The sequence below is a fragment of the Streptomyces sp. NPDC088733 genome (assembly GCF_044751185.1).
In the GTDB taxonomy this organism is placed as follows: domain Bacteria; phylum Actinomycetota; class Actinomycetes; order Streptomycetales; family Streptomycetaceae; genus Actinacidiphila.
On sequence record NZ_JBIVLH010000007.1, the window covers coordinates 276,871 to 332,738 of the forward strand.

50 protein-coding genes, 2 pseudogenes and 1 riboswitch (2 of these 53 only partly in view) are annotated in these 55,868 nt (G+C 73.2%); of the genes and pseudogenes, 22 read left to right on the top strand and 30 right to left on the bottom strand.

The annotated features are described in order from the left end of the window. On the top strand, nucleotides 1–238 hold the final stretch of the coding sequence (locus ACIP64_RS15820) for a glycerophosphodiester phosphodiesterase (protein WP_401586267.1). Its footprint begins 554 nt before the window's first position; only the last 238 of its 792 coding nucleotides appear in the window; its start codon lies beyond the left edge, outside the window; it ends in the stop codon at nucleotides 236–238. A gap of 163 nt (nucleotides 239–401) precedes the next feature. On the opposite strand, the pseudogene ACIP64_RS15825 reads toward ACIP64_RS15820, so the two are convergent. Further along, nucleotides 402–1,040: pseudogene (locus tag ACIP64_RS15825) on the bottom strand (class F sortase); the annotation flags it as partial. A 919-nt stretch (nucleotides 1,041–1,959) separates the two neighbouring features. On the opposite strand from ACIP64_RS15825, the gene ACIP64_RS15830 reads away from it, so the two are divergent. The 4 genes from ACIP64_RS15830 to ACIP64_RS15845 all read left to right on the top strand — a co-directional run bounded on the left by ACIP64_RS15830 (nucleotide 1,960) and on the right by ACIP64_RS15845 (nucleotide 7,569). After that, complete coding sequence (locus ACIP64_RS15830) at nucleotides 1,960–3,786, top strand: acyltransferase family protein (protein ID WP_401586270.1); 1,827 nt, start codon at nucleotides 1,960–1,962, stop codon at nucleotides 3,784–3,786. Between the two features lie 327 nt (nucleotides 3,787–4,113). Next, the gene (locus tag ACIP64_RS15835) at nucleotides 4,114–5,379 is read left to right on the top strand and encodes a hypothetical protein (RefSeq protein WP_401586273.1); all 1,266 of its coding nucleotides are present in this window, start codon (nucleotides 4,114–4,116) and stop codon (nucleotides 5,377–5,379) included. A gap of 113 nt (nucleotides 5,380–5,492) precedes the next feature. Next, nucleotides 5,493–6,938, top strand: a complete 1,446-nt coding sequence (locus tag ACIP64_RS15840; RefSeq protein WP_401586275.1) for an MFS transporter — start codon at nucleotides 5,493–5,495, stop codon at nucleotides 6,936–6,938. A gap of 256 nt (nucleotides 6,939–7,194) precedes the next feature. After that, nucleotides 7,195–7,569, top strand: a complete 375-nt coding sequence (locus ACIP64_RS15845) for an RNA polymerase-binding protein RbpA (protein WP_319658303.1) — start codon at nucleotides 7,195–7,197, stop codon at nucleotides 7,567–7,569. A 62-nt stretch (nucleotides 7,570–7,631) separates the two neighbouring features. On the opposite strand, the gene fxsA is transcribed toward ACIP64_RS15845, so the two are convergent. The 5 genes from fxsA to ACIP64_RS15870 all read right to left on the bottom strand — a co-directional run bounded on the left by fxsA (nucleotide 7,632) and on the right by ACIP64_RS15870 (nucleotide 13,501). Further along, nucleotides 7,632–8,303 (bottom strand): FxsA family membrane protein, encoded by a 672-nt coding sequence (fxsA, locus tag ACIP64_RS15850; RefSeq protein ID WP_401586278.1) that lies wholly within the window; start codon nucleotides 8,301–8,303, stop codon nucleotides 7,632–7,634. A gap of 46 nt (nucleotides 8,304–8,349) precedes the next feature. Then, the gene (locus ACIP64_RS15855; RefSeq protein WP_401586280.1) at nucleotides 8,350–9,144 is read right to left on the bottom strand and encodes a polyprenol monophosphomannose synthase; all 795 of its coding nucleotides are present in this window, start codon (nucleotides 9,142–9,144) and stop codon (nucleotides 8,350–8,352) included. Continuing rightward, a complete protein-coding gene (gene lnt / locus ACIP64_RS15860) occupies nucleotides 9,141–10,802 on the bottom strand; it encodes an apolipoprotein N-acyltransferase (RefSeq protein ID WP_401586282.1) in 1,662 nt (553 codons plus the stop codon). The genes ACIP64_RS15855 and lnt overlap by 4 nt, the downstream gene beginning before the upstream one ends. Nucleotides 10,803–11,363: 561 nt before the next feature. Next, nucleotides 11,364–13,007 (bottom strand): amidohydrolase, encoded by a 1,644-nt coding sequence (locus ACIP64_RS15865; protein ID WP_401586285.1) that lies wholly within the window; start codon nucleotides 13,005–13,007, stop codon nucleotides 11,364–11,366. 53 nt (nucleotides 13,008–13,060) lie between these two features. Continuing rightward, nucleotides 13,061–13,501, bottom strand: coding sequence for an Lrp/AsnC family transcriptional regulator (locus ACIP64_RS15870; protein ID WP_319658299.1), 441 nt, complete (start codon nucleotides 13,499–13,501; stop codon nucleotides 13,061–13,063). Nucleotides 13,502–13,667: 166 nt separating this feature from the next. Between ACIP64_RS15870 and ACIP64_RS15875 the strand changes: the two genes are divergently transcribed. Then, the gene (locus tag ACIP64_RS15875) at nucleotides 13,668–13,877 is read left to right on the top strand and encodes a hypothetical protein (RefSeq protein ID WP_401586288.1); all 210 of its coding nucleotides are present in this window, start codon (nucleotides 13,668–13,670) and stop codon (nucleotides 13,875–13,877) included. A gap of 7 nt (nucleotides 13,878–13,884) precedes the next feature. Here ACIP64_RS15875 and ACIP64_RS15880 read toward each other — a convergent pair whose 3' ends face one another. Continuing rightward, on the bottom strand, nucleotides 13,885–16,185 hold the full coding sequence (locus tag ACIP64_RS15880) for a SpoIIE family protein phosphatase (RefSeq protein WP_401586291.1): 2,301 nt from the start codon (nucleotides 16,183–16,185) through the stop codon (nucleotides 13,885–13,887). Nucleotides 16,186–16,335: 150 nt separating this feature from the next. Here ACIP64_RS15880 and ACIP64_RS15885 point away from each other — a divergent pair, with 150 nt between their 5' ends. The 6 genes from ACIP64_RS15885 (at nucleotide 16,336) to ACIP64_RS15910 (ending at nucleotide 20,580) form a co-directional block, all read left to right on the top strand. Further along, nucleotides 16,336–16,797, top strand: coding sequence for an SRPBCC family protein (locus tag ACIP64_RS15885; protein ID WP_401586294.1), 462 nt, complete (start codon nucleotides 16,336–16,338; stop codon nucleotides 16,795–16,797). An 18-nt stretch (nucleotides 16,798–16,815) separates the two neighbouring features. Further along, nucleotides 16,816–17,715 carry a hypothetical protein gene (locus tag ACIP64_RS15890; RefSeq protein WP_401586296.1) on the top strand — a complete coding sequence of 300 codons (900 nt, stop codon included), beginning with the start codon at nucleotides 16,816–16,818 and terminating at the stop codon, nucleotides 17,713–17,715. A gap of 10 nt (nucleotides 17,716–17,725) precedes the next feature. Then, on the top strand, nucleotides 17,726–18,952 hold the full coding sequence (locus ACIP64_RS15895; protein ID WP_401586298.1) for a glutamate--cysteine ligase: 1,227 nt from the start codon (nucleotides 17,726–17,728) through the stop codon (nucleotides 18,950–18,952). 88 nt (nucleotides 18,953–19,040) lie between these two features. Then, nucleotides 19,041–19,517 (top strand): hypothetical protein, encoded by a 477-nt coding sequence (locus ACIP64_RS15900; RefSeq protein WP_401586300.1) that lies wholly within the window; start codon nucleotides 19,041–19,043, stop codon nucleotides 19,515–19,517. A 15-nt stretch (nucleotides 19,518–19,532) separates the two neighbouring features. Continuing rightward, nucleotides 19,533–20,492: a ribonuclease BN gene (locus ACIP64_RS15905; protein WP_401586303.1), complete on the top strand. Its 960-nt coding sequence runs from the start codon at nucleotides 19,533–19,535 to the stop codon at nucleotides 20,490–20,492. Further along, nucleotides 20,446–20,580 (top strand): CsbD family protein, encoded by a 135-nt coding sequence (locus ACIP64_RS15910; RefSeq protein ID WP_401586521.1) that lies wholly within the window; start codon nucleotides 20,446–20,448, stop codon nucleotides 20,578–20,580. The genes ACIP64_RS15905 and ACIP64_RS15910 overlap by 47 nt, the downstream gene beginning before the upstream one ends. Nucleotides 20,581–20,658: 78 nt before the next feature. On the opposite strand, the gene ACIP64_RS15915 is transcribed toward ACIP64_RS15910, so the two are convergent. Beyond that, on the bottom strand, nucleotides 20,659–21,600 hold the full coding sequence (locus tag ACIP64_RS15915; RefSeq protein ID WP_401586306.1) for an anti-sigma factor RsbA family regulatory protein: 942 nt from the start codon (nucleotides 21,598–21,600) through the stop codon (nucleotides 20,659–20,661). Between the two features lie 205 nt (nucleotides 21,601–21,805). Here ACIP64_RS15915 and ACIP64_RS15920 point away from each other — a divergent pair, with 205 nt between their 5' ends. From ACIP64_RS15920 to fumC, 3 genes and pseudogenes are all read left to right on the top strand, one after another. Beyond that, complete coding sequence (locus ACIP64_RS15920; protein ID WP_401586309.1) at nucleotides 21,806–22,600, top strand: ArsR/SmtB family transcription factor; 795 nt, start codon at nucleotides 21,806–21,808, stop codon at nucleotides 22,598–22,600. Between the two features lie 91 nt (nucleotides 22,601–22,691). Beyond that, nucleotides 22,692–24,362 (top strand): annotated as a pseudogene (locus tag ACIP64_RS15925) (NAD-dependent malic enzyme); the annotation flags it as partial. Next, nucleotides 24,359–25,825, top strand: a complete 1,467-nt coding sequence (gene fumC, locus ACIP64_RS15930; protein ID WP_401586311.1) for a class II fumarate hydratase — start codon at nucleotides 24,359–24,361, stop codon at nucleotides 25,823–25,825. The pseudogene ACIP64_RS15925 and the gene fumC, both read left to right, overlap by 4 nt. A gap of 13 nt (nucleotides 25,826–25,838) precedes the next feature. Here the strand turns inward: fumC and ACIP64_RS15935 are convergent, their stop codons facing one another. From ACIP64_RS15935 to ACIP64_RS15960, 6 genes are read right to left on the bottom strand one after another with little or no spacing between them, the layout of a single operon-like run. Then, complete coding sequence (locus ACIP64_RS15935; RefSeq protein ID WP_401586314.1) at nucleotides 25,839–26,810, bottom strand: acetylxylan esterase; 972 nt, start codon at nucleotides 26,808–26,810, stop codon at nucleotides 25,839–25,841. 19 nt (nucleotides 26,811–26,829) lie between these two features. Continuing rightward, nucleotides 26,830–28,452, bottom strand: a complete 1,623-nt coding sequence (locus tag ACIP64_RS15940) for a glycoside hydrolase family 43 protein (protein WP_401586316.1) — start codon at nucleotides 28,450–28,452, stop codon at nucleotides 26,830–26,832. Beyond that, entirely contained in the window at nucleotides 28,449–30,746 is a 2,298-nt protein-coding gene (locus ACIP64_RS15945; RefSeq protein ID WP_401586523.1) for a beta-glucosidase, read from the bottom strand. The genes ACIP64_RS15940 and ACIP64_RS15945 overlap by 4 nt, the downstream gene beginning before the upstream one ends. A 47-nt stretch (nucleotides 30,747–30,793) precedes the next feature. Next, nucleotides 30,794–31,612, bottom strand: coding sequence for a carbohydrate ABC transporter permease (locus tag ACIP64_RS15950; RefSeq protein ID WP_401586318.1), 819 nt, complete (start codon nucleotides 31,610–31,612; stop codon nucleotides 30,794–30,796). Further along, nucleotides 31,612–32,541 (bottom strand): carbohydrate ABC transporter permease, encoded by a 930-nt coding sequence (locus ACIP64_RS15955; RefSeq protein ID WP_401586321.1) that lies wholly within the window; start codon nucleotides 32,539–32,541, stop codon nucleotides 31,612–31,614. Before ACIP64_RS15955 ends, ACIP64_RS15950 begins: the two co-directional genes overlap by 1 nt. Before the next feature lie 14 nt (nucleotides 32,542–32,555). Further along, nucleotides 32,556–33,860 carry an ABC transporter substrate-binding protein gene (locus tag ACIP64_RS15960; RefSeq protein ID WP_401586323.1) on the bottom strand — a complete coding sequence of 435 codons (1,305 nt, stop codon included), beginning with the start codon at nucleotides 33,858–33,860 and terminating at the stop codon, nucleotides 32,556–32,558. 149 nt (nucleotides 33,861–34,009) lie between these two features. Between ACIP64_RS15960 and ACIP64_RS15965 the strand changes: the two genes are divergently transcribed. Together ACIP64_RS15965 and ACIP64_RS15970 are read left to right on the top strand one after the other, a co-directional pair. Next, complete coding sequence (locus ACIP64_RS15965; RefSeq protein WP_401586326.1) at nucleotides 34,010–35,062, top strand: LacI family DNA-binding transcriptional regulator; 1,053 nt, start codon at nucleotides 34,010–34,012, stop codon at nucleotides 35,060–35,062. Between the two features lie 227 nt (nucleotides 35,063–35,289). Continuing rightward, a complete protein-coding gene (locus tag ACIP64_RS15970) occupies nucleotides 35,290–35,769 on the top strand; it encodes a hypothetical protein (protein WP_401586328.1) in 480 nt (159 codons plus the stop codon). Nucleotides 35,770–35,850: 81 nt separating this feature from the next. Here ACIP64_RS15970 and ACIP64_RS15975 read toward each other — a convergent pair whose 3' ends face one another. Beyond that, on the bottom strand, nucleotides 35,851–37,029 hold the full coding sequence (locus tag ACIP64_RS15975) for an acyl-CoA dehydrogenase family protein (protein ID WP_401586331.1): 1,179 nt from the start codon (nucleotides 37,027–37,029) through the stop codon (nucleotides 35,851–35,853). A gap of 348 nt (nucleotides 37,030–37,377) precedes the next feature. Here ACIP64_RS15975 and ACIP64_RS15980 point away from each other — a divergent pair, with 348 nt between their 5' ends. Further along, nucleotides 37,378–37,815 carry a hypothetical protein gene (locus tag ACIP64_RS15980; protein WP_401586334.1) on the top strand — a complete coding sequence of 146 codons (438 nt, stop codon included), beginning with the start codon at nucleotides 37,378–37,380 and terminating at the stop codon, nucleotides 37,813–37,815. Between the two features lie 90 nt (nucleotides 37,816–37,905). Here ACIP64_RS15980 and ACIP64_RS15985 read toward each other — a convergent pair whose 3' ends face one another. The 5 genes from ACIP64_RS15985 to ACIP64_RS16005 all read right to left on the bottom strand — a co-directional run bounded on the left by ACIP64_RS15985 (nucleotide 37,906) and on the right by ACIP64_RS16005 (nucleotide 41,655). Further along, nucleotides 37,906–38,280 carry a hypothetical protein gene (locus ACIP64_RS15985; RefSeq protein ID WP_360910506.1) on the bottom strand — a complete coding sequence of 125 codons (375 nt, stop codon included), beginning with the start codon at nucleotides 38,278–38,280 and terminating at the stop codon, nucleotides 37,906–37,908. 116 nt (nucleotides 38,281–38,396) lie between these two features. Then, the gene (locus ACIP64_RS15990) at nucleotides 38,397–38,789 is read right to left on the bottom strand and encodes a roadblock/LC7 domain-containing protein (RefSeq protein WP_319658275.1); all 393 of its coding nucleotides are present in this window, start codon (nucleotides 38,787–38,789) and stop codon (nucleotides 38,397–38,399) included. Nucleotides 38,790–38,869: 80 nt separating this feature from the next. Beyond that, complete coding sequence (locus tag ACIP64_RS15995; RefSeq protein ID WP_401586338.1) at nucleotides 38,870–39,793, bottom strand: transcriptional regulator; 924 nt, start codon at nucleotides 39,791–39,793, stop codon at nucleotides 38,870–38,872. Continuing rightward, entirely contained in the window at nucleotides 39,790–40,173 is a 384-nt protein-coding gene (locus tag ACIP64_RS16000) for a hypothetical protein (protein WP_401586341.1), read from the bottom strand. Before ACIP64_RS16000 ends, ACIP64_RS15995 begins: the two co-directional genes overlap by 4 nt. Nucleotides 40,174–40,308: 135 nt before the next feature. Beyond that, nucleotides 40,309–41,655, bottom strand: coding sequence for a PLP-dependent aminotransferase family protein (locus tag ACIP64_RS16005; protein WP_401586344.1), 1,347 nt, complete (start codon nucleotides 41,653–41,655; stop codon nucleotides 40,309–40,311). Nucleotides 41,656–41,793: 138 nt separating this feature from the next. On the opposite strand from ACIP64_RS16005, the gene ACIP64_RS16010 reads away from it, so the two are divergent. Next, nucleotides 41,794–42,639 carry an alpha/beta fold hydrolase gene (locus tag ACIP64_RS16010; RefSeq protein ID WP_401586346.1) on the top strand — a complete coding sequence of 282 codons (846 nt, stop codon included), beginning with the start codon at nucleotides 41,794–41,796 and terminating at the stop codon, nucleotides 42,637–42,639. Between the two features lie 147 nt (nucleotides 42,640–42,786). Here the strand turns inward: ACIP64_RS16010 and ACIP64_RS16015 are convergent, their stop codons facing one another. The 3 genes from ACIP64_RS16015 to ACIP64_RS16025 all read right to left on the bottom strand — a co-directional run bounded on the left by ACIP64_RS16015 (nucleotide 42,787) and on the right by ACIP64_RS16025 (nucleotide 47,108). Then, the gene (locus ACIP64_RS16015) at nucleotides 42,787–44,955 is read right to left on the bottom strand and encodes a putative bifunctional diguanylate cyclase/phosphodiesterase (protein ID WP_401586349.1); all 2,169 of its coding nucleotides are present in this window, start codon (nucleotides 44,953–44,955) and stop codon (nucleotides 42,787–42,789) included. Continuing rightward, nucleotides 44,952–45,767, bottom strand: coding sequence for an SAM-dependent methyltransferase (locus ACIP64_RS16020; protein ID WP_401586352.1), 816 nt, complete (start codon nucleotides 45,765–45,767; stop codon nucleotides 44,952–44,954). Before ACIP64_RS16020 ends, ACIP64_RS16015 begins: the two co-directional genes overlap by 4 nt. 204 nt (nucleotides 45,768–45,971) lie before the next feature. Continuing rightward, nucleotides 45,972–47,108, bottom strand: a complete 1,137-nt coding sequence (locus ACIP64_RS16025; RefSeq protein ID WP_401586354.1) for a transglycosylase family protein — start codon at nucleotides 47,106–47,108, stop codon at nucleotides 45,972–45,974. Nucleotides 47,109–47,112: 4 nt separating this feature from the next. Beyond that, nucleotides 47,113–47,322: riboswitch (cyclic di-AMP (ydaO/yuaA leader) on the bottom strand. A gap of 587 nt (nucleotides 47,323–47,909) precedes the next feature. On the opposite strand from ACIP64_RS16025, the gene ACIP64_RS16030 reads away from it, so the two are divergent. Further along, nucleotides 47,910–48,917: an aldo/keto reductase gene (locus ACIP64_RS16030; protein ID WP_401586357.1), complete on the top strand. Its 1,008-nt coding sequence runs from the start codon at nucleotides 47,910–47,912 to the stop codon at nucleotides 48,915–48,917. Between the two features lie 36 nt (nucleotides 48,918–48,953). Here ACIP64_RS16030 and ACIP64_RS16035 read toward each other — a convergent pair whose 3' ends face one another. After that, nucleotides 48,954–49,592, bottom strand: a complete 639-nt coding sequence (locus ACIP64_RS16035; RefSeq protein WP_401586359.1) for a GNAT family N-acetyltransferase — start codon at nucleotides 49,590–49,592, stop codon at nucleotides 48,954–48,956. A gap of 97 nt (nucleotides 49,593–49,689) precedes the next feature. Here ACIP64_RS16035 and ACIP64_RS16040 point away from each other — a divergent pair, with 97 nt between their 5' ends. Both ACIP64_RS16040 and ACIP64_RS16045 read left to right on the top strand, forming a co-directional pair. Next, nucleotides 49,690–50,187 carry a peptidylprolyl isomerase gene (locus tag ACIP64_RS16040; RefSeq protein ID WP_401586361.1) on the top strand — a complete coding sequence of 166 codons (498 nt, stop codon included), beginning with the start codon at nucleotides 49,690–49,692 and terminating at the stop codon, nucleotides 50,185–50,187. 178 nt (nucleotides 50,188–50,365) lie between these two features. Next, nucleotides 50,366–51,631, top strand: coding sequence for a D-arabinono-1,4-lactone oxidase (locus tag ACIP64_RS16045; RefSeq protein ID WP_401586363.1), 1,266 nt, complete (start codon nucleotides 50,366–50,368; stop codon nucleotides 51,629–51,631). Between the two features lie 331 nt (nucleotides 51,632–51,962). Here the strand turns inward: ACIP64_RS16045 and ACIP64_RS16050 are convergent, their stop codons facing one another. From ACIP64_RS16050 to ACIP64_RS16075, 6 genes are all read right to left on the bottom strand, one after another. Beyond that, entirely contained in the window at nucleotides 51,963–52,538 is a 576-nt protein-coding gene (locus ACIP64_RS16050) for a Clp protease N-terminal domain-containing protein (protein ID WP_401586365.1), read from the bottom strand. Nucleotides 52,539–52,540: 2 nt separating this feature from the next. After that, nucleotides 52,541–52,750, bottom strand: coding sequence for an HTH domain-containing protein (locus ACIP64_RS16055; RefSeq protein ID WP_319658245.1), 210 nt, complete (start codon nucleotides 52,748–52,750; stop codon nucleotides 52,541–52,543). Between the two features lie 131 nt (nucleotides 52,751–52,881). Beyond that, nucleotides 52,882–53,331: a phospholipase gene (locus tag ACIP64_RS16060; protein ID WP_401586369.1), complete on the bottom strand. Its 450-nt coding sequence runs from the start codon at nucleotides 53,329–53,331 to the stop codon at nucleotides 52,882–52,884. Nucleotides 53,332–53,529: 198 nt separating this feature from the next. After that, nucleotides 53,530–54,210, bottom strand: coding sequence for a cytochrome b/b6 domain-containing protein (locus ACIP64_RS16065; protein WP_401586372.1), 681 nt, complete (start codon nucleotides 54,208–54,210; stop codon nucleotides 53,530–53,532). Further along, complete coding sequence (locus ACIP64_RS16070) at nucleotides 54,194–54,904, bottom strand: molybdopterin-dependent oxidoreductase (RefSeq protein WP_401586374.1); 711 nt, start codon at nucleotides 54,902–54,904, stop codon at nucleotides 54,194–54,196. Before ACIP64_RS16070 ends, ACIP64_RS16065 begins: the two co-directional genes overlap by 17 nt. 74 nt (nucleotides 54,905–54,978) lie before the next feature. After that, on the bottom strand, nucleotides 54,979–55,868 hold the 3' portion of the coding sequence (locus tag ACIP64_RS16075) for a 4-hydroxybenzoate 3-monooxygenase (protein WP_401586377.1). 292 nt of this gene lie beyond the right edge of the window; the window shows 890 of its 1,182 coding nt (coding positions 293–1,182); its start codon lies beyond the right edge, outside the window; its stop codon occupies nucleotides 54,979–54,981.

A 55,868-nucleotide genomic window follows, 5' to 3' on the forward strand; every position in this document is an offset into this window, starting at 1 on the left:
GGTGGTGCGGCGCGGCGCGGTCTGCGTGCAGGTGCCGGAGCGCTCCAACGGCATCCGCGTGGTCGACGCCGCGTTCCTGCGGACCGCGCACCGCCTCGGCCTCCAGGTGCACGTGTGGACGGTGAACGACGAGAGCCGCGTGCACGCACTGCTGGACCTCGGCGTGGACGCGATCATGACCGACCGGCTGGACATGCTGCGCTCGGTCTACGTCGAACGCGGCGTCTGGACCGGCTGACGGATCGTCATTTCGGTTCCGGCTTCTCCTCCTTGCCCGGGGTCGGGGTCGGGGTCGGGGCGGCAGAGCCGGACCTGTCGCCCTTGTCGGCACCGTCCGCAGGCTTGGCCTTCGCCGCCTTTTCGGCCTTCGCTGCCTTCTCCGCTTTTTCGTCGGCTGCCGACTTCGTCTTCGACATCCGAGCGAAGACGACGACGTTGCCGGAGTAGCCGCTGGCGCTGCTGTACGTACCGCCGCAGGTGATGACGCGCAGTTCGGGGTCCTTCGTGTCGCCGTAGACCCGGTGGGCCGGGAAACCGGTCCTGTTGAAGACCTCGATGCCGAAGATGGTGAACACCGCGGTGGTGCCGTCGTCACGGGCGACCTCGATGGTCGAACCCTTCTTCAGCGCGCCGAGGCTGTAGAAGACCGCGGGCCCGCTCATGTTGTCGACATGCCCCACGATGACGGAGGCGCCGCGCGCGCCGGGACTCACCGAGTCCTTGTACCAGGCGGCCTCGTTCTTCTCCTCGGGCGGCGGCGTCTCGATCACGCCGTCCTTGTCCAGGCCCACGTTCATGAGTGGGGCGTCCACGCCGATCGACGGAATGCGCACACGCGTCGGCTGGGCCGGTGGCAGCGGCGGCGGCACCTTGATGCCGGAGGCCCCGCCGTTCCCGCCGCCGGCGAGGGCGGCGGCAGCCGAGGGCTGGGGCGGGCCGCCCGATCCGACGAAGCCGTCGAAGGTGAGCACGAGCCCGGACACCACGACGGCGCCCACCGCTACCCCGACGACCCGCCGCCCGCGCCGCGTCAGACGCAACGGCGGCGGCTGCTGACGACGGCGTGCGGCGGGCCTGACCCCGGTCGTACGAGCGGCGGGACGCTGCGGAATCCCCTGCCCGGCACGGGCCTTCGGCGCGGCGGCACGGGGAGCCGGGGCCGCGGGACGGGCCTTCGGCGCGGGCCGGGCGTGCGCCTCAGGACGGGCCTTCTCTTCGGGCCGCTTCTTCGATGCCGGCCGGACCTCCTGCTCGGGACGGGCCTTCGCCTCAGGACGGGCCTTCTCTTCCGGCCGCTTCTTCGATGCCGGCCGGACCTCCTGCTCGGGACGGGCCTTCGCCTCAGGACGTGGCTTCTCTTCCGGCCGCTTCTTCGATTCCGGCCGGACCTGCGGCTCAGGACGGCGCGTCGCCTCAGGACGTGGCTTCGGGGCCGGCTCGGCTGCCTTGGCGTCCTCGCGGGCCCGGGTGGTGGGCGTCTTCCGGGTGCGTGGCTGCGGCGCGGGCTCGGGCGGGCGGCCGGCCTTGGGCTTCTGTCGCGAGCGGGGCGCGGGCTCCGGCTTGCGGCGCTGCCGCGCGGCACGGGACGGCGTCTTCGGGGCCGGGCGGGGGCGCGCGGGCCCGCGCGGCACCTCGTCCTCCCACGTGCCCGGGAGCGGCTGGCCGAACCAGGGGTCGGGCTGCCCGTACCAGGCATCGGGATGTCCGTACCACGGCACGGGAGCGGTGTGCTCCCCGGGATAGTGATCCATCACAGTCCTTCAGCTCCGGCGCCAGGTGCGTGACGGCACATGACGGCCCGTCATACAGGACCGTAGGACGGGTGTGTGCCGCCCGCATTCGGAGGAGTGCGAACGGGGCAATCCGCACCTCACCCGATCGGGTAGAGCGGATGAGGCAGCGGGTCCAATACGGCGGCGCCGGGATGCGGAGCGGTCCCCGGGTACCGACCGTGGCCTGATGAACACTCAGCACCCACGCGCACAGGGTCTCGACGGTCTGCGTGCGCTGGCCGTGACCGCGGTCGTCGTGTACCACGTGCACGCTCCGTGGCTGCCGGGCGGCTTCCTGGGCGTGGACCTCTTCTTCGTCCTCTCCGGCTACCTGATCACCAGTCTGCTCGCCGCCGACCACTGGCGGGGCGGGCGCCTGCGGCTCGTCGCCTTCTGGCGTCGCCGCGCCCTGCGGCTGCTGCCCGTGCTGTGGCTGGTCCTCGCGGTGACCGCGTGCGCGGCGACGCTGGTCGGCGGGGACGGCCGGCGCGACCTGCGGGGCGCCGTGGCGGCCGCGCTCACCTACCGCAGCAACTGGTGGCAGCTCGGGCGGCACGACATGTACTTCGCGCAGTTCGGCGCCGAACCGCCGCTGCGGCACCTGTGGTCGCTGGCCGTGGAGGAGCAGTTCTACGTGGCGTGGCCGCTGCTGCTCTGGGCGGTGATGGCCGTCGTCCGCCGCCAGTGGGCGCAGGCGGCGATCGCGGCGGTGCCGGCCGCCGCGTCGTTCACGGCGATGGCGGTGCTCTACGTACCGGGCACCGACCCCTCGCGGGTGTACTACGGCACGGACACGCACGGCGGCGGCCTGCTGCTGGGCGCGGCGGTCGCGCTCGTGCTGCCGCTGTCACGGGCCGGGACGCTGCGCAGGGCCGGGCACGTGCGGGCCATCGACGGGCTGGGCGCGGCGGGGCTGGCCGTACTGGCCGCGACGGCGCTGCTCGTGTCCGGGACCTCGGCCTTCGTGTACCGCGGCGGTCTGGTGCCGGTGTGTCTCGCGGCGGCCGCGCTCACGGTGGCGGCGGGCGGTCCCGGGAGGATCGCCCGGCTGCTGGCGTGGCGGCCGCTGGCCTGGACCGGGCGCCGCTCGTACGGGATCTACCTGTGGCACTGGCCGGTTCTCGCCTGCCTGGTCAACGCCGCCCCGGAGGCGCTGAGTTCGCCCTTCGTCCGCTGCGCGGCGCTCGCCCTGCCGGTGGTCCTCGCGGCGGTGTCGTACCGCGTGCTGGAGGAGCCCCTGCTCCGGCTCGGCCTGCGCGGGTACGCCGAGTTGTGCAGCACGTTCCTGCGCCGGGCGTGGGGCGCCCGTCCCCGGACGGTGCTGGGAGCGGTGGCCGCGGTCGTCGCGGTGGCCTGCGTGGCGTACGTCGGTGTGCTGCGGGCGCCGTCGGGCGGCGGCCTGCAGGCGCAGATCGCGTCGGGCGAAGGCGTGGTCGCGGCGGCGCCGACCGCCAGGATCGCCGAGCCGCTCCGCGCGGAACGGCCGCAGCGGCCCGAGGAGGACGGACCGGACACCGCGACCGGCGGCGCGCCGGACGTGACGGGCGCCGACATCACGGCGGTGGGCGACTCGGTGATGCTGGCCTCGGCGGACGCGCTGCGGGACGTGCTCCCCGGGATCGCCGTCGACGCCGTGGTGGGCCGTCAGATGGATGCCGCCCCCGAGGTCTTGGAACGCATGCGGGACGCCGGGCGGCTGCGCCGTGTGGTGGTCGTCGGGCTCGGGACGAACGGGGACGTCACCCGGGAGGCCCTCGACCAAATCGTGCGGATCGCGGGCCCCGGACGGCTGCTCGCGTTCGTGGACGTCCAGGCACCCCGGTCCTGGGAAACCCGGGTGAACGAGGCGCTGAGGGAGGCGGTGCGGCGGCACCCGGGGTGCGTGCTGGTCCCGTGGCGGGGGGTGATCGCCCGGCACCCGGGGCTGCTGTGGGGGGACCGCATCCACCCGCGCCCCGAGGGCGCACGGCTGTACGCACGGGCCCTCTCCCATGCCGTGGGGGCGGGATTCTGACGTGCCGTCCGCACCGGCCCGGAGCGCGCCTGCCTGACGGCTCGTCGGCTGACGTATCGTCGGCCCATTCCGAAGTCAAGATCCTCTGACAGAGGGTCACCCGTTTGACCAGCTCTTCACATTTTTCTGACGCGGCTCCAAATGTGTCGCTGACCTGCGGTGACCGCGATCGACCGACAGACCTGATGCCCCGTCCGGAGCAACGCGGCAGCCCGTTCCGAGGTGCGGCCGTATCCCGGTCCTCGTGCCATGGGAGCAAGGACGCGGTCGCAGTTCGTGCCACGGGAAGCCAGTCCCACCTGCCCCGTCCGCAAGGAGGTTCACCTCATGCGTGCTCCACGCATCATGGCCGGGGCGGCGATGACCGTAGCCGCTGTCGTCCTGCCAACAAGCGCTGTCGCAGCCCCTGGCGTCGGGCTCTCGAGCTACCGGGTCTCCCCCGGTGACCTCGTCACGGTCACCGTCGCCAACTGCGTGAGCGACACGGTCATCACGACCAGCATCCCGGAGCGCCCCACCGTGGCGGTCAGCTCGACCGGCGGCGGTGCCAGCTTCACGGTCCCGGCGGCCACGCCCCCGGGCACGTACAACGTGACCGTCGACTGCACCGAGCCGACCGGTCAGGACACCGGCCCGAGCGTCGTGCAGCTGACCGTCCGCGCCATCGACGGCAACGGCAGCGTCCCGGGCGCCGGTGCCGGCGTCGGCACCGGCTCCGGTGACGGCCGGGGCGACAGCCGCGGCGACGACCGGGGTGAGGGTCGCGGCGACGACAACGGCGACCGCGACCGCGACCGTGACCGCGGCGACGACCACGGCGACCGCGGCGACGACCGGGGTGACGACCGGGGCCGGGACCACGGCGACCGGGGCTACGGAGACCGGGGTTACGGGCACGGCGGGCACGGCGGTTACGGACACGGCCGCGGCGGCTACGGCGACAACTGCGACTCGTGGTGGGGCGGTGGCCGTGACGGCTACGGCCGCGGTGGCGAGGACGGCCGTGGCGGCGACGGCGGTTACGGCGGCGGCGGTCGCGGTGACGGCGGCGGCCGTGGCGACGGCGGCGGCCGTGGCGACGACGGTGGCCGCGGTGACGGCGGCGGCCGCGGCGACAACGGCAACGGCGGCCCCGGCAGCCAGGGCCTGAGCGACGACTTCGCCGCTCAGGGCGCGGGCACCGACCTGGCCGACGGCCGCAACATGGACGACAACGGCGGCTTCGGCCGTGGCGGCGACGACCGCGGTGACTTCGGTGGCCGCGGCGGCGAAGGTGGCCGCGGCGGCGAAGGTGGCCGCGGCGGCGAGGGCGGCCGCGGCGGCGACGGCGGTTACGGCGGCGGCCGCGGCGGCTGCTGGGGTGGTGGCGGCCGCGGTGGCGGTGGCGGCGGGATCGGCGGCGGCATCGGTGGTGGCGGGATCGGCGGCGGCGGGATCGGCGGCGGCCCGATCGGCGCCCCGAACACCGGTCTCGGCGGTTCGATCGGCATGAACACCCCCGAGACCATCGTGGGTGGCGCGCTGCTGGCCACGGGTGTCGGTGCCACCTTCTGGGTGCTGCGCCGCCGCCGTACGAACGGCGGCAAGGCCTGATCGTCGCGGACCGCCGCGATCCAGGCATACCGCCCTGCCCCCGGGGCCGCCCCAGCGGCGCCCGGGGGCAGTCGTGTGTCCTGGCTCTCACCCGGCGCCCGGCGGATGGCATCATGCCGATCACATCGGCACGGCGCACGGACACGGAACGGCGGGCACAAGTGGTGAGCACGGACGAGGCGCGGGACACGACGGCGGGCGGCGGCGCCGTGGCGGCCGCGGGCGAAAGACGCCGCGAGCAACGCGGCTGGTACTTCTACGACTGGGCCAACTCGGTCTTCTCCACCAGCGTCATCACGGTCTTCCTCGGCCCCTATCTCACGGACATCGCCGAGGCGGCGGCCGATCCCGACGGCTTCGTCCGCCCGCTCGGGATACCCGTGCGCGCGGGCGCCTATTTCGCGTACGTCGTCTCCGCCTCCGTACTGCTGTCGGTGCTGGTGATGCCGCTCGCCGGGGCGATCGCGGACCGTACCGGCCGCAAGAAGCCGCTGATGGGGCTGTTCGCCTACATCGGGGCCGCCGCGACCACCGCCATGTTCTTCGTGGGCGGTGACCGCTACCTCCTGGGCGGCGGGCTGCTGATCGTCGCCAACGTCGCCTTCGCGGCGTCGGTCGTCCTCTACAACGCGTTCCTGCCGCAGATCGCCGAGCCCCACGAACGCGACGCCGTGTCCTCGCGCGGCTGGGCGTTCGGCTACGCCGCGGGCGCGCTGATGCTCGTCGCCAACCTCGCCCTCTTCCTGGGCCACGACGCGGTCGGCGTCTCGAAGGGCACGGCCGTGCGGATCTGCCTCGCCTCGGCGGGGCTGTGGTGGGCGGGCTTCACGATCGTGCCGATGCTGCGGCTGCGCGACCGGCTCGCCCCGGCGGCCGAGGCGGCCGGGGTCCGGCCCGGATCAGGGTCCGGGGCGCTGCGCCAGGGCTGGCGGCAGCTCGCCGACACCGTCCGGGACATGCGCCGCTATCCGCTCACGCTCGGATTCCTGCTGGCGTACCTCATCTACAACGACGGCATCCAGACCGTGATCTCCCAGGCCTCCGTCTACGGTTCGGAGGAACTGGACCTGGACCAGACGACGCTGATCGGCGCGATCCTGCTGGTGCAGGTGCTGGCGGTGTTCGGTGCCCTGCTGCTCGGCCGGCTCGCCGCGCGGTACGGGACGCACCGCACCGTGCTCGGCTCGCTGGTGGCCTGGACGATCACCCTTGCGGCCGGATTCTTCCTGCCCGCCGGCCGGCCGGTGGGCTTCTTCCTCCTGGCCGCGGCCATCGGCATGGTCCTGGGCGGCAGCCAGGCGCTGTCGCGGTCGCTCTTCTCGCACCTCGTGCCGCGTGGCAAGGAGGCCGAGTACTACTCGGTGTACGAGGTGAGCGACCGGGGGACGAGCTGGCTCGGGCCCCTGCTGTTCGGGCTGACCTACCAGCTCAGCGGCAGCTACCGGGACGCGATCATCTCGCTGGTGGTCTTCTTCGCGATCGGCTTCGTGCTGCTGCTCCGGGTGCCGATGCGGCGGGCGGTGGCGGCCGCGGGCAATCCGGTCCCCGAGACGATTTAGCCCCTCTGAGTGCGACGCGGTAGTGTACGCGGTTGGTTCGACGGATGGGCCGTTACTGCGCGCTAAAGATATCAGAACGCAGGGTGACATCTTTCGTGAGATGTGACAAAACGGGCGCCGATGGGTACAAAAAGGGGCGGCACGACGGGCGACGCACCTCCCGATACGGGAATCTTCACCGCCGACCGGACGTTGACCGGATGACGACGACAGCGACACCTGTCCTGTGGGCGACATAGCCCGGGAGGCACGATTCATGAGTGAGCGAGCTCTCCGCGGCACGCGACTCGGGGCGACGAGCTACGAGACCGACCGCGGCATCGATCTGGCGCCTCGCCAGACCGTTGAGTACGCATGCCGGAACGGCCATCGATTCGAGATGCCGTTCTCGGTGGAGGCCGAGATTCCGCCGGAGTGGGAGTGCCGGGCCTGTGGCCAGGTGGCTCTTCTGGTCGACGGAGAGAGCCCGGAGGAGAAGACGAGCAAGCCCGCGCGTACGCACTGGGACATGCTCATGGAGCGGCGTACGGTCGAGGAGCTGGAGGAAGTCCTGGCCGAACGGCTGGCCGTTCTGCGCTCCGGCGCGATGAACATCGCGGTTCATCCGCGCGACAACCGCAAGACCGCCTGACAGAAGGTAGCGGGCCCGTGAGGGGCGGGCCCCATCCGACGTGCGCCCCGGGCGACGTGGCCTCAGTGCCGCGACCCGGGGTTTTCGTTGTCCTCACCCGCGCCCCGGTCGACCACCTCGCCCGGAATGACCTTGCCGTCGGGGCGGTGGATCCGCATCTGCGTTTCCGCGTCGCGGGCCTGCCGGAAGAGGTCGCCGAGCGAACCCTGTTCCTGGGGCCGGGCGGCGACCCTGCGCTCCAGCGCGCGCCCGCCGACGCGGGTCAGCAGCGAGCGGGTGGGCGGGAAGAGGAAGAGCAGCCCCGCGACGTCGGAGATCAGGCCGGGCACCATCAGCAGCAGGCCGCCGGTCAGCAGCGCGCCGGCGCCGCCCTTCGCCCTGCCCTTGCCCGCGGTGCCGCCGCCGGCGGCTCCAGTGGCCCCGGAGTCCTCGGCCCCCGCCGCGCTCCCGTCCTGACCGGGCGGTGTCGCCGCGCGCACCGCCTCGCTCAGCGACCGCCACGCGCTGCGGCCCGCGTTGCGCACCGCCAGCCCGCCGAGGACCAGTCCTGCGACGAGCAGCAGCAGGACCGTGAAGCCGCCGGCCGCCCTGCCGACCAGGATCAGCAGCCAGATCTCCAGCAGGGCGTACGCGGCCACGGCCGGCGCGATCCAGCGCCGCCCGCGGGAGCGCCCCTGCTGTCGCTGCTGCTGCGGTCCACCGGACCCGTCCGGCGGCGGGGTGCTGATCGTCATACGCCCCATTGTGCCTGGTCGCCGCCGGACGCCCCGAGGGCCCCGGTCAGCTCTTGCGGCGGGCCTCGCCGAAGCGGCGCACGCGGGACCCGACACCCCAGGCGGTGACCCGCCACAGGGCCTCCACCACGATGTCCCGGCTCATCTTGCTGTCGCCGCGCTCGCGCTCGACGAAGGTGATCGGCACCTCGACGACGTGGAAGCCGGACTTCACCGCGCGCCAGGCCAGGTCGACCTGGAAGCAGTACCCCTGCGAGGCGACCTCGTCCATGCCGAGTCCGAGCAGCGTCTCCTTGCGGAAGGCCCGGTAGCCGCCGGTCACGTCGCGCAGCGGCACGTCGAGGAGGAAGCGCGAGTAGGTGCTGCCGCCGCGGGACAGGTACTCGCGGGACTTGGGCCAGTTCACCACGCGGCCGCCGGGGATCCACCGCGAGCCGAGCACCACGTCGGCGCCCTTGAGGGCGGTCAGCAGCCGCGGCAGTTCCTCGGGCTGGTGGGAGCCGTCGGCGTCCATCTCGACCAGCACGCCGTAGCCCTGGTCGATACCCCAGCGGAAGCCGGCGAGGTAGGCCGCGCCCAGGCCCTCCTTGCCCTTGCGGTGCAGCACGTGCACGTGGTCGTCGACGACGGCCAGCTCGTCCGCGAGCTTGCCCGTGCCGTCGGGGCTGTTGTCATCGGCGACAAGGACGTGCGCCTCCGGCACGGCAGCCCGGACCCGGCTCACGATCGGCTTGATGTTCTCGGCCTCGTTGTACGTCGGAATGATCACGAGAACCGTGCCGAGCGGCCCGTAGGCGCTCCCCGGGGCCGTACCGCGGGTGACCCCACCGCCAACGCTCACTGCTGCTCCTCCGTTTGCTTGCTGCCTCGCCTGCCCAGCACGAACGCCGCGACGCACGACAGGAGCCCCACCATAGCGAGCGCCCATTCGGGACCGTCGCCGACGCGGTCGGCGACGGTCAGTTCGTCCCGCAGCGGAAGCCGGGCGCTCAGTACGTCCTGGGTGAACTCCCGGGTCTGCTGCTCGATCCGGCCGTCGGGGGCGACCACGGCCGTTATGCCGCTCGTGGCGGCCGTGACGACGGCGCGGCCGTGCTCCACCGCCCGGAGCTGCGACATGGCCAGCTGCTGCTCGGGCTGGCCGGTGCGCCCGTAGGTCGCGTTGTTGGTCTGGATGATCAGCGCGCGGGCGCCGGCGGCGACGGTGTCGTGCACGATGCCGTCGTAGGCCACCTCGAAGCAGATCACGTCGCCGAGCCGCGCCGGGCCGATCTGGAGCACCCCGGAGTGCTTGCCGGGGTAGAAGTCGCGCGGGATCTGGTCCAGGCGCTTGATGACCTTCGTCAGCTCCTGCCGGAACGGCACGTACTCGCCGAACGGCACGGGGTGCTGCTTGGTGTACGAGGCGCCGGGGCCGGTCACCGGGTCCCAGACGATGCCCTCGTTCTGCACATGGGTTTCGTCCGGGCCGTCGACCAGCGCGCCGACGAGGACGGGGACGCCGACGGCCTGGACGGCCTTGGTGATCAGCGCGTAGGCCTGCGGCTCGGCGAACGGGTCCATGTCGGAGGAGTTCTCCGGCCAGATCACCAGGTCCGGCTTGGGGGTGCGCCCCGCCTTGACGTCCGCGGCGAGCTTGAGCGTCGCCTCGACGTGGTTGTTGAGGATCTTCAGCGGACGGCCGAGGAAGTGCAGACCCGGCTGCTGGACGTTGCCCTGCACGATGGCGACCCGGACGCTGTCGTCGGCCTTCGTCGGGACCGGTACGGCCCAGCCCGCCGCGAACACGGCTACCGCCGCCACGGCCGCCCCCGCCGCGGGCACGAAACGACGCCGCCCGAACACGACCGGGCCCGTGCGCAGCAGCCACACGGCGACGGCCGCCGAGGCCAGCAGGGAGCCGCACAGCGCCACGGCGAAGGTCACCAGCGGGGCCCCGCCGAGCGCCGCCAGGGGCGTGAACGGCGAGGAGGTGTTGGCGAACGCCAGCCGCCCCCACGGGAAGCCGCCGAACGGCAGCCGGTCCCGGGCCAGTTCCTCCGTCACCCACAGGCAGGCACCCCACAGGGGCCAGGCCCGCAGCCGTGACGTCACGGCCAGGCCGGCGCCGAGCAGCGCGACGAAGGCGGCCTCGATCAGCGACAGGCCGACGACGGCGTCGTAGCCGATCACCCGCAGCCACAGCAGCAGCCACAGGAAGAACGGCAGGCCGAAGGCGAAGCCGAGCCAGGCGCCCTGGCCGCCGGTGCGGCCCCGGGTCAGCAGTGCCAGGCCCGCCACCGCCGCGATCGACAGCGGCCACAGTCCGTACGGCGGGAAGGCCGCCGCGAGCGCCAGGCCGCACACGGCCGCGATCGCCGTGCGCCGCGCGTGCCGCCGCACGGACCGCCGGACGCGGGCCGCCCTCCCGGGGGCGCCCACGGCCGCCGGCGGGCGGGCCTCATCGGTCGTCGCCGTCGGCTCGGCGGTCGCCGTCGGGGCGTCGGAACGCGGTCGCACGTTCGCGGCCTTCCTTGCAGGTGGGCACTGTGTGAAGTGACCGTACCCCGGATGGCGGCCCCCGCGGACCTCGGGCGGGCAAAGCGGACGGCCGGACCGCGCCCGTGACGGGGCGCCAGGGTCCGGCGCGGCGGTCCCCCAGCGCTGGGGGAAGGCGAGGGGAGGTGGGCTCGGGGCCCGGAGCGCCCTTCGGGCCGACCTGGGACCCGCTGGCTGCGGATCGGCGACAAGGCCGTTGTCTACTGGGCGTCCGGGCCCCTCCCGGTCACACCTGCCGGCCGGGCGAGCCCGTTCCGTACCGCGGGCGCTGGACCTGGCTTCCAGTGGCGCGTGCCAATGCGGCGCGACGCCCCGGGGCCCAGCGGCGGTCGCCGGACGCGTGGAGGCCTCCGGTCGGACGTCCGGTGGTGGACCCGGCCGAACCTACTCGCCCCCGACCGTCGCCTGTCAACAGCCGTGTGACCTGCGCTGATTGGCCAAATCAGCAGGTCAAGCGCGGGCCGCGGACCGTGCCACGCCATGCCGAGGGAGAACCGTTCGGCCGCATCGCGCGGGCTCGCGTCACTCGTTCGGCCGTGCGAACACCGTGCGGCCTCCGACGACCGTCCGCAGGGCGGTGGGCAGCGGCAGGTCCGGGCTGAGGTCGGGCAGGCCGGGGGTGCCGGAGCGCGGGTCGGTGGACCAGTTGGCGACGCGGTCGTCGGGGGCCTGGACGACCAGGTCGCCGGCCTGCCAGACGACGTAGTCCGCGGGCGCGCCCGGGACGAGGACACCCGCGTCGTCGCGGCCCGCGGCGCGCCATCCGCCGCGCGTGTGGGCGTTGAAGGCGCCGCGTGCGGAGATGCGGTGGTCCAGGGTCCGGTGGAAGGCCGCGGCACGCACCGTTCCCCAGGGGTCGAGCGGTGTGACGGGGCTGTCGGAGCCGAGCGCCAGCGGCACGCCGGCGCGGGTCATCGCCGCGAAGGGGTTCAGCGTGCGGGCCCGGTCCACGCCCAGACGGCGGGCGTACATGCCGTCCTCGCCGCCCCACGCCGCGTCGAAGGCGGGCTGCACGGAGGCGACGAGCCCCAGTTCGGCGAAGGCCGCGACGGTGTCCTCGGTCATCATCTCGGCGTGCTCGACCCGGTGGCGCAGGGCGCGCACCCGGTCGAGGCCGACGCGCCGGGCGGCCTCGCGCACGCCCTCGGCGACGGCGGCGACGGCGGCGTCGCCGATGGCGTGGAAGCCGGCCTGCACGCCCGCCGCGGTGCACAGCGCCACGTGCTCGGCGACGGCGGCGGCGTCGAGGTACCCGGTCCCGCTGGTCCCGGGAGCGTCGGCGTACGGGGCGTGGAGGCAGGCCGTCCTGGAGCCGATCGAGCCGTCCACGAAGAGGTCGCCGCCCGCCCCGATCGCCCCCAGGTCGCGCAGGCGCTCCAGGTCCTTCGGGCCGGTGACGGCCTCGGCCCAGTAGCCGAGGACGGACGGGCCCGGCTCCTCGGCCGCCAGGCGCAGCAGCGCGGTCAGGTCGTCCTCGGAGGAGATCTCGGGCCCCGCGCACTCGTGGAGGGCCCCGATGCCCAGCGAGGCGGCGTGCGCGAGCGCGGCGCGCTGCGCGGCGGCGCGCTGTTCGGGGGTGACGGCGGCGTACGCGGCGCGGCGCACCGCGTGGTGCGCGTCGCGGGTGAGCGGCCCGGCCGCGTCGTGGCCGGCCAGCGCCTCGACGCCGGGGACCAGCGCCAGGAGGGCCGTGGTCACGACCGCGGAGTGCACGTCGGCACGGGTCAGGTACAGGGGGCGGCCGCCGGTCGCGGCGTCGAGTTCGGCACGGGCCGGCGGGCGCTGCTCGGGCCAGCGGGACTCGTCCCAGCCGTGGCCGAGCAGCACGCGGTGGCCCGGGTGGGCGCGCGCGTGGGCGGCCACCCGGTCCAGCGCCTCGGAGAGCGTGCCGGCTCCGGCGAGGTCCAGGCCGGTGAGGGCCAGACCGGTCGCGGTGGTGTGCACATGGGCGTCGGTGAAGGCGGGGGTGACCAGCGCGCCGGCCAGGTCGACGACCTCGTCGACGCCCTCCGTGAAGGAGTCCGCGGCGCCCTCGGAGCCGAGCCAGGCGACCGTGCCGCCGTCGACGACCATGGCGGTGGCGAAGGGGTCGGCGGGGCTGTAGACGTTGCCGCCGCGCAGCAGCACGGTACGGGGGGTGGTCGGCTCGTTCGTGGTGTGCGGCACTGGTTTCGCCTCGCGGGGTGGTGCGGTGTGGGAGTGCTTCGGTGGGGCCGGGCTCAGACGCGTGGCGGCCGGGCCTCGTAGGGGGTGGAGAGCACGACCGTGGTCCGGGTGGAGACCCCGGCCAGGGTGCGGATCCGCGCCAGCAGGTGCTCCAGCTCGATCGGGGTGGCCACCCGGACCTTGAGGATGTAGTTCTCCTCACCGGCCACGCTGTGGCAGGCCTCGATCTCCGGGACCTCGGCGAGCCGGTCGGCGATGTCGTCCGGGGCGCTGGGATCGAAGGGCTTGACCGAGATGAAGGCGGTGAGCGACAGGCCCACCGCGTCGGGGTCGACGATCGCGGCGTACCCGCGGATCACCCCGCGCTGCTCCAGGCGGCGGACCCTCTGGTGCACGGCCGAGGTCGACAGACCGGTGGCCTTGCCCAGGTCGGTGTAGCTCATGCGCCCGTCGGCCACGAGAAGTTCCACGATTTGCCGGTCCAGCTCCTCCACGACGCAAGAACCTACAGGGTCCGTGGTCGTCCGCGACATCCGGCCCGGTTCCCGGCGGTACGTCCCCGGCCGGCACACATGGCGGACAATTCCCCTGAACGCCGTGTTTCCGGCATCCGTCGCGGGGCAGTCGAACCGGTGCCGAACAGCCACGGAGGTGATGCCGGTGCCGGAACACCAGGAGCGACCGCCGAGCGGCGGCGACGGAACCCGCCGGCCGGACCCGGGAGCGCCGGACGACTCCCCCGCCGCCGGCGAACTCGACGAACTGCTGCGCTACGAGCGCGAGCACGCCGACCGGCCCGCCGTGCTCCGGATGCTGCGGGCCCACCGCCGGCGGCTCCGCGGCGAGGAGGACACAGGGGCCCATGGCTGACGACCCGTCACGCCGTGACGCGCACGCACAGCAGGCAGCTGTCGTCCCCCGGATCGGCCGGGACGAGCGCCTCGGTCACCCGGAGCGCCACCGTGGCCGAATCGCCGCCGGCCACGGACTCTGCCGCACGGCTCAGGCGCTCCAGCCCCGCGTCCAGGTCCTGGCCGCGCCGCCCGACCAGCCCGTCGGTGAACAGGAAGAGCCGGTCGCCTGAGCGCAGTTCCGCCGTCGCCTGCCCGTAGGCGCTCTCGTGGCTCGCGCCGAGGATGCGCCCGTCGGGCTGGGCGAGGAAGACCGCGTGGCCGTCGCGCAGGTGGAGGATCGGCAGATGTCCGGCCCGGGCCCAGGTGAGGATGCCGGTGCCGGGCCGGTACTGGGCCAGCAGCATCGTCGCGGTGGCGGTGCCCTTGCTCATCAGCGCGTGGTTCAGACGCTCCAGGACGCGCTGCGGGGGCGTGCCGCTCAGCGCCATGGCCTCGGCGCCGTGCCGCAGTCCGGCCATGGTGGCGACGGCCTCGATGCCGTGGCCCGCCACGTCGCCGACACCGAGCAGGGTCGAGCCGTCGGGGAGTTCGACGGCGGAGAACCAGTCGCCGCCGATCTGGATCGAGGCCCCGGCGGGCAGGTAGGACACGTCGCAGTTGAGTCCGGGCAGGTCGAAGGAGCGGGCGGGCAGCGGCAGCAGCGCGTCCTGGAGGCGGCGGGCCAGCGCCTGCTCGGCGCTCGGACCGCGCTGCCGGGCGCCGAACGCGCGCCGCGCCTCGTCCAGGGCGATCTGCTCGTTCCGCTGCGCGGTCAGGTCCTGGTAGAAGCCGTGCACCGCGACCGGCCTGCCCTCGGCGCCGATCACGGCCTCGGCGACGAAGCGCAGGTGACGGGTGCCGTGCGCGGTGCGGATGCGGAAGGGCACGTCGACCGGCTGTCCGGAGGCGAGCAGCGCCTGCGCGGCGGCGCCGGCGGCCGGCAGGTCCTCGGGGAACAGCTGCCGGGCCAGCTCGTCCATGGGGATGGGGCCGAGCGCGGGATCGCGGTCGAAGATGGCGTAGACCTGCGGGGACCACTGGAGGGCGTCGGTCGCCAGGTCCCAGTCGGCCCAGCCGAGGTTGCCCAGGTACTGAAGCCGCCGCAGCCGTTCGGCCTCCTGGCCGGCCGCGGCCTGCGGCGGCCAGGAGACGACGAGCGCGTCACCGAGGCGCACCGCGCGCACCGCGTGGCGGACGGCGGGGTCGGGGCCGCCGCAGGTGATGCCGGGGTCGTCGGACGCGTCGCTCTCGTAGGGCTCGCCGGTCGTGAGCGCGTGCAGGCAGCCGTGCCAGAGCGGGGTCCCGGCGACCGCGGGGTCGCACTCCAGCACCCGCAGCCCCACCAGCTCGCGCCCGGTGCGGCCCGCCGCGTCCACCGACGCCGGGGCGGCGGCCTCGATCCGGAAGTCGGTCACCTCGCCGCTCCGGCCGCGCACGGGCACGAGCAGGACGACGGCCTCGCGCAGGCAGTCGAAGACGACCTGAAGCGCCGGGGCCCGGTCCGCCGCGCTGTCCGGGGCGGCCGCCGGTTCCGCGCAGGCGGTGCAGACCCGCGCGGCGGCCTGCACCAGGGCGCGGTCGGCGGCGTCGAACGCGTCGGGCCGCCGCCGCAGGAACCCCACCACGCCGACGACGTCCTCGCGGCGGCGCATCGGCACCCAGGCCCGCGACGGCCATGTCTCCGGGCAGTCGCCCACGAGCGGCCGTCCGGCGGTGCCCTTGTGGAGGTCGCTCATCCACACCGGGCGTCGCAGGTTCACCGCCTCGAAGGGTGCGAGGTCGCGGATCGGCGGCAGATGGCCCCAGGCGGAGGCGAGGGCGGTGTCCACCCCGGCGTGGGCGACGAGGTCGAGCCCGCCCCCCGGAGAGCGTACGTAGACCAGGAGCGCGTCGACCCCCGCCGAGCCCGCGAGCTGCTCCTCCAGGCCCTGGGCGAATTCGTCGGCGGTGTCGCCGCCGGCGTTCTCCTTCCCGCCGGGGAGCGGCGTCCCCGCGGCGGAAAGGGCGGGACCGTGCGCGGCGAGCAGCGCCCACGCCTCCTCCACCAGGGTCCGGCCCGCGCTCGCGGCCCGCGCCTGCAATTCCTCGCGGGCCTCGCGGGGTGTCATTCCCAGACGCCCCATGAGCACGCCCCTCGCCCGCTCCACCGCGTCCCGGCCGGGGATCGTCCGCTGCTGGTCGTCCAGCTCCGTGCGGAGGCGGGCGACGGTGCGCGCCAATTGCTCGGCGGCGGTACGCGGCTCCTGCCGGCCACCGAACGCGGAAGCGTGTCCGTCGTGGCTCACCTTGCGAGCATCGCACAGGCGGACCCCCGAACGGGCAGGTCATCGTTCGGCCATCGCGCACCGGCCGGGCCGGGCGACGGGGCGACCGGGGTTAGGAGCATCTCCTCCGGGAAGCCGAACCACCGACCGTTCCACGAAAGGAGAAACCACATGGGCACCATCAGCGAATTCGTCGACGTCGACGTCCCGCTGCACACGGCGTACAACCAGTGGACGCAATTCGAGGAATTCCCGCAATTCATGGAGGGCGTGGAGCAGGTCACCCAGGTCGACGACCGCCACAATCACTGGGTCACGAATGTCGCGGGCGCCCGACGGGAATTCGACACGGAGATCGTCGACCAGCTCCCCGACGAGCGCGTGGCGTGGCGGACGCTGTCCGGTGACGTCAGGCAGCGCGGCGTCGTCACGTTCCAGCGGCTCGACCGGAAGCGCACGCGCGTCAACCTCGCCATGGAGGTCGAGACCTCCGGGCTCGCCGAGAAGGCCGCCGACGCGCTCGGGGTGCTGGACCGGCGCACCCGGGGCGACCTGCGGCGTTTCAAGGACTGGATCGAGGAGCGCGGAGCTGAGTCCGGTGGCTGGCGCGGCCGGGTAGCGCCGGGCGGGTGACGGTGCGACCGTGGCGCCATGACGGACCTGGACGCGGTGGCGGACGAGCTGTACGCGCTGGCGCCGGAGGACTTCACCGCCGCCCGCGACGCGCAGGTCAGGAACGCCCGCCGGGCCGGGGACCGGGGGCTGGCCGCCCGCATCGCGGGCCTGCGCCGGCCCTCGGTCGCCGCGTGGGCGGGCAATCTGCTCGTGCGGGAGCACGCCGACGAGGTCACGGCCCTGCTCGGGCTCGGCGAGGCACTGCGGCGGGCCCATCGTGAGCTCGACGGCGCGCAGTTGCGGGCCCTCGGCCGGCAGCAGCGGGTCCTGGTCGAGGCCCTGGGCCGGCAGGCCGCCCGGCTCGCCGCGGACGCCGGGCGGCCGCTGGCGGACGCCGCGCTGGACGAGGTTCGCGGCACCCTGCACGCCGCCCTCGCCGACGCCGGCGCCGCGCGTGCCTGGGCGACGGGGCGCCTCGTGCGGCCGCTGAGCGGCGCCGTCGACTTCGAGCAGGCCGTCGGCGGCGCCGTTCCCGCGGCAGGGGCCCCGGCCGGGCCCGAGCACGCGGCGGCCGCCAAGGACACCGTCGTTCCCCTGCGGTCGCGGCCGCACGACGCGGCCAGGCGCCGCCGCAGGCTGGACGAGGCCCGCCGCCACGCCGAGCGCGCCCGCAACGAGGCCCTCGCCCGCGACGCGGACCTCGCGGAGGCCCGCACGGCACTGGACGCCGCCGAGTCGCGGCTCCGCGAACTCACCGAGGCCGCACTGCGCGCGGAGGCGGACCGACGGCGCGGCGCCGTCGACCGCGACCGGGCGCTCGGCCGGGTCGCGGAGGCCGAGGAGTCGGTGCGGGCCGCCGCCGGGCAGGCGGCCGCCGCCGCGGCGCGCGTCGGCGAGCTGGCGGTGGACCTCGCGGAACCCGGCTCGGGCGGGTAGACGCACGGCCATGACCGCCCAGGAGGAGAACGCGCCCCCGCCGCGGCCCGCGACGGCGCCTGAGCCCGGCAGGACCCTCGGGGTCGAGGAGGAGTTCCTGCTCGTGGACGCGCGCACGCGGCGCATCGCGGGGCTGGCCGGCCCCGTGATCGAACGGGCCCGGCGGATGCCCCCGCCCGCGCCGGACGCCGTACTGCAGCGGGAGCTGTCCGCGGCGCAGGTCGAGGCGGCCACGGGTGTGGCCACGGACCTGCCGGAACTGGTGCGGCAGCTCGACGGGGCCCGGCGCACCCTGGCCGCCGCAGCGCGGGCCGAGGGCGGGCGCCTGGTGTCGACGGGCCTGCCCGTGCTCGACGGGGCGGCGCCGTTGAGCGGCGGGGAGCGCTACGCCGCGATCGCCCGGCTCTACGAGCGGCAGGCCGCGGGATATCTGGCCTGCGGCTGCCATGTGCACGTCGGGGTGCCGGACCGGGAGACGGCGGTCGCGGTGGTCAACTGGCTGCGGCCGTGGCTGCCCGTCCTGCTGGCCCTGTCCGCGAACTCCCCCTGGGACCGGGGCCGGGACTCGGGGTACGCGAGCTGGCGGGTCATGGATCAGGCACGTTTCCCCGGGTCGGGAATCCCGCCGCGGTTCGGCTCGGCCGCCGAGCACGACGCGGAGGTGGCCCGGCTCGTCGAGTGCGGCGTCCTCGTGGACCCCGCGATGACCTTCTGGCTCGCCCGGCCGTCGCCCCATCTGCCGACGGTCGAGGTCCGGGCCGCCGACGCGCTCGGCACGACGTGGGAGACGGCTCTGCAGGCGGCCCTCACCCGGGCCCTGGTGGCGACGGCGCTCACCGACCTCGCGGCGGGACGCGAAGCGCCCGCCGTACCGGCGCAGCTCGCCTCCGCCGCGCTGTGGACCGCGGCCCGCTTCGGTCTCGACGGCCACGCCGTCGACCCCGTGCGCGAGACCCGCGTCCCGGCCCGTGCGCTGCTCGGCCGCCTCCTGGCACGGCTGGCCCCCGCGCTGGAGGCCACCGGCGACCTGCCCTTCGTCCGGGGTGCCGTCAGGGCCCTCCATCTGCACGGCACGGGCGCCGTCCGCCAGCGCCGGGCCGGCACGGTCTCCGGGCCCACCGCGGCGGTCGACATGCTCGCCGCCCAGACGGAGGGCGCGCCCCCGCCCGGCCGGCGGGCCCATGACTGCCCGGCGCCTGGTTTGTCCGGTGCCGGAGGGGAAAGCCGCTCCCCATGAGGCTCCCGGCGGAGCGTGCGGACCGGGCGCGGTCCTCCGGTGCCGGTCGACGTCCGCCGCGCGCGGACCCGAGCGAGGGAGGCCCGCCATGCGCCGGGACGTCCTGGAGATCTATCTCAACGACCATCTGGCGGGCTCGACCGCCGGCCGCCGGCTCGCACACCACCTCGCCGAGCACCACCGCTCCTCGCCGTACGGCGGCGAACTGAGCCGGGTCGCCGAGGAGATCACGGAGGACCGGCAGGCCCTTCTCGGCGTGATGGACGCCCTCGACGTACCGGCGCGGCGTCACAAGGTGTACGCCGGACGGCTCGCCGAGAAGGCCCGCCTGCTGAAGCTCAACGGGCGCGTGACCCGCCGGTCCGGACTGAGCACGGTGATCGAACTCGAGACGCTCCGGCTCGGCATCGAGGGGAAGTCCCTGCTCTGGCGTACGCTGCTGTCACTCACGCCGCACCGGGACCTGGACGAGGCGCAGCTGAAGGGCCTGCTGGAGCGGGCCCGTGAGCAGGCCGACACGGTGGAGGCGGTACGTCGTCACGCGGCCGTCGCCGCTTTCCGCTGAACGCCGAGGTGTGTGATGGCCCGACCCGGGGTGTGGTGGACGCTGCGGCATCCGCTCCGGGCATGGCGGCGGTCCACGGGCCACCGGGTGATGCGCCAGGGCGGCGAACTGGAACTGCTGCACCGGGCCATGGGGTTCGCGGCGCTGGGCATGGTGACGCTGGTGCCGCTGCTGATCGTGGTGGCGGCCGCCGTGCCGTTCCAGCAGGCCGGGTTCGCGCAGTGGATCGTCGACGGGATGGGCCTGTCGCCGACCCCGTCGGAGGCGGTGCGCAAGCTCTTCGCGGCACCGCGCAGGGTGTTGAGCAGTACCAGCGTGCTGAGCCTCGTGCTGCTGGGGCTCTTCGGTCTGTCCTTCGCGGCCGCCGTCGAGGTGGGTTACCTGCGGATCTGGGAGCTGCCGCCGGCGCCGTGGCACCAGTTGTGGCGCCGGGCGGTGTGGCTGGTGGCGCTGACGGCGTACCTGTTCGCGGAGGCGCAGAGCGGCACGGTGCTGAGGGAGGGCCTGCCGGCCGCGTTCGTGCGGGTGGCGCTGACCCTCGTCCTGGGGGTGCTGTTCTTCTGGTGGGCGCAGCACTTCCTGCTGGCCGGGCGGATCAGCTGGGGGGCGCTGCTGCCGGGGGCCATCCTCACCGTGGCGGGCCTGGTGGGGCTGCGGATCTTCTCCTCCCTGGTGTTCTCCCCGCTGATCGTGACGAACGCGGTCTCCTACGGCGCGGTCGGCACGGTGCTGATCGTCCAGTCGTGGCTGATCGGCGTCGGGTACGTCGTCTTCGGGGCCTGTCTGCTGGGCCGGCACCTGTCCGTCCCGATTGACAGGTTTTCGCACCATTCTGGCGGGCAGGCGCACGACGAGAACGAAGCTGCCGAAGGCTCGGAAGGAGACCCCCATGGGCGCCGAGAAGAAGGCCAAGCACACCGGTCAGAAGATCAAGGGCCAGGTCGAGGAGACGGCGGGCAAGGCCACCGGCAATGACCGGTTGAAGATGAAGGGCAAGGCCGATCAGGTGAAGGGCGACGCGAAGCAGGTCGTGGAGAAGTCGAAGGACACCCTCGACCACTGACGCGCACCGGCGACCGTACGGCGCCGGGGGCCGGCGACGCGCGACGGCGCGTCGCCGGCCCTTGCCCGTGGCCGATGTCTAGATACGGGACGACCGCGTGTAGAAGCGGATCCTGGTGCCGTCCGCGCCGGTCCGCGCGCGGACCAGGTCCGCGAGGTGGTGCACCATCAGCAGGCCGCGCCCGTGCGGCAGGCCGCGGGCCGCGGGGCGGCGCCCCGCGAGCGGGTCGTCGAGGCGGCCGGTGTCGGCGACCTCGCACACCACGTGACCGTCCTCGGCCCACACGGCGACGGTCCCGGAACCGCCCGCGTGCACCACGCTGTTGGTGATCAGCTCCCCCGCGGCCGGCGTGAAGTCGCCGAGCCGCTCCCCGGTCAGGCCGAGCCGGCGCGCCCGCTCGGCCGCGGCGCCGCGGGCGACGGCCAGGCGCTCGGAGTCGAAAGGCTCGGAGACGGTGTCCGGCGGTGGCGGCGGGAGGGCGTTGTACGCGGCCACCACGCGGTCCGGCGCGTACGCGGGGCTCCGTGACAGGCGCCCGCCCTCGACGGCGACAGGGTGCGTGGCACGGGCGTCGGCCAGCGCGGTGGCGTCCAGGCGGGCGGCGTCGTAGGGGCACAGGATCGTCAGGGGGCGGCCGGCGAAAGCCAGGTTGATCAGTGCCTCGTGCTGGGCGCAGGCGGGGTGCTCGACAGCGCTGCGGCCCGGCCACACGGGCTCGCCGACGATCCTGACGCGGACACCCGGGTGCTCGTCGGCGAAGGCGCCGAGCACGCCCGGGATGATGCGGCCCGGATTGCGGCCGGCCTGCTGCATGTCGAGCCAGTGGACCTGGTCCGCGCGCGTCCCCAACTGGGCCCGCAGCAGTTCCAGTCGGGCCCCGGGCACGGCAACGGCCACGGGTTCGCCGCCGTAGAGCCCCTCCAGCACGAAGGGGACCGTGCCCTCCATGTAGTCGCGCATGGTCCGGTAGAACAGCGCCGGGTGCACGAACGGCCCGGCCTGGGAAGCCTCGTTCCGCACCTCGTCACCCTCCCGCCGCCCCCGGCGACCCTACCAACCGCTCACGCGCCGCGGGCGCGGCAGCGCGACTGGGCGGAGCCCCGTGACGGGAGGTGCCCTCCCCCTTCGCGCGCCTTGCCGGGTCCCGCGTTGACAGGCAGCCGGACGGCTGCCTATGGTCGACGGGACAGGCAGCCGAACGGCTGCCTGTCCGGGACGGCGGGACATGGACGACGCGATCTTCAAGGCACTGGCGGACGCCAGCAGGCGCAGGCTGCTCGACAGCCTCAACGCCCGCAACGGGCAGACCCTGCGGGAGCTGTGCGCCGGCCTCGACATGGCCAGGCAGTCGGTCAGCAAGCACCTCGCCGTCCTGGAGGCGGCACATCTGGTGACGACCGCCCGCCGCGGCCGCGAGAAGCTGCACTTCCTCAACGCCGCCCCCGTCAACGCCATCGCCGAGCGGTGGATCGACCAGTACGACCGCGAGCGCGCCCGCGCGCTGGCGGACCTGCACAGGGCATTGGAGCTGCCGGCGATGAGCGAGAGCGCGTTCGTCTACACGACCTACATCCGCACGACGCCGGAACGCCTCTGGCAGGCGCTGACCGATCCGGCCTTCACACGCCGCTACTGGGGCGTGGCGTTCGAGACCGACTGGCGGCCGGAGTCGCCCATGGTCTGGGAGGAGAAGGGCGCCCGGACCGCCGACCCGGAGCAGGTCGTCCTGGAGTCCGAGCCGCACCGGCGGCTGTCGTACACCTGGCACACCTTCACCCCGCGCTGGGCCGAGAACGCGGGCGTGGACGCGGACACGCTCGCCCGGCTGGTCCGGGAGGAGCGGTCCCGGGTGACGTTCGAGATCGAACCGCTCGGCGACACGGTCAAGTTGACCGTGGTCCACGAGGCCCACGACCCCGGCAGCACCGTGCTCGGCATGGTCCGGCACGGCTGGCCCGCCCTGGTCTCGGGCCTGAAGACGCTGCTGGAGACGGGCGAGACCCTGGAGCAGCCCCGCTAGGCCGCCGCCTTCCCGGCCGACTGGCAGGCGTCACCCGTACGGCCCAGCATGGGAGGAGGGCCGTGCAACGCTCCAGGCGACGACGGAGGGCTCAGAGATGTCGATGCACACGCCGCTCGTTCTCCTCGACCCGCTCCTCAACCGGGGGAGCGCCTTCACCGCGGAGGAACGCGAGAGTCTCGGGCTCGTCGGCCGCCTCCCCAGCGCCGTGCTCACCTTGGACCAGCAAGCACAGCGTGCGTACGAGCAGTTGCAGGAGGCACCGGGCGACCTGGCCAAGTACATCTACCTGGAGCAGCTGCACAACCACAACGAGGTCGTCTACTACCGGGTGCTGGCCGATCATCTGGCCGAGCTGCTGCCGGTCGTCTACGACCCCACCGTGGGCGAGGCCATCAAGCGCTACAGCCACGAGTACCGGCACCCCCGCGGCGTCTTCCTGTCCATCGACCGGCCGCAGGACATGCGGCGGGCCTTCGAGTCGCTGAGGCTCCACCGCGACCAGGTGGACCTGGTGGTGGCCACCGACGCCGAGGAGATCCTGGGCATCGGCGACTGGGGCGTGAACGGGATCCAGATCTCGGTGGGCAAGCTCGCCGTCTACACCGCGGCGGCCGGCCTGCACCCCGGGCGGTGCGTCCCCGTCGTCCTGGACGTCGGAACCGACAACGAGAACCTGCTGAACGATCCGCTCTACCTGGGCATCCGCCACAGCCGGGCCCGGGGCAAGCAGTACGACGACTTCGTGGCGGCCTATCTGGAGACGGTCGCGGAGCTGTTCCCGAACGCGCTCCTGCACTTCGAGGACTTCGGGCCGAGCAATGCCCGCCGCCTTCTGGAGGAGTACAAGGACCACTACCGGATGTTCAACGACGACATGCAGGGGACGGGCGCCATCGCGCTGGCCGCCGTCATGTCCGCGCTGAGCATCACCGGTGTGCCGTTCCGCGAGCAGCGCGTCGTCGTGTTCGGCGCCGGCACCGCCGGTGTGGGCATCGCCGACCAGTTGCGGGACGCCATGGTCCGCGACGGGCTGGACACCGATGCCGCCACCCGCCGTGTGTGGCTGGTCGACCAGCAGGGGCTGCTCGTGGACGGCATGCCCGACCTGCGCGACTACCAGGTTCCCTATGCCCGCCCCCGCGCCGAGGTGCGCGACTGGGCGGAGGGGCGGATCGACCTGCTCACGACGGTACGGCACGTACGGCCGACGCTCCTGGTCGGCACCTCGACCAGCCCCGGCTCCTTCGACCGGGACGTCGTCACGGAGATGGCCGCGCACGTCGAACGGCCCGTCATCCTGCCCCTGTCCAACCCCACGGAGAAGATCGAGGCCATGCCGGCGGACCTGCTGGCGTGGACCGACGGCAAGGCGCTGACGGCGACGGGTATCCCGGTCGACCCGGTGGACCACAACGGCGTCCAGCACGTCATCGGACAGGCGAACAACGCCCTGCTCTACCCCGGTCTGGGCCTCGGGACGATCCTGTCCGGCACCGACCGACTCACCCCCGCCATGATCCTGGCCGCGGCGGAGGCCGTGGCCGGTCAGGTCGACGCGCGGGCGCCCGGTGCGCCGCTGCTGCCGCCGGTGGCGAATCTGCGTGCCTCGTCGGCGATCGTCGCCAAGGCCGTCATCCGCGCCGCGACGGAGGACCAGGCCGCCACCCGGCACCCGGACGACCTCGTCCAGGCGGTGCAGGACGCCATGTGGCAGCCGGCGTACGGGCCGCTGCCCAAGGAGCTCGGGGACCACGAATGACCGCGCGTCAGCAGGGCGGCGAGTCCGAGCGGCCACCGCGGGTGCGGGACGTCCCGATCGGCCTTGCCGCCACGGGCACCCGCCGCGAGACGGACTCCATGGGCGCGGTGGACGTGCCGGCCGACCGCTACTGGGGCGCCCAGACCCAGCGTTCCCTGATCCACTTCTCCATCGGGGACGACCGGATGCCCAAGGCCGTCTACCACGCGTACGGTTACGTCAAGAAGGCGGCGGCACTGGTCAACGGTGACGCGGGTCGGCTGCCGGGCTGGAAGGCCGACCTCATCGCGCAGGTGGCCGACGAGGTGATCCGCGGCGCGCTGGACGAGCATTTCCCGCTGTACGTCTGGCAGACGGGGTCCGGCACCCAGAGCAACATGAACGTCAACGAGGTGATCAGCAACCGCGCGATCCAGCTGGTGGGCGGAACGCTCGGCTCCAAGACGCCCGTTCACCCCAACGACCACGTCAACATGGGCCAGTCCTCCAACGACACGTTCCCCACCGCCATGCACATCGCGGCCGTCCACGAGGTCAGCGACCACCTGCTCCCCCGGATACAGCAGCTCCAGGAAGCGATCACGGCGAAGTCCCGGGCGTGGTGGGACATCGTCAAGATCGGCCGCACGCACCTGGAGGATGCCGTTCCGCTGTCGGTCGGCGAGGAGTGGTCGGGCTGGGCGGCGCAGCTCGGGGACGCGATGGATCGCGTCCACGGCACCCTGCCCGCGCTGTACGAACTCGCGGTCGGCGGGACCGCCGTGGGCACGGGCCTCAACGCGCCCGAGGGCTTCGGCGCCGAGGTCGCCGGGCGGATCGCCACGCTGACCGGGTTCCCGTTCCGCGGCGCGTCGAACTCCTTCGCCGCCCAGGGCGGGCTGGACGCGATGGTCGCCGCCTCGGCGGGCCTGCGGTCCCTGGCGGTCCCCCTGATGAAGATCGTCAACGACATCCGCTGGCTCGCCTCGGGACCCCGCTGCGGCCTCGGCGAGCTCGCACTGCCCGCGAACGAGCCCGGCAGTTCGATCATGCCGGGCAAGGTCAACCCGACGCAGTGCGAGGCCATGGTGATGGTGTGCATCCAGGTGCTGGCGGAGGACAGCGCCATCGCGTTCGCGGGGAGCCAGGGCAATTTCGAGCTGAACGCCATGCGCCCCGTCATCGTGAACAACTTCCTGCACTCCGCGCGCATCCTCGGCGACGCGGCGGAGAAGCTGCGCCAGTACTGCATCGACGGGGTCGAACTGCACCGCGACCAGATCGACGCGTACCTGTCGCGCTCCTTGATGCTCGTCACCGCGCTGTCGCCGGAGATCGGCTACGACAAGGCCAGCAGCATCGCGCACAAGGCCGACGAGGAGGGCACCACGCTGCGCGAGGCGGCGATCGGCAGCGGGTACATCAGTGCCGAGGACTTCGACCGGATCGTGGACCCCGTGAAGATGGTCCGTCTCCGGCACTGATCGAACCCCCCGGCTACTCCCCCAGCCGCGAGCGCAGGAACGCCAGGGCGGCCTCGTCGTCGTCGACGGCGCCGCCCTCGTGGCCGTTGTAGGGCCAGACGGTGATCGCCTTGGGCCCGGCGTAGGCGTTGTAGGCGGCGAAGACCGTCGAGGGCGGGGTGATCTCGTCCATCAGGGCGGCCGAGAAACGGGCGGGAACGCGGGCGCGGGCGGCGAAGTTGACGCCGTCGAAGTACGAGAGGGTGCGGTGGACGCGGTCGGCGCTGCCGCGGTGCACGGCGAGGTAGCGGCCGATCTCGCGGTACGGGTCGGCGTCGGTGACGACGACGGCGCGCGGGAAGTCGCACAGGAACGGCACGTGCGCGACCAGGGCCGAGACGTCGGGGACCAGCGCCGCGACCGCGAGCGCGGTGCCGCCGCCCTGGCTGGCCCCGAGCACCGCCACGCGGTCGGGGTCGACGGAGGGCAGCGTGCGCACCGCGTCGACGGCGCGCACGGCGTCCGTGAACAGCCGCCGGTAGTAGTACTGGTGGGGGTCCTCGATGCCGCGGGTCATCATGCCGGGGGCCTGGGGGCCGGCCGGGCCGGAGTCGGGGGTCGCGCCGCTGCTCCAGCCGGAGCCCTGGCCCCGGGTGTCCATGTGGAAGTGGGCGAAGCCCGCGGACGCCCACAGCAGCGACTCCAGGGCGTGCCCGCGGCCGCCGCCGTAGCCGACGTACGTCACGACCGCGGGCAGCGGGCCCTCGGCGCCGTGCGGGAGCCGCAGCCAGGCCCGTACGGGCTCACCGCCGTAGCCCGGGAAGGTGACGTCGAAGACGTGCAGGGTGCGCAGGCCGGTGGCGACGGGCTCGACCGTGACGGTGCCGGGTGCCGCGGCGGCGCGCGCCGCGGTGAGCGTGGCGTCCCAGAAGTCGTCGAAGTCGTCCGGCGCGGTCTGGGTGCTGCGGTGGGCCCGCAGTTCCGGCTCGGGCAGGTCGGTGAACAAGGCGGCGGCTCCGGATCGGTCAGGCGGTGAGGGGCTGGTAGTCGAACCAGTCGACGTCGGCGGCGGTGGCCGAGGCGGCCCCGTGCGCGGTGGCGTAGGGGCCGAGCCACACGCCGAGGAAGCCCCCGGCGCGCGGGGAGCTGAGGAAGCCGCCGTCCACGACGGCCAGTTCGGTCTCCCGCGGCCCGGCGCCGGCGCCCGCCGGAGCGTACCGCAGTCCGTAGCGCTGGCCCTCCGCGTGGATGCGCAGGACCACCGGCCCCTCGGGCAGGGGTGCCTCGGCGACGATTCGCTGCGCGCCGTGCTCGCGGACGGCGGCGAGCACACGGCGTCCGCCCCGTCCGTCGCCCGCGACGGCCAGCACGAGGTGGTCGGCCTCGGACTGCCGCACGGCCAGTCCCGCCCACTCGCCGGGCGTCCGCGGCGCCACGTCGAACAGCGCGGACACACTGACCTGCTGGTGCTGCTGCCGCCGTCCGAGGAAGCAGGGCGTGGCGGTGTCGGCGAGCGACGCGGGACCGAGCGGCAGCCGCAGGGAGCCGGGCCGGGCGGTCAGCGACCAGAACGGCGCGCCGGTGCGCACCTGGTTCCAGGAGGGCCGCAGCGCCGGGCCGTCGAAGTCGTCGCGGACCGGTTCCTCGTACGGCTCACCGGCGGGGCCCGTGGTCCGCGGCCGGCGGAACGGCCCGAGGGTGGTGCCGACGCCCGGTGCGAAGACCGGCCAGCCGTCCTCCCAGGTCACGGGGACGAGGAAGGTCTCCCGCCCGAGGTTGGGGTGGTAGCCGCCGTAGGGGCGGCTGCCGAGGAGCACCGCCCACCACTCCCCCGCGGCGGTGTGCACGAGGTCGGCGTGGCCGACGCCGACGACGGGGAAGTCGCGGCCCAGGTGCCGGTGGGTGAACACCGGGTTGGCGGGGTTGCCCGTCCAGGGCCCGGTGACGTGGTCGGCGCGGGCGACGCTGACGGCGTGCCGGTGCTCGGTACCGCCCTCCGCGGCAAGCAGGTAGTACCGGCCGTCGGCCTTGTACAGGTGCGGGCCCTCCGCCCACACCGCGCCGTGCAGCGCGCCGCGCCACAGCAGGTGCTCGGGCCCGGTGAGGGCGATCGCGACGGGGTCGAACTCCCGCAGCCAGACGTCGGTCTGGCCCTCCCACTCCCCCGGTTCCGCGAGCCGCGTCCCCGTGCACCAGGCGCGGCCGTCGTCGTCGAAGAACAGGGAGGGGTCGATGCCGGGGGCGTCGTCGAGCCACACCGGGTCGCTCCAGGGCCCCGCGGGGTCGGTGGCGTGGACGGCGAAGGTGCCGTTCCTCCCGGTGCCGCCGGCCCCGCCGACAAGGGTCGTGATGACCCAGAAGCGGCCTTCGTGGTGGCGGATCGTCGCCGCGAAGATGCCCTGCGAGGACGCGACCGGGCCGAGGTCCACCTGCGAGGTGCGGTCCAGGACGTGGCCGATGGGCCGCCAGTGCAGCAGGTCGCGGCTGTGGAAGACGGGGATGCCGGGGAAGTACTCGAAGGTCGAGGTGATCAGGTAGTGGTCGTCGCCGACCCGGCAGACGCTCGGGTCGGGGTGGCAGCCCGGCAGTACGGGGGCGGCGGCCGCGAAGCCCGCGTCCGCCTCCCCCGTACCGTCGGACCGCGTCACGCGCCGGCCCCGGCGGCGGTGACCCGTGCGTGCAGCCTGCGGGTGTGGTCCACCTGCCGTGCCGGTCCGGTGAGTTCGGCCCGTACCGTGAGCCGGACGTCGGTGCTGGAGGCGGCCAGCCGCAGTTCCAGTGCGCCCGGCTCCACGACGCGCCGGCCGTCGCGGCCGGTGAACGCCGCGACGTCGGCGGGCACGGTCACCCGGACCCGGGACGCCTCGCCCGCCTCCAGCGGGAGCCGCAGGTAGCCGACGAGCCGCTGCACCGGCTGCACGACCGAGGCGACCGGGTCGTGCAGATAGACCTGGACGACCTCGCTGCCCGCGCGGTCGCCGGTGTTGCGGACGGTGAAGGACAGCTCGACCTCGCCGTCGGTGCCGATGACGGCACCACCGTCCGGGCCCGCGCCCGGCACGTCGAGGCCGTCCCACGCGAAGGCCGTGTACGTCAGCCCGTGGCCGAACGCGAACGCGGCGGCCGGGTCGATGTTGGAGACCTCGCTGGCCCGCGCGAGCGGTGCGGCCAGATACGTGGACGGCTGCACGGCGGGGTGGGCGGGCACGCTGACCGGCAGGCGCCCGGAGGGGGCGATGCGGCCGCCGAGGACGCCGGCGAGCGCCGGGGTGCCCTCCTGTCCCGGGAAGAAGGACTGCACGATCGCGCCGGCCTCGGTGACGGCCCGGCCCAGGGCGTAGGGCCGCCCGGCGAGCAGGGTGAGCACCACGGGCGTGCCCGAGTCGAGGAGCGCGTCGAGGAGTTGCTGCTGCACACCGGGCAGGGTCAGCGACTCGGCGTCGCAGCCCTCGCCGCTGGTGCCGCGCCCGAACAGGCCCGCCCGGTCGCCGAGCGCGGCGACGACCACGTCCGCGTCCCGCGCCGCGCGCACGGCCGCCGCGAACCCCTTGGTGTCGGCGTCGTCGATGCCGCAGCCCGCGACGGTCACGATCTCGGCGCCGGGGAACTCCGCGACCAGCGCCTGGCGCAGCGTCGGCAGGTCGATGCCGGGCGGGGTGCCCGGGTGCTGCGATCCGACGTGGACGGGGAAGGAGTAGCAGCCCAGGACGGCGGACGGGGTCTCCGCCTGGGGGCCGACGAGCGCGATCCTGGCGGGCCGGTGCAGCGGCAGCACACCGTCGTTGCTCAGCAGGATCACCGACTCCTCGGCAAGCCGCCGGGACAGCGCGCGGTGGGCCGCGGGGTCCAGGTCGACGGTGCCGCGCAGGCTCGCCGCGTCGGTGAGGTCGGCCCCGGCGAGGGCGGGCGGCACCGCGCTCCACCCGGGGTCGAGCAGGCCGAGTTCGGCCTTCTGCGCAAGGACCCGGCGCAGGGCCCGGTCGACCAGCTTCTCGTCGATCCGGCCGGCGGCGACGGCCTCGCGCAGCGGCTGCCCGAAGGTCTTGACGGTCGGCAGCTCGATGTCGACCCCGGCGGTGAGCGCGGTGCCGGCGGCGTCGGCCCAGTCGGCGGCGACGCCGTGCAGGGTCTTGAGGAAGGCGATGCCGAAGTAGTCGGCGACCACGGTGCCGTCGAAGCCCCAGGTGTCGCGGAGCAGTCCGGTCAGCAGTTCCTCGTCGGCGGCCGACGGCATGCCGTCGGTGTCGGTGTAGGCGTGCATCACCGAGCGCACTCCGCTCTCGCGGACCGCCATCTCGAAGGGCGGCAGGACGACGTCGGCGCGCTCGCGCGGTCCCATGCTCACCGGCGCCAGGTTGCGTCCGGCGCGGGAGGCCGAGTAGCCGGCGAAGTGCTTCAGGGTGGCGACGATGCCGGCCGACTCCAGTCCCTGGATGTAGGCGGTTGCGATGGTGCCCACCAGGTAGGGGTCCTCGCCGATGGTCTCCTCCACCCGTCCCCACCGGGCGTCGCGCACGACGTCCAGGACGGGGGCCAGGCCCTGGTGGATGCCGACCGCGCGCATGTCGCGGCCGATGGCGGCGGCCATGACCCGGACCAGTTCGGGGTCGAAGGAGGCGCCCCAGGAGAGCGGTACGGGATAGGTGGTGGCGCCCCAGGCGGCGAAGCCGGCGAGGCACTCCTCGTGCGCCATGGCGGGGATGCCGAAGCGGTTCGCGGCGGCGATCCGCTCCTGGGTGCGCATCAGGGACAGCGCGCCGAGTGCGGGGTCCACGGGGGCGGTGCCGAAGGGCCGGGTGAGCTGGCCGAGCCCGGTCGGCAGGAGGTCGTCGAGGCTCGGGGGCTGGTCCATGTCGTGCTGGTGCGGGGCGACTTCGGCGCCCTCGTTGGATGCGCCGACCCAGACGCCGTACAGCTGGGCGATCTTCTCGTCCAGGGTCATCTCGCGGATGAGCGCCTCGACGCGGGAGTCGGCGGTCACGTTGTCGTTCACTTTCCTCCGACACCCATCAGCCCCTGGACGAGGGCACGGCGGGCGAACAGGTAGACGAGCAGGACGGGAATGGTCGACAGCACCACGGCGGCCAGCAGGCCGGGGATGTTGATGCCGTACTGGGTCCGGAAGTTGTACAGGCCCAGCGTGATCACCTTGGTCTCGTCCGACTGGGTGAGCACCAGGGGGAAGAGGAAGCCGTTCCATGCCTGGAGCGCGGAGAAGACGACGATCGTCGACAGCCCGCTCTTGGACAGCGGCACCACCAGCTGGAAGAAGGTGCGGCTCACGGAGGCGCCGTCCACGGCCATGGCCTCGAAGAGTTCGGTGGTGATGTCGCGCATGGTGCCGGTGAGGATCAGCGTGCAGACGGGCAGGCAGAAGGCCGCCGTCGGCAGGATGACGCCGACAAGGTTGTCGTAGAGCCCGGCCTTGCTGATCACGTAGAACATCGGGACGATCACCGCCTGGGCGGGGATGGCCAGCCCGAGCAGGAAGAGCCGGAACACCCCGGAGGTGCCGCGTCCCCGGTTGCGGACGATCGTGAACGCCAGCGGCGGCACGAGCAGCACGACGATGGCGACGACGCTGGCGGTGACGACCACGGTGTTCAGGAAGTACTGCCCGAAGCCGTTGCTGAAGTCCTGGAGGTAGTTGTCCAGGGTGAAGGACTTCGGGAAGGACAGCGGGCCGTTCGCGCTGTACGCCGAGCGCGACTGCACGGTCGCGCCGAGCATCACGTACAGCGGCAGGCCGACCAGCGCGAGCCACAGCAGGGCGCCGAGGCCCGCCAGGTAGTTGGGGCGGCGCCTCATCAGAGCCCTTCCTTGGTGCCGGCCATCTTGTCGTAGCCGGAGACCTTGACCACGACCAGCGAGATCACGGTCGCGACGACGACGAGCATCAGCGCGATGGCGGCGCCCGCGCCGAAGTCGAAGCCCTTGAAGGCCTTGTCGTACATGTAGTAGGCGCTGATGGTGGTGTCGGTACCGGGGCCGCCCTGAGTGAGGATCAGCACGGTGTCGAAGGTGGTGAGACCGCCGACGACCATGAGGATCACCGAGGTGATGATCGAGTTGCGCAGCTGCGGCAGCGTGATGTGGAAGAACTGCCGTACGGTGCCCGCCCCGTCGATCTCCGCGGCCTGGTAGAGCACCTGCGGAATGGCCCGGGTGGCGCCCTGGTAGATCAGCGCGTGGAACGGGGTGAACTGCCACGTACTGACGAACACCAGCACCCCGATGGCGGCGGTCTGCGTGCCGAAGAGGTTGCCGTCGCCGAACAGCCAGCGCGCCTGCGAGGGGACGCCGAAGTTGGGGTCGAGCAGCGCGCGCCACAGCACGGACACGGCGGTCGCGGAGAGCAGCAGCGGCACGAAGAAGATCGCGGACAGCACGGCCCGGTTGCGTTCGGGGCCGGCCGCCCACACGCCGAGCAGGATGCTCAGCGGGGTCTGGACGACGACGCCGAGCACGGTGAGCAGGACGCTCAGCCAGAGGCTCTTGATCATCACGGGGTCCTGGAAGAGCCGGACCCAGTTGCCGAAGCCGGCGTACTCCGGCGAGCCGAGGCCGTTCCACGCGGTGAAGGACAGCACCGCGACCATCACCAGCGGAACGAGGGCGAACAGGGCGAAGAAAACGGTGGCGGGGAGCGCCCAGGCCAGGCCCGGCCGGCCGACGGTGCGGCCGGCCGGGCGCTGGGTCTGTCGCTTGCCCGTCACGGTGGCGGCGAGGGAAACCATGGGGGTCGTCGCTCTCAGGCCGTGGGCAGGGCCTGCATGGCCTTGATGAAGGCCGCCGCGTCCATCTGCCCGTTGAAGAACTGCTGGACGGCCTGGTGGATCGGGGTGATGGCCGAGGGCGGGTAGGCCTGGTCCCACGACAGCTGGAAGGACGGGGCCTTGTCGACCAGGTCGAACTGGTACTTCAGGTAGTCCGGGTTGTCGGCCGTGTCGAGGAACTTGGTGGTGTTCGTGGTGGTCGGCAGGTTGCCGATGGCCAGCTGCTGCTTCACGAAGTCGTCGGAGTACATGAGCTTGAGGAACTCGGCGACCGCGTCCGGGTGCTCGGTCTTCTTCAGCACCGAGTAGAAGTTGTTGGTGTTGCCGACGATGTCCGCGCTGTCGCCCTTGCCGCCGGTGACGGTCGGGAAGGAGGTGTAGCCGAGGTCGTTCTTCGCGAAGTCCGGGTTGGCGTCCTGCTGCGTGGAGTACTCCCAGGAGCCCATGAGCTCGAAGCCGGCCTTGCCGGCGGCCAGCAGGGCGGGCGACCCGCCGTCGGTGAACTTCACCGAGTCGTAGTTGGTGCCGAAGGCGCCGGCGTCGATGAGCTGCTTGATCATGTCCAGCGCCTTCTTGCTGTCCTCGCTCTCCCAGGCGCTCTTGTCGCCGGACAGCGCCTTGGTGAACAGCTCCGGGCCGGCTATGCGGTCGTAGAGGTACTCGAACCACATCAGGGTGGGCCACTGGTCGCCGCCGCCGAGGGCGATCGGGGTGACGCCCTTGGCCTTGAGCTTCTTGACCGCGTCGACGAGCTCGTCCCAGGTCTGCGGGGGCTGGACGCCCGCGTCCGCGAGGACCTTCTTGTTGTTGAACATCAGGACGGGCTGGGTGCCGCGCATCGGGACGCCGTAGGCCTTCCCGTCGATCACCGCGGTGTTGAACACGGAGGACAGGAAGTTGTCCTTCAGGCCGGGGTCCTTGGCGATGAAGTCGTCGAGCGGCAGGAGCAGGCCCGCCTTGACGAAGGGCTGGATGCTGCCGCCGCCCCAGTTGAAGAAGACGTCGGGAGCCTGCTTGGTGTTGATGATCGTCTGCAGCTTCTGCTGGTAGTCCGCACCGGGGATGGTGTCGAGGACCGCCTTGACCTTGGAGGTCTTGTTGAACTCGGCCACGATCTGCTTCTCCACCTTGTTGGCGGAGTCGCCGTACACCAGGACGTGAATCGTCCCGGAACCGCCGCCGGCGGAGGAGTCGCCACCGCCGCAGGCCGTCAGGGTCAGGCCCAGTGCCAGTGCCGCACCACCGGCGACGGCACGGGGGAACCACGCACGCTTCTTCATCTTCGACCTCTCGAAAGTTTCGGCTACTTTGCCGAAATTCGCCTGACGACGGACCGTAGGCTTCCCTCAGCCCGGGGTCAACAGGGTGGAATCCCCGGGACCAAACCGTTATCGAACAGCGGCGAGCGGGGTGCTCTATCCTGTGCGCCATGCATGAAGATGAGATCGAGGGCGGCCGGATCACCCTGGCCGACGTGGCTTCGAAAGCCGGCGTGTCACTTTCGACAGTTTCGAAAGTCCTCAACGGCCGTCCCGACGTCGCCGCGCCGACCCGGAGCAAGGTCGAACGGCTGCTGGAAGCCAACGGCTACCAGCGCCCGGCGCCCACCCAGCCCGAGTCCCGGCTGATCGAGATCGTCTTCCACGAACTCGAGAGCATCTGGGCCATGGAGCTGATCCGCGGCGTGGAGAACGTCGCCAAGAGCCGCAACATGAGCGTGGTGCTCACCGAGAGCGGCACTCGGCACGCCCCCGGCCCGGAGTGGATCGAGGGGGTGCTGCGGCGCCGGCCGCTCGGCGTCGTCCTGGTGTTCTCCACGCTCCCGGACGACCTGAAGCGCAAACTGCGCTCGCGGGCCATCAACTTCGTGATCATCGATCCGGCCGGCGACCCCGAGCCCGACGTGCCCTCGGTGGGCTCGGCCAACTGGGCCGGCGGGGTGGCCGCCACCCGGCACCTCATCGAGCTCGGCCACCGCCGCATCGGGATCATCACCGGCCCGGACGACATGCTCTGCTCGCTCGCCCGGCTCGACGGCTTCCGCTCGGCGATGGGTATGGCCGGGCTCGCGGTGGACCCCGATCTCATCCGGTACGGGGACTTCCATGTGCAGGGCGGCCACGACGGCGCGATCGAGCTGCTGGAGCGGCCCGAGCCGCCGACCGCGATCTTCGCGGGCAGCGACCTGCAGGCGCTCGGTGTCCTGGAGGCCGCGCGGGTCAAGGGACTTCAGGTGCCGCGCGACCTGTCCGTCGTCGGGTACGACGACATCCCGCTGGCGCAGTGGGCGAGCCCGGCGCTCACCACCGTCAATCAGCCGCTGCTCGAAATGGCCGAGGAGGCCACGCAGATGCTGCTGCGGATGGCCCACTCCGGGGACGCGGGGGATCTCGGCACCATGCGCGTGGAGCTCGGTGTCCGACTGGTCGTCAGGAAGAGCACCGCCCCGCCCCGCGACACCACAGGTCCGGACGCCGGCTGAGCGCGCGGCGACCGCGGGGAGGGCGCACGGCGGGCGCACGGCAGCGTCGCGGTGGGCACGGAAGTCCCTTCGGCGGCATCGTGTGACGAAGGCCACACCCGATGTCAACGGTCGTGGCAGTGACGGTGATTACCGCACCCGGGTGGCGGGAAATGCTCGCTATGGCCGTGGCCGAGAGCCCTGGCCGGCCCCACTGATGGGCGTTCTTCTGAGGGGGAGATGCACCCATGCGTACCCACGCGCGACACAGCCGCGGCGAAGGCACGACAGCCGCGCTCGGGGAGGAGCACGAACGCACCCAGGTGCTCGCGCTCCTGACGGCGGACGACGCGGACTCCGACGCCGACTCCGTTCCGGACTCCACCGATGACGCCTTCGACGCCTTCGACGACGAGGCGTACGAGATCTTCCGTCTGCACTGCCCCGACTGCGCCCGCCCGATCGCGCTGCTCGCCGACGAGGACGTGCTGCCGGAGCACGCGCTGTGCTCGTCGCCGTGGAATCCCTTCGGGCTGACGGTCTGCCCCGGCTCGGGCCGGCCCGCCGCGGACGCGACCCCGGCCGACGGGGAGGACTCCGCCGAGGACCAGGACTGGGGGCAGCTGCTCACGCTGCCGGACGGCCTCGACTGGCGTATGCAGCCCTTCTCGCACGTCGGGGGCCCCGGCTCGCAGCCGATCCGGTTGCGGTTCCAGCACGCCGCCTGAGCTCGCGCGGCCGCGGTGCCGCGCCGATCCTCACGGACGGCGCGGCACCGGGGCGTCACGGGCCCGGGCGCGGGCGTACGGCTACGGGGCCTTGCTCTCCGGTCCGGCGAGGCTGCGGGCGATGACCATCCGCTGGATCTGGTTGGTGCCCTCGACGATCTGCAGGACCTTGGCCTCGCGCATGTACCGCTCGACGGGGAAGTCGGCGGTGTAGCCGTAGCCGCCGAGCAGCTGGACCGCGTCCGTGGTCACCTGCATCGCGGCGTCGGTGCAGAACAGCTTGGCCATGGCGGCCTGCCGGGAGAACGGCCGGCCGGCGTCGCGCAGCCGGGCGGCCGCGAGGTACAGGGCCCGGCCGGCCTCGATCCGGGTCGCCATGTCGGCGAGCATGAAGCGCAGGCCCTGGAAGTCAACCACGGGCCGGCCGAACTGCCGCCGGGTCATGCCGTAGGCGAGCGCCTCGTCGAGGGCCGCCTGGGCGACGCCGATCGCGCACGCGGCGATGCCGAGGCGCCCGGAGTCGAGGGCGGACAGCGCGATCGTGAAGCCCTGGCCCTCCTCGCCGATCCGGCGGGCGTCGGGCACGGTGACCCCGTCGAGGTGCAGCTGGGCCGTGGGCGAGCCCTTCATGCCCATCTTCTTCTCCGGCGGCGCCGCCGACAGTCCCTCGGCGTCCCCCGGGACGAGGTAGGCGGTGATGCCGCGCGGGCCCTCGGCGCCGCTGCGGGCGAGCACGGTGTAGAAGTCGGCGACGCCGCCGTGGGTGATCCACGCCTTCGTGCCGTCGATGCGCCAGCCCTCGTCCACCCGGGTGGCCCGGGTGCGCAGGGAGGCGGCGTCCGAGCCGGACGCCGGCTCGGACAGGCCGTAGGCGCCCAGCAGCGAGCCCTCCAGCATCGCGGGCAGGTACTCGGTGCGCTGCTCCTTGGCGCCGAAGTGGGCGACCGCGTGGCAGGCCAGGGTGTGCACGCTGACGCCGAGGCCGACCGTGAGCCGGGCGGCGGCCAGTTCCTCCAGCACCTGGAGGTACACCTCGTACGGCTGGCCTCCGCCGCCGTACTCCTCCGGATAGGGCAGGCCGAGCAGGCCGGCCTCGCCGATCAGGCGGAAGGTGTCGCGCGGGAAGATGCCCGCGTCCTCTTCCCCGGCCGCCTTGGGCTTGATCTCCCGCTGGGCCAGCTCTCGCACGAGCGTGAGCAGGTCGCGGGCCTCCTCGGTGGGCAGTTGGCGTTCCACCGGCTGGGGGCCGTCGTGGGTCATGGCGGCGCTCTCCTCCCTGTCGGGCGCGGCGGCGGCGTCCGCCCAGGATGTGGCGGCGCTACCGGTATACGTACCCTCCGCCCATGGTCTCCCGCCGGGTCACGGCATGGTCCGACCTGCGGCTTCGGCGCGATGGAGTATGCCCGATCGGAGGTGCCCGCGTCACGGGTCGCCGGCCTCCCCGGAGGCCGGCGGCGGATTTTGTCATATCGCCTGCCGGACGGACACGGCTTTCGCAAGGCCGTACGGGTTCCACGAGGTCCGGGATACCGTCTGCGGGCGCGCGGTGCGCGTGGGCGGCTGTGCGATCGGTGCGGCCGGTGTGGACGCTGGGGAAGGGTGATGCGGGTGTCCGTGATCCGTACGTGGGGTCCGCGGGCGGCCGCCGCCGTGGCGGTGGCGCTGCTCGGGACGGCCTGTGGCGGCCAGGACTCCGGGACGCCGGACGGCCCGGTGGCACTGGAACGGATCGGCCGGGCGATCGGCTGCACCCCGCAGGTGCAGACCGACGTCGACGAACTGCGCCAAGGGGCGTGCACGACGCCGCGCGGGGCGTACGTGATGGTCACCTTCGCCAGTGCCGCGGGGCAGAAGTCCTGGCTGGAGGAGGCGCAGCCGTACGGCGGTTCGTACCTGGTGGGCGAGCGCTGGGTGGTCGAGGCCGACCCCGACGCCCTGGAACCGGTCCGCAAGGAGCTCGGCGGCACCGTCGAGGAGGGCCAGCACCACGCGGGGCACGGCTCGCACTCGGCCGCTCCCACCGGCTCCGCCCCGGCGAACGGCTGATCCCCCTCCGCACGGGACCGGCCCGGCACACGGCGGCGTCGCCTGGTGTGCCGGGCCGTCACCGGCCGCGGGTGCTCGGGTCGGGCAGGGTCAGATCTCCAGGTCGGACTCGATGCGCTTGAGCTGGTGGCGGGCCATCGCCAGGTTCGCGCGGTCCTTGTCCAGCGCGACGTAGAGGAAGAGGCCCTTGCCCGAACGCCCGGTCAGCAGCCGGATCATGTGGGTCTGGGTGTTGAGGGTGATCAGGATGTCCTCGATGTGCTCCTTGAGGTTGAGCATCTCCATCGTGCGCATCTTGGCGCGGACGACGTCGGTGTTGCCGGCGGCCGCGACGGTCAGGTCGAGGTCCTTGGAACCACCGAGGGTGCCCAGGGCCATGCCGCTGCCGTAGTCCACGAGAGCGACGCCCAGGACGCCCTCGATCGACGTCATTACATCCTTCAGCGCGGTCTCGGTGTTGGCCATGACGGTCTCGCTTCCTTGTCGTTGAGTTCTGTTGCGTGATGAATGCCTGGGACCCGTGGCGGCGCGGCCGCGTCCGGTGCCCGACGGCTTGTCGGCTGGTGAAGACGGTCGTACGGTCATTTCCGCTCCTGACGTTGGAGCGCGAGGTCGACGAGATCCTCGATCCGTCGACTGGATCGGCGGGCCTCCAGGTGCAGCCGGCCCACGTTGGAGCCGGGGCCCGCGACCAGGGCGAGGGCCATCGCGCTGCCCGCCGCGTACGCCGCGACATATCCGCTGTCCCCGCGGACGATCAGCTCCCGGAAGGCCCCCCGCTCCGTCGCCTCCGTGATGCGCGCCGCCACGCCCAGCGCCGCCGCGGTGAGAGCTGCGACGCCCTCCGGTTCCGGCCCGCTGAGGTCGTGCGCCACGACCAGGCCGTCGGCGCTGGCGACGAGACCGCCCGTCAGATGCGGCACCCTCGTGCGCAGACTCCGGAGTTCGGCCAGCACATCGGCTTCGAGTGCCACGAGCTGTCTCCTTCCGGCGAGCTGCCGCAGAGCCTTCCTCCACGGTCGGTCGGCGGGTGCCGGGCGGGTCGGCAGGGCGCTCACAGGCGGGCCTCCAGGGCGGCACGTAGTCGGAGCAAGAGGGCGACGGTGGGATCGGTGGACGCCGGCGCCGCGGGCTGCGGCCCGCCGGCCACCAGGGGCGGGGCGGGTGGGGACGGCTCGGCCCGGGCCGCGGTGGCGATCCGGCCCCCGGCGGCCAGCCGCCGGACGTCCAGCAGCGTGGCGAAGGCGGAGCGGCCCAGGTGCCACGCGATCTGGACGGGGGTGCGGCGGCCGTCGGCCGCCGCGAGCACGGCCAGCTGGCCCCGGGTGGGGGCGCGGGCCCGTCCGCCGCGGAACTCCTCGCCGGGGCGCGGGACGACGGGGCCCGCGTCGGTGTCGTCCCACGGCCAGGCGCGTTCCAGCTGGGTGCGCCTGCGCTGCGCCTCCCGGGCGATCCGCTGCGCCGGGACCGGCCGGGAGATCGGTCCGAGCCGCGAGGTGGCGCCCGGCTGGAACCGGTCGGGCTCCGAGTCGGGCAGCAGGGTGAAGTACGCGGCGTCGAACAGCGCCAGCAGATGGCACAGTTCGAGTTCTCCGCGGGCCACCCGGCCGGTGTCCACCAGGTGCCGGCCCACGCCGCGGCCGACGTCCGCGCCGGTGACCGCCTCACGCCACTGGTCGGGCGTCAGGCGACCGCAGGCCATCAGCCGTACGCCCAGGTCGGGGGCGCAGGGGCTCTCGGCGTGCACGACGGCGCCGTCGCGCAGGTAGACCGCGCCCGCCGACCCGTACAGCGCCCCGCTGGCTCCCGCGTCGGCGAGCCGGGCGAGCGCCGCGCCGAAGGCGTACGCCCCGAACCGGCCGGGGCCGCCGGCGACGGGGGCGGGAGCGGTGGCGGGCGCCTGGACGCCCCGGGACGGCGTACGGCGGGGCAGGGAACGCAGCGCGAGCGGAGGCCGCGCGGCCTCGGCCCCGGTCATACGAGCACCAGCCGGTCGGCTATGGACTGGAGCCCGATCCGGGCGACGGCCAGGTTGGCGATCGCCCGGTCCAGCCAGATGTACAGGAGGACGTCGCTGTCGAAGGACGTGTCCAGGAAGCGGATCAGGTGGTAGCTCCCCGGCGCGGTGATGATGATGTCCTCCACCGGGATGCGCCCCGGCTCCTTGGCCGTGAAGGTGGCCCCCTCCACGACCGCCCGGGCCGCCTCCGTGGTGTCCGCGGCCGCGGCCTCGTGGCCGTGTCCCGGTTCCTGCCCGACCGCCCCGAGGATCAGGCCGCTGCTCCAGTCGACCACGCTCGCCCCGAGCACACCGGGTATGGCCAACGCCTCGGAAAGGCATTCGTCGATGCCGGGCACGCGCACCCCTTCGCCGCCACGTCTGGTATACGGAACAGCACGGAACGTTACTCAAGCCGTACGCGAATCAGGTGAGTTACGGCATTTTCCATTGGCACGTGCGACGGACTCGCTAGGATTCCGAACCGCTTGCGCTCACTCGGCGGAATTGTCCTCCGGTGCCCCCTTGGCGATCACCGCGAGCGTGTCCAGCGCAGCCCCGAGGACCTGCGGGGACGGCGAGGCGAGGCCGATCCGCACGGCGTGCGGGGCACTCCCCCGCCCCGCGGCGAAGGCGGCGGCCGGGGTGACGGCGATGCCGTGCCGGGCCGCCGCGGCGACGAAGGTGTCGGCCCGCCACCGGCCGGGCAACCGCCACCAGCGGAAGTAGGCGTGCGGGTCCCCGGACACGGCGAAGCCGGCCAGCCGCTCGGCCGCCAACTCCCCGCGGAGGGCTGCGTCGCGCCGCTTGGCGGCCGCCACGGCGTCCAGCGTCCCGTCGGCGGCCCACCGGGTGGCGGCCTCCAGGGCGAAGCCCGTGGCAAGGCTGCCGGCGGAGCGCAGGGCGGCGGCCACCGGCGCGGCGAGCGGCTCGGGGACGAGGGCGAAGCCCGCGGTGAGCCCGGGGGCGAGCCGCTTGGAGAGGCTGTCGACGAGGATCACGCGATCGGGCGCGAACGCGGCGAGCGGGGCCGGCGCGTCCGGCCGCAGGAAGGTCCACACGGTGTCCTCCACCGCGTGCAGGCCCAGCTGACCGAGGGTGTCGGCGAGTTCGGCACGGCGGGCGCCGGACATGGTGACGCCGAGCGGGTTCTGCAGGGTGGGTTGCAGGTAGAGGGCGTGCAGCGGGGCACCGGCGTGCAGTGCGGCAAGCGCGTCGGGACGGATGCCGTCCTCGTCGCACGGGACGGGGACCGGGCTCACCCCCAGGCGTGCCGCGACCGAGGCGATCACGGGGTACGTCAGCGGCTCGACGCCGAGCCGGCCGCCCGGCGGGACGAGGGCGGCGACGGCGGCGGCGATGGCCTGGCGGCCGTTGCCGGCGAAGAGCAGCCGGCGCGAGTCCGGGCGCCACGCCGGGCCGGACAGCAGCGCGGCGAACGCCTCGCGCGCCGCGGGGGTGCCGTCGGCGGTGAGGGGGCGCAGGGCGGCGCCGAGCACGTCCGGGCGCAGCAGCGGGGCGAGTCCGGCGGCCAGCAGTTCCGGCTGGCCGTCCGTGACGGGGTAGTTGAGCTCCAGGTCGACGCGCTGCCGTGCGGGTTCGGCGAGCGCGGGGCCGGCCGCGGGCGCGGCGGCGCGGACGAAGGTGCCGCGGCCCACCTCGCCGACGGCCAGGCCACGGCGGGCGAGTTCGGCATAGACGCGGATGGCCGTGGAGTTGGCGATGCCGCGCTGCCGCGCGAAGACGCGCTGCGGCGCGAGCCGGTCCCCGGGGCGCAGCCGTCCCGCGGCGATGTCGGCCGCCACGGCGTCCGCGACCGCGCGGTAGTCCTCCGTCGGCATGTCCCCTCCAGAGCGCGGATCGGATTGCACCGAGAGCAAAGATCTTATTGCACCGAGCCGGAGAGGGCACCTAGCATCACGACCAACGCCCCCACATCGTGGGGCATTTGGGGAATCCGGCAGAAAAGGGGAAGGCCCGTGGCGACCGCGCACGTCAACGGCATCACCGTCGCGTACGACGACGACAAGGGCGGGGACGGGGACGGAGGCAGCGGCGGGAGCGCCGGGGGCGCTCCTCCCGTCCCGCTGCTGCTCGTCCACGGCCACCCCTTCGACCGCTCCCTGTGGGCGCCCCAAGTGGCGGCGGTGGCCGGCACCGGGCGCCGCGTGATCGCCCCCGATCTGCGCGGCTACGGGGCGAGCGAGGTGGTCCCGGGGATCACACCGCTCAGCACCTTCGCGCGGGACCTCGCCGCCCTGCTGGACCATCTGGGCCTGGCCCGGGTGGTGCTCGGCGGGCTGTCGATGGGCGGCCAGATCGTGATGGAGTTCCAGCGCGCCTTCCCCGAGCGCGTCGCCGCGCTCGTCCTCACCGCCACCTTCCCCGGCGCCGACACCGAGGACGGCAGGAAGGCCCGAGAGGCGGCGGCCGATCGTCTGCTCGACGAGGGCATGGCGGGGTACGCCGACGAGGTGCTGGACCGGATGATCGCGCCGTACAACGTCACCGAGCTGCCCGACGTGGCCGCCCATGTGCTGCGGATGATGCGCGGCACCCCGCCCGAGGGCGCCGCCGCCGCGCTGCGCGGGCGCGCCCGGCGCCCGGACTACGGCCCCGTGCTCGCCGCCGTCCGCGTGCCCACCCTGATCGTGGTCGGCCGGGACGACACCTTCACCCCCGTCGCCGAGGCCGAGGCCATGCACCGCGCCGTGACCGGCTCGCGGCTGGCGGTCGTGGAGGGTGCCGGGCATCTGCCCAACCTTGAACGGCCCGAGGTCTTCACGGGCCTCCTGCACGATTTTCTCGGCGGGTTGGACGCATAGGAGCGAACCCGCGGCGTTCCGGCGCGGGTTGCGACAGCTTCGGCACGGTCGCTGTCCCGCGGGCCCGGCCGGGCGCCGGCCCGACCCTGTGGGCAGCGTCGACACCCCCCGCGAACAAGCAGGTCGACGTCACACGGGCCCGGCCGCTCAGGCCGTCGCGTCCACGAGCGAGAGCGAGTGAAGCCGTTCCGGCGGGCCGGGCCGGGCGTAGTACCAGCCCTGGGCGGTGTCGCAGCCCAGGGCCCGCAGGTACTCCGCCTGGGTGCCGGTCTCGACGCCCTCGACGGTGACCGACAGGCCGAGCGTGTGGGCGAGGTCGACGACGACCTCCACGATCTTCACGTCGACCGGGTCCGCCGGGTGCTGCTGCATGCCGCGTGTGAACGAGCGGTCCAGCTTCAGCGTGGTGATCGGCAGCCGGCGCAGCGACGCCAGGTTGGAGTAGCCGGTGCCGAAGTCGTCCAGCGCGATGGCCATGCCCAGGTCGGCGAACTCCCGCAGCGGGCGCAGCAGTTCCTCGTCGGCGCCGATGAAGGCGCTCTCGGTGACCTCCAGGCACAGCGCGGTCGGTTCCAGACCGGCGTCCTTGATGACGGCGAGTGTCTCCGGGACCAGGCCGTGATGCCCCAGTTGCGCCGGGGAGAGGTTGACGTTGATCCGCAGCGGGTGGCCGTCGCTGCGCGGGAACTGCCAGTCCCTGGCCTGCCAGGCGGCCTGCTGGAGCACCCAGTGGCCGAGCGGCACGATCAGCCCGGTGCTCTCCGCCAGCGCGATGAACCGGTCGGGGCCGAGCACCCCGTGCACCGGGTGGCACCAGCGCACCAGCGCCTCCGCGCCGCGCACGCTGCCGTCGGAGAGCCGGACCAGCGGCTGGTACTCGATGAAGAACTCACCGCGCTCCAGGGCGACGGGCAGCTGGTTGGTGAGCCCGTGCCGGGTGATGGCGCGGGCGTCGGAGTCGGGGTCGGCGAGCTCGAAGCGGTTCCCTCCGGCGGCCTTGGCGCGGTACATGGTGATGTCGGCGCTGCGCAGCACCTCGGCCGGGCCGAGGCTGCCGGCCTGGCCCTCCACGATGCCGATGCTGCACCGCACGGAGAGTTCGCGGTCGTCGACGCGGATGGGGTCGGCGAGCGCGGCCAGGACGAGGTCGGCGAGGCCGGTGACGTCCGCGCGGCTGGCCGGGTTGACGACGAGCGCGGCGAACTCGTCGCCGCCGATCCGGGCGACGAGCTGGTCCGGCGAGGTGACGCAGGCCTTCAGCCGTTCGGCGACGGCCACCAGCAGCCGGTCGCCGACCGCGTGGCCGAGGCTGTCGTTGACGTCCTTGAAGCCGTCGAGGTCGAGGTAGCAGACCCCGACGCGGGAGCCCTCGGCGCCGCCGAGCACCTGTTCCAGACGCTCGAAGAACAGGTTCCGGTTGGCCAGCCCGGTGAGGGCGTCGTGCGTGGCCTCGTACCGCAGCCGCTCGCTGAGCAGGCGCTCCTCGGTGATGTCCTCCATCAGCGCGAGCATGTACTGCGGGACTCCTGCGGGGTCGCGGAGCAGGGAGACCGTCAGGTTGGTCCACAGGGCGGTGCCGTCGGGGCGGTAGTACGCCTTCTCGACGCTGTAGCGGTCGCGTTCGCCCCGGTTGAGCTGGCGCTGCATCTCCCAGACCTCGGGGGCGTCCTCGGCGTGCACCCAGTCGTAGACGTTCCGGCTGAGGATGCGGCGTTCCAGGCCGCCGAACATGGCGGTCAGGGCGTCGTTGACGTCGAGGATGCGGCCCTCCATGTCGGCGATGCCGATGCCTATGGAGGCGCCCTGGAAGATGGCGCGGAAGCGCACCTCGCTCTCGTGCAGGGCCTGTTCGACGGCGGTGCGGGCGGCGAGCGCGGCCCGGGACAGGGCCTCCTGCTCCGTCCTGGTCCGTTCGCGCAGCGCGCCCGTGTAGCCGTAGGCGATCCAGTGCTGCAGCCGGGCGGAGCGGGTACGGCCCTCGTCGGCGGGCAGGGCCGGGTCCAGCGGCGAGTACAGCAGCAGATAGGCGTCCACGACGCCGAGAATGCGGGGCAGCGCCTCGGGGTCCGTGCAGTGCGCGGCCACCAGCGCCGAGCCGATCTCCGCGGCGGCGCGCGGGTCGAAGGGCCGGGCGTGCAGGGCCGCCTCCAGCCGCGCGGCGAGCGGGAGCAGGTACTCCTCGAACTCGCCGCGGGTCATGGAGGTGGCGGTCGCCGGGTAGATCGCCCGGCTCCAGATGATCGCGAAGCGCCGCAGGCCGTCGGCGGGTTCGGGCTCGGGCTCCGGCTCCGGGTCGGGTTCCGTGGCCACGGTCACACCTTGCGGCCGACGCCCGCGAACCCGCTGAAGACCACCGGGTCGGGTTCGTCGTCGTCCGAGCCGTCCGGCCGCCACAGCGGCGGCGAGACCAGTCCGGGTTCGACGAGTTCGAAGCCGTCGAAAAACGCCTCCACCGCGGCCCGCGAGCGCATGATCAGCGGCGAACTGGCGCTGCGGTAGACGCTCTCGACCCGCTCGCCCTCCTCCGGCCGGCGCGGGCCGCCCTCCACCGAGGCGTGGGTGAGGACGAGCAGGCTGCCGGGCGCGAGCGCGTCGCGCAGTTCGGCGACGGCCTTGGCGGGGTCGTCGGCGTCCTCGACGAAGTGCAGGACGGCCACCAGCAGCAGCGCCACGGGGCGGTCGAGGTCCAGCAGCCGGCGGGTCTCCTCGCTGTCGAGGATGTCGCGCGGGGACCGCAGGTCGGCGGCAACGATCGCGGCGTTCCCGTGCCCGTCGAGCACGGCGCGGCTGTGGGCGACCGCGACGGGGTCGTGGTCGACGTAGACGACGCGGGCGGCCGGGTCCGCGGCCTGGGCGACCTCGTGGACGTTGCCGAAGGTGGGGATGCCGGAGCCGATGTCGAGGAACTGGGTGATGCCCTCGTCCACCGCGAAGCGCACGGCCCTGCGCATGAGGGCCCGGTTGGCCTGCATGATCTTGGGCAGGCCCGGGAAGGCCTCGATGGCCCGGCGCCCCGCCTCCCGGTCGACCTCGAAGTTGTGCGATCCGCCCAGGTAGTAGTCGTAGATGCGCGACACGCTCGGGACGGACAGGTCGATGCCATGGGGGGCCCAGGCGGGACGCTCCATCAACGGCTCCAGCTCGTCGGGATCAGGGCACGGGTCCGTGGGGACGGCCGCGTGGCTCAGAGGCTACTGATCGTTCGATCGGGAGGAAACCAGAAATGGAAATATTCGATCCGTTTTCGGTCACTCGCCAACGGCACGTGCCCTGCCCCCGCGGTACGGGGAACAGGGCACGTACTACCGCCGGATGACGGGCAGTCAGGTTGTTCAGACGCTGACGCCGTGCGCGCGCAGGTAGGCGAGCGGGTCGATGTCGGAACCGAACGACGCGGTGGTGCGCACCTCGAAGTGCAGGTGCGGGCCGGTGACGTTGCCGGTGGCGCCCGACAGGCCCAGCTGCTGGCCCTCGGAGACGGTCTGGCCGGCCGAGACCGACAGCGAGGACATGTGGGCGTACTGCGAGTACTTGCCGTCCGCGTGCTTGATGACGACCTGGTTGCCGTACGAGCCGCCCCAGCCCGCGGAGACCACGGTGCCGGAAGCGATCGCCTTCACCTTGGTGCCGGTGGAGGCGATGAAGTCGACACCGGTGTGGTAGCCCTTCGACCACATGGAACCGGCCTGGTGGTACGGGGTGCCCAGCGTGACGTGGTCCAGCGGGGCCGTGTAGCCGGAGGCGGACGAGGTGGAGGGCTTGGCCGGCGCGGGCGTGCTCGCGGGCTTGTCCGGGAGGGCGACCTTGACCGTGCCGCTCAGCGCCAGGACCTGGCCCGGGCGGATCAGGTTGGGGTCGCCACCGATGACGGACCGGTTTGCGGCGTACAGCTCGTGCCAGCCGCCGGTCACGTCCTGGGCGTCCGCGATGGAGGAGAGGGTGTCGCCGCCGACGACCGTGTAGCTGCCGCCGGTGCCCGGCTTGGAGGTGGAGCCGGCGGGCTTGCCGGCCGTCGTGTCCTTCGCAGGGGTGGCGGGCTTGGGGGCCGTGGTGCCGGCGACGCTCTCGGGGGTGGCCGAGGTGTCGGCCATGTCCTTGGTCAGACCGGCCTTGGGACCGCACACCGGCCAGGCCTGCGGGCCCTGGACGGCCAGGACCTTCTCGGCGACCGCGATCTGCTCGGCCTTGGTCGCGAGGTCCGCGCGGGCGGCGTACTTGGTGCCGCCGAATCCGGCCCAGGTGCTCTGGGTGAACTGGAGGCCGCCGTAGAAACCGTTACCGGTGTTGATGGACCAGTTGTTGGTGCTCTCGCAGCTGGCGACCTTGTCCCAGACGCTCACCGGAGCGGCGTGGGCACCGGTGGCGCCGACAACCGGAAGGGCAATCGCGGCACTCGTGGTGCCGGCGAATGCGCCGATGCGGACGAAACGGTTGGTCCGCTGACGACGGTGCTTTCCCTTTGCGGGCATGGGGAATTCCTCTCCGACGCCTACGAGGTGAGCTGTCGGGTTCGGGCTGGAGATGCCCGGCCGCATCGAGGCATGCCAAACAAAGGCACGTCGCTGCGACTTCACCCCAAGCCGTCCCGTGACACGGAACGGCACTTACCTGGGTCCCCCGCTCCTGCCGTGCGGTCTTGTCATCCGGCTTACGAGTGGCGGCAGGATTAGGCGTTCCACTCGGAAGAATTCCCGCCGGCATCCGGCCTGCGGGACTTGGAAGCTAAACGACGCAATCGCGCCCCGGCAAGGTCCTGAATCACAGCAATTGCCGACCGGCAAGTCGATCAATGAATTCCGTGACGTTACGTGAGATGTGTCCGCTCTGTGTAGGCGAATTGATGACCCCGGGCGAACGGCCGTATACGAGTGGTGAATATGGGGGGCATAAATCGACGCTCGGTCGCCGCGGGGCGCCGCAGCGTGTTCGCCGCGTGACACCCATCACGTACCTATTGCCTACGCATGCACTGTGGATACATATGTCCGCTTACGGCCCTCAATGCCGGATAAGGCAGGACAAGGGGAGTTCCAACCCGCCCTCCAGGAAGGCGTCATGGCGCCCGCGCACGTCGTCGTGCCCGGCGGGACAACCGATGCCCGCACCCGTCGATTCCCGGCGGCGCCCCCGCCCCCTTCCCACCCCGCGGGAGGGCCGGGAACCCGGGTGACAGCGCGGAACCCCCAGGGGTAGCCTCCCAATCCCGAACATTTTCTTACATCGACACCTCAGCGCACCGCCGTACCCACACCTCGACCGGGAGCCCCCGCGTGCCCTACCTCGCCGCCGAAGACCGCTACGCCTCCATGCAGTACCGCCGCACCGGCCGCAGCGGGGTCCTGCTCCCCGCCGTGTCCCTGGGCCTGTGGCACAACTTCGGCGACACCTCGCCGCTGGAGACCCAGCGCGCGGTGCTGCGCCGCGCCGTCGACCGCGGGGTCGTCCACCTCGACCTCGCCAACAACTACGGCCCGCCGGCCGGCTCGGCCGAGGCCAACTTCGGCACCCTCTTCGCCCAGGACCTGCGCCCGTACCGCGACGAGCTGTTCATCGCCAGCAAGGCCGGGTACGACATGTGGCCCGGCCCGTACGGCGAGTGGGGCAGCCGCAAGTACATGCTGGCCTCCCTGGACCAGTCCCTCGGCCGGATGGGCCTGGACTACGTCGACGTCTTCTACTCCCACCGCTTCGACCCGGACACGCCCCTGGAGGAGACCATGGGCGCCCTGGACACCGCGGTCCGCCAGGGCAAGGCGCTGTACGCGGGCATCTCCAACTACCCCGCGGACGCCCACCGCCGGGCCACGGAGATCCTGCGCGGACTCGGCACCCCGCTGCTGATCCACCAGGCCGCCTACAGCATGCTGCAGCGCGGCCCCGAGGCGGGCGTCCTCGACGCCGTCGGGGAGACCGGGACCGCTCTCATCGCCTACTCGCCGCTCGCCCAGGGCCAGCTGACGGACCGCTACCTCGACGGCGTCCCCGCGGACTCCCGGATGGCCCTCGGCCACTTCCTCAAGCGCGACGCCCTCACCGACGAGAAGCTGACCCTGCTCCACGCCCTCAACAAGCTCGCGGGCGAACGCGGCCAGACCCTCGCGCAGCTGGCCCTGACCTGGGTCCTGCGCGACCCGCGGGTGGTCTCCGTGCTCATCGGCGCAAGCAGCGTCGCGCAGCTCGACCAGAACCTCGCGGCCCTGGACGCGGAGCCCCTCACCGCGGCCGAACTCGCCGAGATCGACCGCCTGTCGGCCGAGGCGGGCGTCGAGATCCCGTAGCTCCCGCAGGCGTCGCCGCCCCGGGGGTCCCGGCCGTCAGGACCCCTGGAGGCGGCCCCGCAGCGCGGCCCGCACGTCCGGCCACTCGTCCTGGAGGACGGAGTAGTAGGCGCTGTCGCGGACGGTGCCGTCGGTCGCGCGCACATGGGCGCGGCGGATGCCCTCGAAGCGTCCGCCGATGCGCTCGATGGCGGCACGCGAGCGGGCGTTGCGGGCGTCGGTCTTCAAGGTGACGCGCAGCACGCCCCAGGTCTCGAAGGCGTGGGTGAGCAGCAGCAGCTTGGCCTCGGTGTTGCAGGGCGTGCGCTGGGCCGAGGCGGAGAGCCACGTGCTGCCGATCTCGGCGACCGTGGGCGCCCCTGCCGGGCGCGGCGTGGTGCGGCCCGCGGGCCAGGCCGGGACGGCGGACCAGTAGTCGAGGTCCAGGAAGCGCGTCGAGCCGACCACGGCGCCGCGCGCGATGTCGACCACCGCGAACGGGAGCGCGGCGCCGGTGACCTGCTCCGCGAGCGCCTCCTCGACGTACCGCCGCATCGCGGGCGGGTCGTCCGGCACCAGGGTGAAGCCATAGGTCTCGCGGGACTCCCGCGCGGCACGCAGCAGCCCGTCCGCGTGGTCCGGGGTGAGCGGCTCCAGACGGACGTGTCCGCCCTGCAAGGTCACGGTTTCCGGCATGTCCCGGATGGTATGCGCACCGCCGCGCGGCTGGTCAACTGCGTGTCCCGCGCGGGGCGCGGTCGGCGGCGGCGACCGGGGATGTGAAAATGTCGGCATGAGCAACAACGACGTGTACTTCGACATCACGATCGACGGCGAGCCCGCCGGACGGATCGTCTTCACCCTCTTCGACGACGTGGTGCCCAAGACCGCGCGGAACTTCCGCGAGCTGGCCACCGGCGAGAACGGCTTCGGCTACGAGGGCTCCCACTTCCACCGCGTCATCCCGGACTTCATGCTCCAGGGCGGCGACTTCACCGCCGGCAACGGCACCGGTGGCAAGAGCATCTACGGCGCCAAGTTCGCCGACGAGAACTTCCAGCTCAAGCACACCAAGCCGGGCCAGCTGTCGATGGCCAACGCGGGCCGGGACACCAACGGCTCGCAGTTCTTCATCACGACCATCGTCACCGACTGGCTGGACAACAAGCACGTCGTCTTCGGCGAGGTCGTCGAGGGCATGGACGTCGTCAAGAAGATCGAGTCCCTCGGCTCGCGCAGCGGCACCCCCAGCGCCCGCGTCGAGATCGCGAAGTCCGGCACGGTCGCCTGACCCAGGTCCCGCCGCCCGGCACCCCGGCCGCCCCGCGCGGCCTCCGGTGCCGGGCGCCCGACCCGCCGGCGCGGGGGCGGCGTACGATCCTCATCGGCGCCGATCACCCCTGGTGGGGCGGTTCGGCCGGCGGCCGCACGGCACGCCGGGCGCCGCACGACGGAAAGGAACGTCCACGATGTCCGCGGAACGGAACTGGGGCGGCAACATCGCCTTCCACGCACGGCGGCTCCACACCCCGGAGTCCGTCGGCGCGCTGCAGGAGATCGTGGCCCGCTCCGAGCGGATCAGGCCGCTGGGCACCCGGCACTCCTTCAGCACCGTCGCCGACACCGAGGGCGACCACGTCTCCACGGCCGCACTGCCCGCCGCAGTCGACATCGACACCGCCGCGCGGACCGCGACCGTGAGCTCGGGCCTGCGCTTCGGAGAGATCGCCGGGACGATCGACCGGGCCGGTTTCGCCCTGCACAACCTGGGCTCGCTGCCGCACATCTCCGTGGCCGGCGCGTGCGCCACCGGCACCCACGGCTCCGGGACCACCAACACCTGCCTGGCCGGCGCCGTCCGCGCGCTGGGCCTGGTCACCGCCGACGGCGAGCACGTCGAGATCCGCCGGGGCGACCCGGACTTCGAGGGCTCCGTCGTCGCGCTCGGCGCACTCGGCGTCGTGACGCACCTGACGCTGGACCTGCTCCCCGCCTTCTCCGCGCGCCAGTGGGTCTACGACGACATGCCGCGCGAGGAACTGGGCCGGAACTTCGCCGAGGTGATGTCCGCCGGCTACAGCGTCTCGGCGTTCACCCGCTGGCACGACCCGGTGCTGGAACAGGTGTGGCTCAAGGAGCGCGTCGAGGACCCCGCCGCGCCGCCGGCCCCGGCGCCGCGCGAGTGGCACGGAGCCGTCCTGGCCGACGGCCCCCGGCACCCCGTCCCCGGCATGCCCGCCGAGCACTGCACGCCGCAGAACGGCGACGTCGGCGCGTGGTACGAGCGGCTGCCGCATTTCCGCATGGAGTTCACGCCCAGCAGCGGCGAGGAGATCCAGTCCGAGTACTTCGTGGACCGCGCCGACGCGGCGGCGGCGTTCGACGCCCTGTGGGAGGTGCGCGAGCACTTCGCGCCCGCCGTGCAAATCGGCGAGATCCGCGCCATCGCGGCCGACGAACTGTGGCTGAGCCCGGCCTACGGGCGCGACAGCGTCGCCTTCCACTTCACCTGGGTCCCCGACACGGCCGCCGTCCTGTCCGCCCTGAAGGCCGTCGAGCAGGCCCTGCGGCCGTTCTCCGCCCGCCCGCACTGGGGCAAGCTCTTCACCGTCCCGGCCGCCGACCTGCCCGGGCTGTACCCGCGCTACGACGACTTCCGCGCACTCGCCGCCCGCCTGGACCCCTCGGACACGTTCGGCAACGACTACCTGCGGGAGTACTTCCCCCGCGGCTGACCGGCAACGGCGCGAGGGCGCGGGGACCGGGGCGATGCGCTCGCCCTTGGCCCGGCAGCCAGGCCGGAGCGACCCGGGCCGGAGGCGGGGACCGATCCTCCTCGCCGAGCTGCCCGGGAGAGCGCAGCGCACCATCGAGGATGCCGTGACCGGGCGGCGAGTACGGCACGGCACGATGTCGATGCCGGGCTCGCCTCGCGGTTGTGCACCACGTGCGCCCGGCGGAGGTCCAGGACGGGCCCGGGGCGGTTGGCCCCGCGGCCCGAATGGCTCACCGCCGACACTCGCCTTCGGTCGGGCGGAGCCGGATTCCGCTCGCGCCGACGTGCCGTCAGCTCGCCCTGGCCCGCCGGCCCCCGTCCTCCTCCCCGAGCACGCGCTCGATGTCGGCCCACGAAGCCCCGAACTCCGTGAGCACGTCCGCCACCACGCCCGGACCGGTCGCGAGGGCCAGCAGCATGTGCTCATCGCCGATGTGGCGGTCCCCGCGCGCCAGCGCGGACCGCAGGGAGCGCTCCAGTACGGTCTTCGCGCCCCGCGTGAGGGGCGGGCGCCCGGCCGGCCGCCACCGCCGGGACCTGCGTCCGGCGGCCAGCGCACCGGCGCCGTGCGTGTCCTCGACGCGGGCGACGATCGCGGCCACGTCGATGCCGAGCCCGGCCAGCGCCTCCGCGTCGGCCCGTGAGACCCCGCCCCGGCGCCGGGACTCCGCGAGCGCGTCCTCAAGTGCCCCGCGACGCCGGTCCACGCCCAGCGCGGCAAGGACCCCGGAGGCCCGGGTGCCCTCCGCGTCGAGCAGCGAGAGCAGCAGGTGCTCCTCGGCGACGGCCTCGTCCCGGGCCTTCTCGGCGTGCCCGAGAGCGCCCTCCACCACGTCGCGCGCGCTCTTCGTGAACCTCTCGAACATCCTCAGTTCCTCCCGTACTTCTTGTGCACGGCCTGCCTGCTGACGCCCAGTTCGTGGGCGATCTCCTGCCAGGACCACCCCTTGGCCCGCGCGCTCCTGACTTGCACGGCCTCGAGCTGCTCCAGCAGCCGCCGCAGCGCGGCGACGGCCCGCAGCCCGATCCGTGGATCACGGTCTCCCGCCCGTTCGGCGAGATCGGTTGCCTCGGTCATGACTGTCAATCTACGTTGACAGGAGACTCACGTCAACTGCGGTTGACGTGAGGGTCGGGGGGGAACGCACACGCCCGGCCCCCCGTGACGGAGGGCCGGGCGCGCGGCGGAACGGGGAAGGGCGGTGCCGGTCAGCCGAAGGCCTTGACCGCCTGGTAGTAGGTCCACGCGGTGCCATTGCACGCGGTCGCGGTGGCGCCGCTGTAGCCGGCGCAGATGCGCTTCAGGTCCTCGTAGAAGGCGCTGTCCAGCCGGCTCTTGTTGGCGGAGAAGCTGCCGGCCGCCTTGTAGTTGCGGTACCCGAAGTCGTGCCGGGCGCAGGAGTTCGCGAACGGGAAACCGAAGGGGTTGTCCGGGGAGGTGCTGCAGTAGTCCGTGGACCAGTCGAAGGCGTAGGCCGACCAGGCACCCTGGTTCTGGCGCGCGGCCCACCAGGCGTTGTAGCTGGAGGCGCTGGTCTGGGTCCAGCTCGACAGCACCTGGGCCTTGTCGGCGGGGACGGCGTTGGCGGGCGTGGTCAGAACGACGGTGGCGACAACGGCGGCCACGGTGGCGGCGAAGCCGGTGGTGATTCGGCGCATGGGGGTCTCCAGAGACGGGCGCGCGGCGGCGCGCGGGTACGGGGGTGGCACCGGATGCGGAATCTCACGGGTGGTGCGGAAGTTGCCGGATCAGCTTCGCGCCGGGCGGTCTATGCGAGTAGACGCGGGACGGCAAAATCTGCATGAACATGCCTAAGCGCCGCCGACGTCAGTCGTCGACGGCGCATCACGAACGGTTCAGGAGCGGGGGGAACGGTCCCCCGGCGCGACCCCGGACGCCTCCCGCCCGACGTCCTCGGCCTCCACGGCCTCCTTGGCGTGGTCCCAGTGCGGATGGTGGAGCCGCGCCCAGGTCTGCGTGACGAACCCCGTGCGCATGCCCTGCCGCGCCTCCGGGTCGTGGTACGCCATCCACCAGTGGCCCGCCACCGCGAACGCGACGGCCAGCGCCAGCCAGTCGTGGACGAAGGTCGCCCCCGTACGCCACACCACCGCCGTCAGGTGCGGGAACATCATCAGCAGCCCGGTGCCCAGCATCACCAGCACGGCGCCGGCCGCGAACGCCGCGTAGAGCTTCTGCCCCGCGTTGAACTTGCCCGCCGGGCGCCCCTGGTAGAGCCGGCCGCGCAGGGCGGCCCGCAGCCAGGTCCTGTCGTACGGCAGGAAGCGGTTGAGCCGCCGCAGGTCGAGCCGGAACGCGCGGGAGGCCAGACCGGCGAGCGCGGGCAGCGGCAGCGCGATGCCGGACCACTCGTGGACGGTGACGACCAGCCGCCTGCGGCCCACGATCTCGGCGAGCGGCGGCAGGTAGAGGCAGGCCGCGGTGAACAGGCAGACCGTCATCAGCGTCGCCGTGGAGCGGTGCACCCAGCGCTCGGCCGGGGTGAACCGACGTACGGACTCAGGAAGTCGGGGCATCGTGGCGTCCGTTCGAACGGCCGACCCAGGCGTCGACGTCATAGCCGTAGTGCTCCCAGTAGCCGGGCTGCACGTCCTTGGTGACCTCGATGCCCGAGAGCCACTTGGCGGACTTGTAGAAGTACATCGGCGCCACGTACAGCCGCACCGGACCGCCGTGCGCCGCCGTCACCGGCTTGCCCTGCATCCTCAGGGCGACCAGCACGTCGTCCCTGCGGGCCTGTTCGAGGGTCAGGCTCTCGGTGTAGGCGCCGTCGAAGCACGTGAAGCGGACGGCGCCGGCCCCGTCCCGCACACCCGCGAGGTCGAGCAGATGGGACAGCCGCACCCCTTCGAACGCGGTGTCGTCCACCCGCCACCCGGTGACGCACTGCACATCGCGCACCATGTGCGTCTGCGGCATGGCCCGCAGGTCGGCGAGGGTGTAACCGGCCTGGCGGTCGACGAGTCCGGAGACGGTGAGCCGGTAGTTCGTGGCGTCGCGCCGCGGGATCGAACTGGTCACGTTGTAGAAGCGGAATCCCCCGCCGCCCGGCAGCAGCCCCGTCAGACCGGTGGGGTCCTTGCTCGTCACCTGCGACAGCGCCGAGTCCAGACCGTCCTGGACCCGGCTGCCCACCGCCACACCGAGCGCGCCGAGCCCGACCATGCCGAGCACCACGCGCCGGCCCACCGGCGTGCCCTTGCTTTCCATGTCCCTCACCGTAATCCCGTGAACGCCGCCTACAGAGTGCCCGGCCACCCCGTAAGGAAGGCGTAACAGGTCGGTCAGCCGATCTCCAGACCCGCGTAGTTCTCCGCCAGCTCCGCCGCCGCGTGCCGGGAGACCGCGATGCGGTCGAGCTGGCTGGTCTGAAGCCGGGCGTCGAAGTCGCCGAGCGTGGGGTCGGTGTGGAGGGTCGTGGTCATGAACCAGGAGAAGTGCTCGGCCCGCCACACCCGGCGCAGGCAGGTGTCGGACCAGGCGTCCAGCAGGGCTTCCGACCCGGTCTCCCGCAGGTGCGCGAACGCCCTGGCCAGCACGACCACGTCGGCGGCGGCCAGATTGAGTCCCTTGGCGCCGGTGGGCGGCACGATGTGCGCGGCGTCCCCGGCGAGCAGCACCCGTCCCCAGCGCATGGGTTCGGTGACGGAACTGCGCATCGGCAGCACCGCCTTGGAGGTGATCGGTCCCCGGGCCAGCTTCCAGTCGCCGTCGATCGCGAAGCGGGCGTCCAGTTCGTCCCAGATCCGCTCATCGGGCCAGTCGTCGGTGTCCGTGCCGTTGGGCACTTGGAGGTAGAGCCGGCTGACCTGGGGCGAGCGCATGCTGTGCAGGGCGAAGCCGCGCGGCGAGTGCGCGTAGATCAACTCGTCGCTGGACGGCGGGACGTCGGCGAGGATGCCGAACCACGAGTACGGGTAGACCCGCTCGTACGTCCGGGTCGCCCCGTGGGGGACCGCCCGGCGGGTCACCCCGTGGAAGCCGTCGCAGCCCACGACGTAGTCGCAGGTCAGGGTCTTGTCACGGTCCTCGTGGGTGTAGTGGATCACCGGGCTTTCGGTGTCGGCCCCCTCGACCGCCTGCACCGGCGCGCCGAACACCAGCGGGGCGCCGTCCTCGAGCTGCAGGGCGATCAGGTCCTTGACGACCTCCGTCTGCGCGTACACCCACACAC

Coding starts and splice junctions, on each gene's coding strand:
- ACIP64_RS15960 (WP_401586323.1), bottom strand. CDS start 33,860: ATGAAGAAGCGTGCGTGGTTCCCCCGTGCCGTCGCCGGTGGTGCGGCA.
- ACIP64_RS16045 (WP_401586363.1), top strand. CDS start 50,366: ATGTCCGCGGAACGGAACTGGGGCGGCAACATCGCCTTCCACGCACGG.
- ACIP64_RS15950 (WP_401586318.1), bottom strand. CDS start 31,612: ATGAGGCGCCGCCCCAACTACCTGGCGGGCCTCGGCGCCCTGCTGTGG.
- ACIP64_RS16040 (WP_401586361.1), top strand. CDS start 49,690: ATGAGCAACAACGACGTGTACTTCGACATCACGATCGACGGCGAGCCC.
- ACIP64_RS15845 (WP_319658303.1), top strand. CDS start 7,195: ATGAGTGAGCGAGCTCTCCGCGGCACGCGACTCGGGGCGACGAGCTAC.
- ACIP64_RS15975 (WP_401586331.1), bottom strand. CDS start 37,029: ATGACCCACGACGGCCCCCAGCCGGTGGAACGCCAACTGCCCACCGAG.
- fumC (WP_401586311.1), top strand. CDS start 24,359: ATGACCGCGCGTCAGCAGGGCGGCGAGTCCGAGCGGCCACCGCGGGTG.
- ACIP64_RS15890 (WP_401586296.1), top strand. CDS start 16,816: ATGACGGACCTGGACGCGGTGGCGGACGAGCTGTACGCGCTGGCGCCG.
- ACIP64_RS15835 (WP_401586273.1), top strand. CDS start 4,114: ATGCGTGCTCCACGCATCATGGCCGGGGCGGCGATGACCGTAGCCGCT.
- ACIP64_RS15965 (WP_401586326.1), top strand. CDS start 34,010: ATGCATGAAGATGAGATCGAGGGCGGCCGGATCACCCTGGCCGACGTG.
- ACIP64_RS15840 (WP_401586275.1), top strand. CDS start 5,493: ATGCCGATCACATCGGCACGGCGCACGGACACGGAACGGCGGGCACAA.
- ACIP64_RS15945 (WP_401586523.1), bottom strand. CDS start 30,746: ATGACCCTGGACGAGAAGATCGCCCAGCTGTACGGCGTCTGGGTCGGC.
- ACIP64_RS16070 (WP_401586374.1), bottom strand. CDS start 54,904: ATGGAAAGCAAGGGCACGCCGGTGGGCCGGCGCGTGGTGCTCGGCATG.
- ACIP64_RS15895 (WP_401586298.1), top strand. CDS start 17,726: ATGACCGCCCAGGAGGAGAACGCGCCCCCGCCGCGGCCCGCGACGGCG.
- ACIP64_RS16065 (WP_401586372.1), bottom strand. CDS start 54,210: ATGCCCCGACTTCCTGAGTCCGTACGTCGGTTCACCCCGGCCGAGCGC.
- ACIP64_RS16035 (WP_401586359.1), bottom strand. CDS start 49,592: ATGCCGGAAACCGTGACCTTGCAGGGCGGACACGTCCGTCTGGAGCCG.
- ACIP64_RS15955 (WP_401586321.1), bottom strand. CDS start 32,541: ATGGTTTCCCTCGCCGCCACCGTGACGGGCAAGCGACAGACCCAGCGC.
- ACIP64_RS15900 (WP_401586300.1), top strand. CDS start 19,041: ATGCGCCGGGACGTCCTGGAGATCTATCTCAACGACCATCTGGCGGGC.
- ACIP64_RS16055 (WP_319658245.1), bottom strand. CDS start 52,750: ATGACCGAGGCAACCGATCTCGCCGAACGGGCGGGAGACCGTGATCCA.
- fxsA (WP_401586278.1), bottom strand. CDS start 8,303: ATGACGATCAGCACCCCGCCGCCGGACGGGTCCGGTGGACCGCAGCAG.
- ACIP64_RS16005 (WP_401586344.1), bottom strand. CDS start 41,655: ATGCCGACGGAGGACTACCGCGCGGTCGCGGACGCCGTGGCGGCCGAC.
- ACIP64_RS16060 (WP_401586369.1), bottom strand. CDS start 53,331: ATGCGCCGAATCACCACCGGCTTCGCCGCCACCGTGGCCGCCGTTGTC.
- ACIP64_RS16050 (WP_401586365.1), bottom strand. CDS start 52,538: ATGTTCGAGAGGTTCACGAAGAGCGCGCGCGACGTGGTGGAGGGCGCT.
- ACIP64_RS15995 (WP_401586338.1), bottom strand. CDS start 39,793: ATGACCGGGGCCGAGGCCGCGCGGCCTCCGCTCGCGCTGCGTTCCCTG.
- ACIP64_RS15905 (WP_401586303.1), top strand. CDS start 19,533: ATGGCCCGACCCGGGGTGTGGTGGACGCTGCGGCATCCGCTCCGGGCA.
- ACIP64_RS16025 (WP_401586354.1), bottom strand. CDS start 47,108: ATGCCCGCAAAGGGAAAGCACCGTCGTCAGCGGACCAACCGTTTCGTC.
- ACIP64_RS15830 (WP_401586270.1), top strand. CDS start 1,960: ATGAACACTCAGCACCCACGCGCACAGGGTCTCGACGGTCTGCGTGCG.
- ACIP64_RS15970 (WP_401586328.1), top strand. CDS start 35,290: ATGCGTACCCACGCGCGACACAGCCGCGGCGAAGGCACGACAGCCGCG.
- ACIP64_RS15920 (WP_401586309.1), top strand. CDS start 21,806: ATGGACGACGCGATCTTCAAGGCACTGGCGGACGCCAGCAGGCGCAGG.
- ACIP64_RS15985 (WP_360910506.1), bottom strand. CDS start 38,280: ATGGCCAACACCGAGACCGCGCTGAAGGATGTAATGACGTCGATCGAG.
- ACIP64_RS16020 (WP_401586352.1), bottom strand. CDS start 45,767: ATGGAGCGTCCCGCCTGGGCCCCCCATGGCATCGACCTGTCCGTCCCG.
- ACIP64_RS15885 (WP_401586294.1), top strand. CDS start 16,336: ATGGGCACCATCAGCGAATTCGTCGACGTCGACGTCCCGCTGCACACG.